Below are 56,013 nucleotides of genomic sequence, written 5' to 3' on the forward strand. Positions count from 1 at the left end.
CCAGGTCGCCGACGTGCTGGCGGCGCTGGAGGCCGACCGCGCTGCGCGGACGACGCCGTGGTGGTTCGGCGCGGCCATCGGCCATGCCGACATCGCGGTCGGCTGCGCGCTGCGCTTCGTCGGCGAGGTCCACCCCGGCCTGTTCGAGCCGGCGCGCTGGCCGGCGCTCGCCGCCCATGCCGCGCGCTGCGAGGCCCTGCCCGCCTTCCAGGAAATCAGCCAGCCGTTCAAGGCCCCGGGCCAGTGACCGGCGAAGCCCGCACCACGCTGAGGCCGAGCGCGGCATAGGGCGCGGTCGCCGCCTCGGCGATCCCGGCCTCGGTGACCAGCCAGCTCGCCTGCGCCACCGGCGCGACGACGAAGGGCGAGGCCGCGCCCAGCTTCTCGCGCGAGGCCAGCACCATGGTCTCGGCCGATGCCGCCATCAGCGCCCGCTTCACCGCCGCCTCCTCGGCGTCGCCGGTGGTCAGCCCGACCTCCGGGTGCACGCCGGTGACGCCCATGACATAGAGGTCGGCGCGCACCCGCCCGATCGCCGCCACAGCGTCGGCGCCGACCGCCACCACCGAATGGCGGAACAGCCGGCCGCCGATGGTCAGCACGTCGATGCCGGGCCGGTCGACCAGCGCCACCGCGATCGCCGGGCTGTGGGTGACGACCGTCGCGCGCAGGGTCGCCGGCAGCGCGGCGACCATCGCCTCGGTGGTGGTGCCGCCGTCGACGAACACCACCTGGCCGTTGCGGATCAGCCCGGCGGCGGCCCGGCCGATCGCCGCCTTCGCCGCGGTCGAGATCGCGCGCCGGCCCGGCACGTCGACCACCGCCGGCGAGGCCGGCAGCGCGCCGCCGTGCACGCGCTGCAGCTGGCCGGCCGCGGCCCGCGCGCGCAGGTCGCGGCGGATGGTGTCCTCCGACAGCCCCAGCTCGGCGCTCAGCGCCTTGGCCACCACCTGGCCGTCGCGGCGCAGCACGTCGAGGATATGGGCCTTGCGCTGGCGGGTCAGCATCGCGCGATGTTACACGATCTTTCTTGACTCTGCACGAAATTGCACGATTGTTCGCGCGCCATCGCAGGAGCCCCATCATGTCCGTCGCCGACCGCGTGCAGATCCACGACGTCCAGCTGCTGTCCGACGACTGGTACGTCTTGAAGAAAACCACCTTCGCCTGGCGCCGCGGCGACGGGCGCTGGCAGACGCAGAGCCGCGAGACCTACGACCGCGGCAACGGCGCCGTCATCCTGCCCTACGACCCGGTGCGGCGGACGGTGATCCTGACCCGGCAGTTCCGCTTCCCCGCCTTCGTCAACGGCCATGACGACCTGCTGGTCGAGGCCGCTGCCGGCCTGCTCGACGCGCTGGGCCCGGCAGAGCGCATCCGCATCGAGGCGGAGGAGGAGACCGGCTATCGCCTGCGCAACGTGCGCCGGGTGTTCGAGGCGTTCATGAGCCCGGGCTCGGTGACCGAGCGGCTGACCTTCTTCGTCGCCGCCTATGCGCCGGGCGACCGGGCCGCGGCCGGCGGCGGCGACGCGCGCGAGGGCGAGGACATCGAGGTGCTGGAGCTGCCCTTCGCCGAGGCGCTGGCGATGGTCGCCGACGGACGCATCGTCGACGGCAAGACCATCATGCTGCTGCAATATGCGGCGCTGCACATCTTCGCCGGCGCCGCGTCGCCTCAGCCCTTCACCCAGGGATAGGACAGCGACCGGTCGGCCTGCGCGATCGCCGCGACCGCCGCGGCAAAGGCCGGGCGTTCGGCCAGCCGGCCGTACCAGCGCGCCACTGCACGCCACGGTTCCAGCTTCGGCCCGCCCAGCCGCAGCCCGAACAGCACCGCCATGAAGGCGGCGATGTCGGCGACGCTGAACGCACCGCACAGGAAATCCGCGCCGTCGAGCTGCCGGTCGAGTTCGGCGAGCCGGTCGGCGATGGCGGCCTCGGCCGGTGCGGCGTCCGCCCCCCTGCCGGCGGCGGCGTTCGGCGTCACCGGACGGCGGCTCGGTGCGGAACATCAGGGGCGCAGCGGCACGATCATCACCTCGTCGGCGAAGACCTCCAGCAGCCGGCAGCGGGCGCGGGCCGCGGCACCGGCCGGGAACAGCGGCGGCTGCGGATGGGCCTCGTCCAGATACTCCAGGATCACGGTCGAGTCGTAGAGCGACAGCGGCCCGTCGACCAGCACCGGCACCTGGCCCTTCGGGTTGACCGCCAGCACCTGCGGATGCTTCGGCGCATAGCCCGCGGTCTGGCTGAACGGCACCGGAACGGCCTCGTAGGCCAGCCCCTTCTCGCGCAGCGCGATCTCGACCTTGTGCGAATACAGGCTCAGCGGCCCGGCATAGAGTTTCATGCGTCGGCTCCCGGCGTTGTCGCCCGGCGTTATCGCCGGAGCCTGTGACAGGCACCGTCAGCAGCCTCGCCGCCGCGGCGGGCGCCGGTCGGCGTGACCTCGCCCGGCGGCTGTGCTAAGCAGCCCCATCGTTCCGCGCCGCCCGCCGCGCCGGGTGCGCCAACCGATCCGGCGAGCATGCCCCTTTCACAGCCGAGCCAGCCTGCGGCCCTGCCGCCAGCGCCGAAACTGGCCTTCGTCGCCGCCGACAACGACGAGGCGCAGCAGGCGCTGATCCGCCTGCGCGGACAGTACGAGCACGTGCCGGCCGACACCGCCGACGTGGTGGTGGCGCTGGGCGGCGACGGCTTCATGCTGGAAACGCTGCACCGTTTCCTGCCGCACGCGGTGCCGATCTTCGGCATGAACCGCGGCTCGGTCGGCTTCCTGATGAACGCCTATGGCGAGGACGACCTGCCGCAGCGGATCGCGGACGCCGAGATGGTGGTGTTGCACCCCCTCAAGATGATCGCGCAAACCATTGACGGAAATGAACAATTTGCGCTCGCCATCAACGAAGTCTCGCTGCTGCGCGAAACCCGGCAGGCGGCCAAGCTGCGCATCGAGGTCGACGGCATCGTCCGGCTGGACGAGCTGATCTGCGACGGCGCGCTGGTCTCCACCCCGGCCGGCAGCACCGCCTACAACCTGTCGGCGCACGGCCCGATCATCCCGCTGGGTGCGGAGATCCTGGCGCTGACCCCGATCAGCGCGTTCCGCCCGCGGCGCTGGCGCGGCGCGCTGCTGCCCTGCACCGCCGTGGTTTCGTTCGAGGTCAAGGAGGCGCAGAAGCGCCCGGTCAGCGCGGTCGCCGACTTCACCGAGATCCGCGACGTGCGCCGGGTGACGGTGTCCGAGGACCGCAGCATCGCGCTGTCGCTGCTGTTCGACGCCGACCAGAACCTGCGCGAGCGCATCCTGAAGGAGCAATTCACGCCATGAGCCGGGCCGACGCCGTGCTGTTCGACCTGGGCGGGGTCCTGATCGACTGGAACCCGCGCTACCTGTTCCGCAAGCTGTTCGCCGACGAGGCGGCGATGGAGCACTTCCTCGCCGAGGTCTGCGGCACGATCTGGAACATCGAGCTCGACGCCGGCCGCAGCTTCGACGACGGCCTCGCCGAGGCGCTGGCCCGCGCGCCCGAGCATGCCGACATGATCCACGCCTATCGCGACCGCTGGGCGGAGATGCTGGCCGGCCCGATCGACGGCACGGTCGCGATCCTGGAGGCGCTGCACGCGGCCGGCGTTCCGCTCTATGCGCTGACCAACTGGTCGGCGGAGACCTTCCCGATCGCCCTGGCCAAGTACCCGTTCCTCGCGCTGTTCCGCGGCATCGTCGTCTCCGGCGAGGAGCGGCTGGTCAAGCCGGACCCGCGCATCTTCCACCGCACGGTCCAGCGCTACCGGCTCGACCCGCGCCGCACGGTGTTCATCGACGACTCGCTGCCCAACGTCACCGCCGCCGCGCACTATCTCGGCATGCCGGCCCTGCGCTTCACCGGGCCGGACCAGCTCCGCGCCGACCTCGCCGCCCTCGGCTTCGCGCCCGGCTGAGCGGAGGATCGCAAGACGCCTGCCAGTGCGCTGAAAATAGACGCGAAATCGGTCCTCGCCTATGCGGCGACCCTGGCCCTCGGCGGTGCCGGCGGCGCGCTGTTCTTCTGGATCGGCACCCCGCTGCCCTGGATGATGGGCGCGATGTGCGCGACCACGATCGCCGCCATCGCCGGGCTGCGGATCCGCGCCAGCAAGACCCTGCGCAACGGCTTCATCATGGTGCTGGGCGTGCTGCTCGGCAGCACCTTCAGCCCGGCGATGATCGACGCGGTCGGCCAGTGGACCGCCAGCCTGGCCGCGATGGCCGGCTATGTCAGCGTGGTCGGGCTCGGGCTGTGCGCGCTGCTGCTGAGGATCAGCAGCTACGACCGGCCGACCGCCTATTTCAGCGCGGCGCCGGGCGGGCTCAACGAAATGATCATCGTCGGCGGCGCGATGGGCGGCGACGACCGCGTGATCTCGCTGATCCACTCCGCCCGCGTGCTGTTCGTGGTGTTCAGCCTGCCGTTCTTCTTCAGCTACGGCCAGTCGGCCCTGCCCGGCGCCGGCGGCCACGGCGGGTTGGACTGGGCCGACATCGCCCTGCTCTGCGCCGCCGCTGTGATCGGTTTTCCCGTCGCCTACCTCGCCCGCATTCCGGCCGCCCAGCTGATCGGGCCGATGCTGTTCAGCGCCGCGATCCACCTGGCCGGCTGGACCGCGGCCGGGCCGCCGGCCGAGCTGGTCGCCGTCGCCCAGGTGGTGATCGGCTCGACCATCGGCAGCCGCTTCACCGGCATGGACTGGCACGCCATGCTGCGGCCGGTCGGCTATGCCTTGATCCTGACCGTGATCATGGTCGCCGCCAGCGCCGGGCTGGCGCTGGCGCTGCACGGCGCGATCGGGGTGCCGTTCGACGCGCTGTGGCTGGCCTTCTCGCCCGGCGGACTGGCGGAGATGAGCCTGATCGCGCTGGCGCTGCACCTCGACCCGGCCTTCGTCGCCACCCACCACGTCTTCCGCATCTTGCTTGTTGTGATTCTGGCGCCGCTGGCCTACCGCTTGTTCATCCGAAAGAAGACAAGTTAGCACCCAGATTCCACCCCAATATCCGCCCATATCCGACACCTGCCGAACGGCGCCCCCGGCGCCGCGGTCCTGCGGAGGGAGACCCAGATGAGCGGCTTCACGATTTTCGTCATCGCGGTGCTGGTGCTTGCCGTCATCGCGATCAGCATGGGCGTCAAGTCGGTGCCGCAGGGCTACGAATACACGGTCGAGCGGTTCGGCCGTTTCACCCGGGTGATCCGGCCCGGCCTCAACCTTCTGGTTCCGGTATTCGACAGAATTGGCGCTAAAATCAATATGATGGAACAGGTTCTTGATGTCCCCTCTCAAGAGGTGATCACCAAGGACAACGCCATGGTCACGGTCGACGGCGTGGTATTCTACCAGATCCTCGACGCGCCGAAGGCCGCCTACGAGGTGCGCGACCTGACAATGGCCATCCTCAACCTGACCATGACCAACATCCGCACCGTGATGGGCTCGATGGACCTGGACGTGCTGCTGTCGGAGCGCGACGAGATCAACGCCCGGCTGCTGACCGTGGTCGACCACGCCACCAACCCCTGGGGCGTCAAGGTCACCCGAATCGAGATCAAGGACATCACCCCGCCGCGCGACCTGGTCGAGAGCATGGGCCGGCAGATGAAGGCCGAGCGCGACCGCCGCGCGTCGATCCTGGAGGCCGAGGGCATCCGCCAGTCGCAGATCCTGCGCGCCGAGGGCGAGAAGCAGTCGGCGATCCTGTCGGCCGAGGGCCGGCGCGAGGCCGCTTTCCGCGACGCCGAGGCGCGCGAGCGCCAGGCCGAGGCCGAGGCCAAGGCGACCCAGATGGTGTCCGAGGCGATCCGTGCCGGCGACGTGCAGGCGATCAACTATTTCATCGCCCAGCGCTATGTCGAGATGATGAAGGAACTGGCCGCATCGCCGAACCAGAAGATCCTGATGCTGCCGATGGAGACCTCCGGCGTGATCTCCAGCATCGCCGGCATCGCCGAGATCGCGAAGGATGCGTTGGGCTCGCGGTCCGACCGCTGAGCCGGCGCAGGCAGACAAGGAACCGGAACGATGGACCTGGAAATGCTGCTGAACGGCCCGCCCTACTGGTACTGGCTGGCTGGCGGCGTGCTGCTGATCGCGCTGGAGATCATGGTGCCCGGCGCTTTCCTGATCTGGCTCGGGCTGGCCGCGATCATCACCGCGCTCGCCACCGTGATCGCGCCCGACATGGCGCTGACGTACCAGATCCTGATCTTCGCCGGGCTATCGGTGGTGACCGTGCTGACCGGCCGGCGCTGGATGGTGCGCCTGAACGAGCGCTCGGAGCAGCCGCTGCTCAACCGCCGCGGCGAGCAGTATATCGGCCAGCGCTACACCCTCGACAAGCCGATCCGCGACGGCTCCGGCCGACTCCGCGTCGGCGATTCCACCTGGGTGGTGCGCGGCCCAGACCTGCCGGCCGGCGCCCATGTCCGGGTCACCGCGATCGACGGCGCGACGATGGTGGTCGAGCGGGTCGACTGAGCGGCGCCCGGTGGCAGTTCAGAACGGCTCGTCGCGGCCGGCCAGATAGGCGGTGTCCTCCGCCGTCGGCGTGCGGCCGAGGACCGGGTTGCGGTGGGGGAAGCGGCCGAAGCGCGCGATGACCGCGCGGTGCCGCTCGGCATAGTCCAGCATCTCGGCGTCGCCATGGGCGGCGAACAGCGCGACGCTGCGGTCCTGGTCGGCCAGCGCCTCGGAGTGCTCGAACGGCAGGTAGAGAAACGGCCGCCGCGCGGCCGCCACCGCCCGGTCGAAGCCGCGGGCGAGCGCGGCGTCGGCGACGGCGCGCGCCTTGGCGTCCTGGGCAAATGCGCCCGCGCTGTCGCGGTGCAGGTTGCGCGGGAACTGGTCGAGCAGCAGCACCAGCGCCAGCGCGCCGTCGGCGGTGTCGGCCCAATGGTCGAGCCGGCCCGCCGCGGCGTCGGCCGCCGGCCCGGCGAAGCGGTCGGCGACCATGCGGTCGACCCGGGCGCCGCCGCGGAACCAGTCCTCGTGGGTCAGCTCGCCGAACCAGAAGTCCAGCACGGCCGCGGGCGTCAGGCCCTCGCCGCCGGGTCGTTCGCGCACCGGTCCCTCCACAGCCGCCGGTAGGCGCCCTCCAGCGCGCGCGCCATGCCGGCGCCGTCGCGCAACGGAGAGACCGCCAGCCGGTCGCGCAGGCTCGCGCGCAGCTGACGCCGCGCGCCGGCATCATGGGCGAGCGAGACCGCGAGGTCCACATAGTCGTCCTCGGTCTCGGCGATCAGGGCGTCGAGCCCGGCGGCGAACAGCACGGCGCCGCCGTGGCGCTCGTGATAGAGCCGGCCGGCCAGGGTCACCACCGGCACGCCCATCCACAGCGCCTCCATCGCGGTGGTCGAGCCGCTGTAGGGGAAGGTGTCGAGCACGATGTCGACCTCGGCGACGCGCGCCAGCAGCTCCTCGTGCGCCGTCGGCCCCTCCAGCAGCAGCCGCTCGCCGGCGATGCCGGCCTCGGCGAACATCGCCGCGAACCGGTCGCGCACCGCGGCATCGGCGCAGGCATGGGTGCGGATCGCCAGCCGCGCGCCCGGCAGGTGGCGCAGGATCCGGCCCCAGGTCTCGGCCATGCGCGGGTTCAGCTTGGCGGCGTTGGCGAAGCAGCCGAAGGTGACCGCGGCGTCGGGCGCGCAGGCGTCGAGGCGTACCGGCGGCGCATAGGGCGGCGGCGCATAGCAGGCATAGACCGGCAGGTCGGCGATCACGGTCTCGGTATAGTCGCCCGGCTCGGCGCCGGCGGCGACGAAGGGGTCGAGCAGGATCGCGTCCATTGCCGGCACGCCGGTGGTGCCGGCATAGCCGGCCCAGGTCACCTGCACCGGCGCCGCCCGGCCGGCGAACAGCGGCAGCCGGTTGTCGCGGGTGTGACCGGCCAGGTCGACCAGCACGTCGATGCCCAGCTCGGCGATCCGTTGCGCCAGCGCGCGGTCGTCGAGCCCGGCGACCGGGTGCCAGCCGTCGACGCCGGCCTGCAGCGCCTCGGTCATCCAGTCGCGGCGGGTGTTGTCGTAGAGCGCGTGCACCGCCACCGCCGCGCGGTCGTGCGCCGGCAGCACGTCGTGCAGGAAGAAGCCGACCGGGTGGCGGCGGAAGTCCGGCGAGAGATAGCCGACGGTGAGCCGGCGGTCGGGCGCGGCGTCGCGGCCGGCGAAGACCGCGGCCGGCGCCGGGGCGCGCAGCCGGCCGCCCCGCCGGCGGTGCAGCGTGGCGATCGCCTGCGGCGCGGCGGTCTCGTCGTAGAGCGCGGCGAACAGCCGGTTGCTGATCAGCACCGCGTCGTCGGGCCTGCGGTCGACCGCGGCCTGCAGGCACTGCTGCGCCGCGCCCTGCCGCCCGGTCTCGACCAGCAGCGTGCCCAGGTTGCCCAGCAGCGTGGTGTCGTCCGGCGCCAGCGCCAGCGCGCGGCGATAGGCAGCCTCCGCCTCGTCATGGGCCATGCAGGCCTGGGCGGCGGCGCCGAGCCCGGACAGCGCGCGCACGTCGCCGCCGTCGCAGGCGACCGCGCGCCGAAAGGCGTCGCGCGCCTCCTGGTTGCGGCCGCGCAGCAGCAGGTTGCCGCCCAGCGCCACCCAGGCGCGGACGGAAGCGGGATGCAGCCGGGTGGCGAGGTCGAGATAGCCGGTGGCCTCGTCGTCGCGGCCCAGCCGCTGCAGCGCGGTGCCCAGCGCGCACAGCGCGCCGACATGCTCCGGCCGCGCCTTGACCACGTCGGCCAGCGCGACCACCGCGGCGGCGGAGCGGCCGCGCCGACGCAGGCCAGGCCGTGCAGGAAGCCGGTCTCCACCGGGTCGGCGCCGGCGGCGCGCGCCGCCTTGCAGCGGGCGATCGCCGCGTCGTAGTCGCCGGTCGACAGCAGGTCCTGGACCGGCCCGCGCCAGTCGCCGGCCGCTAGTGCCGCGTCAGCCATCGGGTCCAGTCGGCCGCACGGTTGGCCCAGGTCATCTCGCGGTTGACGAAGGCGACCTGGGCGTCGATCTCGGCCGCCCAGTGCTGCGGGTCGTCGCGGCGGCTGCACAGCTCGGCGTCGACCGCGGCGGCGAAGCGGCCGGAAAAGGCGCGCAGGTCCGCATCCGGCTCGACCAGGCGGGCGAAGCCGGCGGTGGTCTCCGGCAGCGCGCCGCGGCGCGCGGTGACCACGCGGCAGCCGGCGGCCATCGCCTCCATCACCGCGATGCACGAGGTCTCGTCGAAGGTGTTGGGATAGGCCAGCACCGACACGTCGGCCAGCGCGGCCGGCAATGCCGCCTGCGGGATCGACGGGCTGTAGGCCACGCCCGGGGTGCGCTGCGCCCAGGCATAGAGCTCGCCGAACGGATCGTCCTCGGTGTGGTACAGCGACATGCTGGAATAGACCTTCAGCCTGGCCAGCGGATGGCGCAGCGTGATCTGCGGCATGGCGTGCAGCAGCACGTGCAGGCCGCGGAACGGCGTGCTGGTATAGGCCAGCTTCGGCGCCAGCGCGTCGCCCTTGCCGCTCGGCACCAGGTTCTCGAACACCGGCGCGATCGCGTTGCGCATGATGCCGGTGCGGTGGCGATCCAGCCCGAAACCGGCGACGAAGCGGTCGGCCTGCCAGTCGCTGACCAGCGCGAACGCGTCCCAGCGCTCGCGCACCGCCGGGTCGGCCAGCGGGGCGACGCCGGGCTGGTCCTGATCGTGGCCGGTCCACAGCACCAGCCGGGCGCCGGCGGGCATCGCGGCGCGCAGGGCCTCGGCACGGGCGGCGTTGTTGACGCCGACGATCGCCTGCTCGCCCTCGGCGGCCAGCGCCGCGGCCAGCCCGTCGCCGAGCGCGCGGCAGTCGACCCCGGCATGGCGGCCGGGCCGCGCGGTGTCGGTGACCATGCGCACGTCGTGGCCGTCCGCGGCCAGCGCGCGCGCCAGATAGCACACCGCCGCCTGCGAGCCGCCGATCGGCTCGTGCTCCGGCGTGTCGGCGACATAGTCGATGTCGATGAAGTCTACGAAGGTGAAGCGCATGGCCATTCCATGCGCCGACTGTGGTTACGGCTTCGCTAACGCGGCCGCCGGCGGCCGCGTGGCGGCCGAATGTTCTTGTTATGTTTCACGTGAAACAGCCGGCCCAGGCGCCGCGGCGACGCCGGCAGGCGGACCGCCCGCCCCACCGCCGCCACAATTGTTTTCACATCCTGTCGGTTCGTTCATCATGGCCGCCGCGCCGCCTCTCGCCCGTCCCGCCCGGGACGCCTCGGCCTTCCGGGTCCAGCCAAAGGAGAATCCGGATGAAATCGCTGCTTCTGGCGACCGCCGCCCTTGTCGCCGCAGCCGCGCTGCCCGCCACGGCGCAGCAATACGGCCATGCCAATGAGACCTTCATCGTCGCCACCGGCAACTGGCACGACATCAAGGAGACCGGCGCCCAGCGCTGCTACGACTATCTGGCCAGCCCGTCGCTGGGCGCGCTGTTCGGCGGCGGCGTGCGGGTGGGACCGCAGCCGCCGCAGAGCGCCAACGGGCACAGGACCTTTCTGCAGCCCGACGTGGTGGTGACCGACGAGGCGCCGCCGCCGATCCTGATCACGCTGTCCTGCGCCGTCGACTTCGACCCGCCGCGCCCGCCCGAGATGCCGCTGGACGAGTTCCAGAGGACCTCGACCGCCTTCATCCTGCTCGAGCTCAAGGCCGACTGGATTACGCCGCCGAACGGCCAGCACCTGGTCGTCGGCCGCGTCACCCAGCTGTTCAACGCCTTCGCCGCCGCCGCCAAGCTGGCCGCCTATCGCTGAGCCGCCGCCTGGGCACCTATTCCTCGAACCGGCCGGTCGCGTCGCGGTCGCGGTCGTAGCGCCGGGCCAGAGGAAACGGCGGCAGCCAGGATTCGCGGCGCACGACCCAGCTTTCATAGGTCGGCACCAGAAGGTCGGGCGCGTCCAGCGAACCGAGGTTCAGCTCGACCTCGTCGCCGCTGCGTGCGAACAACGACGAGCCGCAGCGGGGGCAGAAGAACCGCCCGCGATAGGCGCGCACCTCGCCCTCGATCGTCACCGCGTCCTGCGGAAAGATCGCGGAGGCGTGGAACAGCGCGCCGTGGTGCTTGCGGCAGTCGAGGCAGTGGCACAGGCCGACCCGGTACGGGCGGCCGACCGCCGCAAAGCGCACGCGGCCGCACAGGCAACCGCCGGTGTATCGATCCATCGTGTGTCTCCGCGCCGGGAACCGGCCGGCGTTGCTAGCGCGAACGCAACCGCCCCGGCAAGCGGTCGCCAACGCGAAACGCCGGCCGATCGAAGCGCGGCCGCCGCCGCGGCCAAGGGCGAAGCGCGGCCGGCCCGGCTACTTGATCGGCGACGGCAGCGGCACCTCGCGGCCGAACTCGACGTAGGAGCACACGAACTTGCCGGCCTCGGGCGCCGCGACGCTGGCGTCCTTCTTGACGGCATAGCCGAAGGCGCCGAACCAGCGCGTGTCGGGCTGGGCCAGCCGGACATGCAGGTAGTCGCCGAAGCGCGTCGGCGCGACGACGAAGTTGCCGGCCGCATCGGTGACGAATTTGCCGTCGTCGCCGACCTGCTTACGCAGCACGGTGACATCGCTCGCATTGCCGTACCAGACCACCCAGTCGCCGAGGATGCCCACGGCATGGCTGCCGAAGAGGGTTGTACCGCCGCCCCAGGCCAGCGAGATGCCGACCTCGCCGTCCGAGTTGGTCGCGAGGCTGGGATAGCAATAGGCATGGTCGCCGTTCCAGATCGCGAACTGGTCGACGCGCTTGTAGTCGGCGCCGATGTCGAAGCGCACCACCTGGACATGGGCGAACGGGAACTTGAAGCCGCCGTGGCCGCCGTCGCCGGCGGCGGCCGTCCATGCGAACCACAGTTCGTTGCCGCGGCGGGTCGCGCCGATGATGCGATGGTCCTCGCTGATCCAGTCGGCATTGTCGGGCGCCTTGGCGGCGACGTCGCCGCTGTCCAGCCGCGCCCAGTTCAGCACCTCGCGCTCGCGCCAGGCATAGTTCGGGTCGCCGCCGACCGACGAATAGATCCGCATGTGCGAGCTATCGACGTGCTGGGCGAAGTAGAACTCGTTGCCGGTCACGTTCTGCGCCGGCGAACCCACCATCGCCGTCGTGTCGATGAAGGCGAACAGGAAGCCGAACCCCTTGCCGGCGACCATGTCGGCCAGCGGCAGCTCATAGAACAGCTTGCCGGTCTTGCCGGCGAACACGTTGGTGTTGACGTGCAGGAAGTCCTTGCCCCAGGTCAGGTCCGGGAAGTCCATCCATGCGGCGCCGAGGCCGAAGGTATCGGGCGTGAAGTCCCACTGCCGCCACCACGCCTCCTTGCCGCCGGAGAATTTCTTCAGGTCGGCCTGGCTGGCCAGCGCGATCTTCACGACGTTGCGGTTGGCCTGTTTGCCGGTGCCCTTGTACGACTGCACGTAGAGCACGAAGCAGTCGATCGCCGGCACATAGTGCACCACCTGGTCTCCGGCCCAGCCGCCGTAGACGCTGTCCTGCGCAAACAGCTTGGTGAAATCCAGGTCGGTGAATGTCTTGCCGCCGTCGATCGAAAGCTTCAACCACAGGTTGCCCGACATCAGCACGACGTCGCCGCCGCGCGCGCCGCTCATGTCCGGCGGCCAGTTCTGCGCCAGCTCGGTCTCGGTGAACACGCGGAAGCCGACCGGGCCGGCGGCACCGGGCGGGGTCGGCCCCGGCCCGCTGCGGAAGTCCATCGGCCGCGGCGTCGGCTGGCGCGGATCGATCAGCCCGGTGAACGCACCGAGCGGGACCGCGCCGAGCTCCTCGTCGTCGTCGTGCCGCGGCTTCTCGACGAAGGTCCAGTCCGGATGCCGCTTCGGCACCTGCACCGGTGCGACCTGGCCGCGCGCCTTCGCCGACCAGCCGTCGCCGCGCCGCGAACCGCCGCCCGGCGGGCACGGCACATGGGTGCAGACCTCGTCGTCCGGCACCGCGGGCGGGCAGCAGGCTTCCATCTGCGCGCGCAATTTCGCCTGGCGGTCGTAGTCCAGCGCCGCCCCCGGGTGGACGGTGCGGGTGATCTCCAGCAACGCCTGCAGCGAGGTGGCGATGGAGTGCAGCGCGGTGCCGTTGCGATGCACCTCGTTGGCGGTCAGGCAGGTGGTCCGCGCGATCCGGTCGAGCAGGCAGGCGAGCTGGTCGCAGTCGCAGCCCGTCGCCGGTGGGGCGTGGCGCCAGGCGGCGACCGGCTGCGCCTGCCGTTCCTTCTCTCTTGGCTCGTCGGGCGTTGCGGGCACGGAATCGTCGCGTCGATCGCTGTCGGCTGAGCGCATGGTCGTTCTCGCACCAAAGCCCGGCGCGATCGCGCTTCGCCGGACGATTACGCCCGGCGCAGCGCGCGCGACGGGTCGTTGTTTCAGGTCTTGGGAAGGGAAGCGCGGGCCGCGCGCACCTGCACGCGACGCGCATCGAGCAACAGCACGACCGTCGCCACCGCCAGAGCGATGGCCAGGCCCCATTCGGTCGAACCGTCGCCGGCATCCGGCGCGAGCCCGAAGAACCGCTCGAGCCAGTCGGGCTCGGCGAGCGTCAGCAGAAGGGCTGCGCCGCTCAATGCCCCGAGGAAAAACTCAGTCCACAGACGCAACGACAAACGCAGCGCCATCGAAGTGCACTCCCCCAGAAGGTCAAAACAATAGGCTCAATCAATTCGACAGTCAATAAACAAGCCCAAGACTTCCTTCTGTGTTTATTCGCACAAATGGACAATTCATTTCTGAACTCTGTCCTGTACGCGCAATCGCGCCTGCGGTTCGCGGCGGCCGCGCGTGCCGCCTGCACGCACCGCCGGCGGCGCCGCGCGTTGCCTTCGCCGCGATTTCGCGCCATCGTGCCGGTCCGGACGGCCGTGCAAGGAGACCCCGCACCATGACCCCGCCCACGCGGAACACCGGTCTGCGCCGCCGGCGGGCGCTGTGCCTCGCCGCCGCGGCGCTGTGCCTGACCGGCGGCACCGTTGCGGCGCAGGCGGGCGAGCGACAGATCGCTGCCGCGGGGCCGGTCGGCGCGCTGCACGGCACCCTCGCCGGCGTGGCCGCCACCGGCACGGCACAGCCGGTGATGATCGTCATCCCCGGCTCCGGCCCGACCGACCGCAACGGCAACAGCCCGCTCGGCATCGCCGCCAGCACCTACGCCATGCTGGCCGAGGCACTGGCCGATGCCGGCATCGCCACCATCCGCATCGACAAGCGCGGCATGTTCGAGAGCGCGGCGCCGGGCGTCGACCCCAACGCGGTCACCATCGCCGACTATGTCGACGACATCGGTGCCTGGGTGACGGCGGCGCGGGCGGCAACCGGCGCCGGCTGCGTCTGGCTGGCCGGCCACAGCGAGGGCGGGCTGGTCGCGCTGGCCGCGGCGCAGCGCCTGGACGACCTGTGCGGGCTGGTGCTGATCGCCGCCCCCGGACGACGCCTCGGCGACGTGATGCGCGCGCAGCTGCGCGCCAACCCGGCGAATGCCGTCCTGCTCGACGACGCGCTTGGCGCCATCGACAGCCTGGAGGCCGGCACGCCGGCCGACGTCGCGGCGATCCACCCGGCGCTGCAGCAGCTGTTCGCCCCGGCGGTGCAGGGCTTCCTGATCAGCCTCTATTCCTACGACCCCGCCGCGCTGCTCGCCGCCTACGACGGCCCGGTGCTGGTGGTGCAGGGCGACAGCCGACCTGGTGGTGACGGTGGAGGACGCCGAGCGCCTGGCCGCCGCCCGCCCCGGCCTCGCCGCCACCGTCATCGCCGGCATGAACCACGTGCTGAAGCCGGCCCCGGCCGACGACCGCGCCGCCAACCTGGCCACCTATGCCGACCCTGCCCTGCCGCTGGTGCCGGAGGTCGTCCAGGCGATCGCGGCATTCGTGCAGGGCTAGCGGGCGCGGCGCACGCTGCCGCTTGCGGCCGATTGCCAGCGCGCAGCGCCGCTGCCACCATTCGCACCGCCACCTCGCCACGGGGCCGACCGGTTTCCGCGCCGAGCCCGCACCGGAGACCGTCGATGACGCCGCTTCGCCTTTCAGCCTGTTGATGCCGCTGTCGTCCTGCTGGCTGCCAGTCCAACAACGACCGCGACAATGCCGAGCGGGCAGGCACGCCGCCGCGGCGCAGGCCGCCCAGCCCGCCGCCGTCGCGGCCGCCCCGACCCTGGTCGAGTTCGACATGACCAGCCGTGCGAGCGGGCAGTTCGTCGGCACCTACCGCAGGAACCTGACGGCACATGGTCGGGCCTCGCACCTGCAGACCGGCGTGCCGGTGCCGTTCATCGCCTCCAGCACCAACCCGGGTTCACGATGTACACCGACGGCCTGCCGATCGCGACGCTGATCGTCGACTACCCCAACGACCAGGTCAAAAACGGCAGCGACCCTGCCGGCTGGTACAACATCACGCGGTCGGTGCTGCAATAGCGGCGGCGGCGGCGGCTGCGCGCCGCCGCGCCGGCCTACGCCTTCGCCTCGAAGATCGCCTCGAAGCCGCCATAGATCATGCGCTTGCCGGTCGAACGCATGTCCATCTGCTGCCAGCGCGGGTCGGTGTCCATCGTAGCCATGCATCGCTCGGCGGTCGCCTTGCTGGGCCACAGCAGCCAGCGAACACCACCGTCTGCCCTCGGCCAGGGCGACCGCGCGCCTGGTCGGTGAGCTTGCCGGCAGGCACGTCGTCGCCCCAGCCCTCGACATGTTGCAGCGCGCCATATTCCCTGAACAGCGGCCAGGCCTTGGCCGCCGACGCGACATAGGCGGCCTTGTTGGCGTCGGGCACCGGGGTCACGAAACCGCTGACATAACTCATCGCACCGTCTCCTTCCGGTTCGCGCCGGGCTGACCCGCCGGGAGCCTGCGCCCGGCCGCCGGGCCGGTCAAGGCGTGCTCTGCAGCGGGTTGTCGCGCCTGTAGTTGACGGCCCGGTTGAGGAAGTCGAGCGCGTTCGGCAGGTCGTTGAAGCGGTTGTACACGCCTGCACGCCGCAGCCGCGCGCGCGGCGCAGGTAGAGGATGCGCAGCACGTCGGCCTCGGTGCGGTGGGCGTCGGCCTCGGTCTGGGCCAGCTTACATCTGGTCGGCATAGACCGGCACGCCCATCTGGTCGGCGCAGAACTGGCGATGGACCAGCTCGTGGGCGAGCACGCCGAGATAGAGGTCGTCGTGGTGCGCATGCGCGCCGCCGACCGGTCGAGGATGGCGCAGTCGCCGGCCAGCCGGGTGCGCATCAGGCCGCCCTCGCCCGCCTCCTCGCATCCTGGCGGCCGCGGCGCCTCGCTCCGGACGCCAGCGCGCGTTGAGCACGTCGTGACCGCGTCACGATAGGCGTGCTCCAGATAGGCCCCGCGGTCGGGCCAGGCCGCCCGCGCGTCGGCGTTGTCGGCCCAGAACTGCGCGGATCGCCGGCACCGCGCACCGTTCGCAAAGCCGTCGGCCATCGCCTCGTTGTAGCGGATCGCGCTGGGAAGCAGCGCAGGCACTGACAGTTGGTCAGCGCCGCCCGCGCCTCCGAGGCCGCCTGCTCCTCCTCGCTGACCCCGTCGCCGCCGTCCGCCTGCGCGACCGCGCGGGCGCCGGCCCGCCGAGCGCCATCGGCAGGCCAACACCAGGAGCAGCATCAGGCCGCCGCGAACCCATGCCTCGCCTTCCACCGCAACGGCCTCCTTCCACGGCAGTCTGCCACGCCCGAGGGCGCGATGATGTCACGGAAGCCGATGCCGGCGCCAGAGCCATCGCGCCAGAGCCAAGCGCCAGAGAGCCATCGCAGCGGCCGCGCCGGCGCGGGGCGCATGTGTGACGTCACCGCCTCGCAGATCGGCGCGGCATTGGCCGCGTCGTTCTTGCGCCCGCGCCTGACGTGCAAGGCTTGACGTTGATCGGCGCCAGCAGCCGGACCTCAAGCCCGAAACGGCCTGGATCTGCCGCGCACATTGGTGCGCCGTGCCGCAAGCCTCGATCCCGAGCAGGCAGCGCGGCAACGCCTCGATTTGCCTCAGCAGCTCTTCGCGTCGCAACTGACTGCGCAACACAGGCGCGTCGGTGGCATCAACCCCGTGCACCAGGAAAACGGACTTCGCGACATCTAACCCAATCGTGGCAATCTGGCTCACGGACGCCACCTTCAGATGAAGTCAACGACCTCATCCTGGCACACCGATGCCGTACAGGGGCCGTCCACACCATCAGCGTAACTCGCGGACCGCTAACGACTGCGAAAACGGAGGACCGACCAGCTCTGTAACCGCAGCTCATGATCCCGGTCCGGCGCCGGCCGGACACGCCAGTTCCGGCTGGTCATCGCCGCTGCTCGCGCTACGATCTCAGGGCAGGAGTCACGCATCCGACCTCACCACTGCCCGAGTTTCAATGCCTTGCTAGCATCAAGATATTGCGCAAATCTAACTAGGATTTCACAGCATGTCGTTCAATTAAATCGGAACACAATATTGCGGACAAAAGTAAAAAATATAAGTATGACGGAAGGCCTTATTTCAACAAATCGGTCGATGAACTGGAAGAAACCTTCCGGGGCAACCGCGACGACGCTGCGATCTGCCAGAGACTTCCTTGAGGAGCTTGAGCACAGAAACACGCAGCGGGCATTGAAGCTCAAGAGCGAAATCGCTGTACAACGATTCCGCGCTCCGTCGGCGAAGCCATCCGCCCACGCGACCAAGGAAGCCGAGGCCAGGAAACCTGTCTCACGCTCCCCCTGAACCACCTAAGGTGCAAATCCGCAAACTCATGGCGACATTCCCAAACCAAGGTTCACACCGGGACCGAAGCCGCCCATTGCGAACGATCCGCAGGATGTCCTCCGGGCGTGGACGGCATTGGAGGTTCTTTCGCCCCAAGGGTATCGGCGTGAGACTGACCTGACCGGCGGAGACCGCTCGCGGATCGCCTGGCTGGAAGAGGGAGATTTGCCGTGGGAAATCGGCGAAAAGTCCCGGCCGAAGAAGCGGCTCTACTATGAACTGATCCTGGCGCCATCAATCTCGGGCCAGCGGTTCGAAGCCCTGCTGAAACTATATGTGCGGACAACCGGCCTGACGCTCCAAGAGAGTCACCAGAGGGTGTTTTAAAGCATCCTGCTCAGGGAAGGCCGACCGCTGAGGAGGAGAGACGAGCTTCGCGATCTCCAGCTTCGCCTGGGGCGTGCCGATCGCCTCAGGCAGGGGGATCTGAAGCTCCTCGCTGACTGGCCGACACAGGAGCGGCAGTTGGCGAAGGTTCCGGAGCGCCTGATAAAGCGGGACAAGGACGGCGAGGTCCAGCCTCTCACGAAAGCGTCGATCAGGAGCCTGTACAAATTATCTGAGAGACGCCTTGGCGTTGTCGGGGCACGACATCGAACCGCCCTGCTTTGCGGTGCGCCGGTACGAGTTTTTGCGAGCAATGTTCCCTCGAGCCCACGCTGCTGAATCCATCTGAGGACCTGGCAGCCGCACGGGAACAGGCCAAGAGCGGACAACTGCCGCGTGCTCTGAAATTCTATCTAGGCGTGTCATCGCCCGGAAAGCGGATCGATCTGCTTCAGGACGAGGCCTCCCTTCAGCACTTGCTGCAACCGGCGTTGACGCCGCTCGGCAGATGGCCCGCAAGCGGACGGTTTCCATTGGCGCTGTTGCAGCAGGTGGCCGTGAACGGAACGACGGGAGGCCTTGGGGAAACCGGAGTCTCTGGCGGTCAACGCCCGCCGGGGACCGGCAGCATAGCTCCTCCGCGACATTGTGGCGGCCAGGGTGGTCGAACGCGCCCGTCGTCATGGCCGGGTACAAGAACCCGGCCACCGCGTTCACCCAGACAGATCAGGCGTTTCCCAGCGCGGCGGAGCGAAGATCACATTGGCACCACCTGGACGACCGGCTGAAAGGCTTCGAGATGGTCGTGGCGTCCTCCAACAACAAGGCGGTTGAGAACGCTAGCGCCGAACTCCCGCGCTTGAAGCCATCGCCGCCGACGCGCCCGATCTGCGATATCTGGAAGTCGATCTCCGACGTGGTGCTCGAACGCGGGACCTTGGGGGATGATTGCCGCCGTCCTCGGAAACTCGTCCAACCGGTATCAGTTTTCACAGGCCTTCTGGGCGTGATGAAGAGAACGGTCTGTCGACATACCTGAACCACGTCGCCGGCATCCCGCAGTTCGCGGTCGAGCCTCAGCCGGACGGGCAGCCGGTCAAGAGGCCGAGACGAGTCATTGCGGCTGAGCGCCCGCCGTCTGGTCAGAAGGGAGGCACTGGCCCGTTGGGAGAAGGCGCGCGCATCCTTCGACGATGCGTTGAACACGGCCCAACACCCAGGCCAGGGGTTACAGAAAGTTCACGGGGAACTGTTGAAGCTCTCCGCGATGGCGGTTGGTGATCTCGAAGGCCCGGGCTGAGTTGCCGGAGCTCGAGCGCGAACTGCACGAAACGGAGTCCCGGATCCGGGACGCAGGCCGAAACCGTGCGGGCCGGGGCTGCGCTTCAGAGCGCGTCGATGCCCTGGCTGCGCATAAGGTGCGTGCGCGCGCCCCGGCTTCTTTGCCAGACCTCTCGGGACTCGGGCCGTAAGGATTGGCGTGATGAGCATCACCGCAGAACGCAGCAGCAGCGTTCCTGCCAACGCATGTCGAGGAGCGCCAGGCGCGCTCCGAATCTGAAGCGGAATGGGCATCGCCAGGACGGAGCTTCTTGAAAAGAAGAAGGAGGAGCTGGCGCAGCACGAAGCCTGCATCAGTCTCTGAGCGAAGAAGTCTCCAGGATGTGGAAGCCAGCTGGCGGCGCCGGTGCTCGACGCAGCATTCTTCGGCCGCGCACAGCGACATCCAGACCTCCAGCCTTTGGTACGAGCGGGCACAGCATATTGAGCGCGATCGCGTGTTCGGAGAAGGCGATGGCGCTCCACCGCGCGTTCATGGACTGCGGCCGGATCCTGCGGCAGACCTTCGATCTTCTGGAATCCTTCGGCACGCGCTCGCCGGCACCCCTCAAAAGATCGCCTATCGCAGACCTGCGGTCTTCGTTCTTCCTCGTCGTGCCGGTTGTCTCGACGACCTTCGCTTCCGTGCACCGGATGTTCTCGCGCCTCAAATCTGAAACGCTCGGCTGGCTGCTGGTCGATGAGGCGGGACAGGCCGTACGGGCAAGAAGCCGTTGGAGCGCTCATGCGCTCAAAACGGACCATTGTCGTCGGTGATCCCCTTCAGATCGAGCCGGTGGTCACACTGCCGAACAGCCTGACGGAGGAGATCTTGCCTGTTCTTCGGTGTAGACCCTCTACCGCCAATGCACCTGAAGCCCGGTGCAGGTGGTCGCTGATCGGGCCAGCCCCTACTGTGCGCGCTCGACAGGGAGCGGCTATCGGGATGTGGGAGCGCTGCTTCACCAGGCGCTGTGACAGTCCCGCATGTTCGATATCTCGAACGAAATTGCCTTATTCCAATCTGATGGTGCAGGCGAAACAGCATGCAACTGTAACCTGCCACTTCGGGCCGCTCATGCTGGATCGACGTGGTGGGCAAACCCGGCCCGGACAAATGGTGAGGATGAGGCGGCCAGACTGATCGATCCCCTGAGGACGCCAGCAAGCGGCGCCGAGGCCACCTCTATGTCGTCACACCTTTGTCATTGGTGTGCAGACAATCTGAGCATGAAGCGCCTCGTCACCAGCCGCGTTCTCGATGGCTGGGTCAGAAGGACCCCAATCGTGGGTATGGGATCAGCGTCGGCACGGTGCACATCACCAGGGGCGGGAAGCGGACCGTCTTCTTTGTGCTCAGCCCAAGGGCCACCGCAACGAGGCGCGAGTGGCCATGGGGAGACCTGTCTGGTCAACGTGGCAGTCACACGGGCCCAGTCTGCGCTCTATGTGATCGGCACCGTGAATTGTGGAGAGCGGTTGGGGTGTTCGCGGCACTGGACCGCTCGTTGGCATAGAAGGCACACGAATCGCTCTAATATTGATATAGAGAGGCATTCGTAATTGGCAAGAAAGCAGCAGAATTTATTCTCACAATATTTTTTGAAGACACTTATTGCCCTCGGTGACAAACATCACCTTTGGTTGTTTCGACGAGGCAATCTGGAAGGGGATAACTGCACCGGTTACCGTGATCCTCGGTTGATATGAAAGTCCGTCACCAGAGACGGACAATGCGGAAGAGCAGGTCACATGCCTTCCCCAAAATGAGGACCCCGTGCAATTGCGCAACTGTAATTTATACGCGCTGCCGTATGTGGTCGGCCGACTACGTCGCCCCTACCGCCCGAAGATCGAGCCCAGCAGCCCGCGCATGACCTGCCTGCCGATCTGGCTGCCGGCGCTGCGGGCCAGGGACTTGGCGAAGGCTTCGCCGACGGACTGGCGGTTGGAGGCGCGGGCGGGCTTGGCGCCCCAGCCGTCGTCGTCGCCGGCGTGGCGGCGGGCCTGGCGGCCGTAGCTGTACTGGCGTTCGGGCGGCGCGTTGCGTGCCGCGGGCCGGTCGGGGGCGCGGTCGCCTGGGCGGTCGGGCTGGCGCTCGCGCGGGCGGAAGCGTCGTCGTCCCTGCCGTCGTCGCTGTCGCCGCCCCTGAAGCCGCCTGCGTCCCCGGCCCGGTCGCCGTTCCTGTCGCCATTCCGGCGCCGGCCGGGCCGCGCGGGGCGAGGCCCAGCCGCCGTCGGCGCGCACGGCGGCGGGGCGGTTGATCGGCCCGTCGCCGGCGGCACCCGGCCGGTCGGCGCCGCGCCGCCGCCGGCCGCGCTCGATCGCCTGCGCCATAGCGCCGGGCGCCCTGCCCGCCGCCACCCGGGCCACCCGCACCCTGCCCGCCCGGGGCATCGAGCCAGCCGTCGGCACGGCCCTCGGCGCGGCGCTGCAGCAGCTCGTAGGCGGAGGTGCGGTCGATCTCGGTCCGGTACTTGGCTCCGAGCCCGCTGGCGGCGATCGCGGCACCGCGCTCCTCCGCGCTGAGCGGGCCCATGCGCGAGGCCGGCGGGCGGATCAGGGTGCGGTGCACCACCGAGGGGATGCCCTTCTCGATCAGGGTCGAGACCAGCGCCTCGCCGATGCCGAGCTCGGGGATCACGTCGGCGGCGCTGAACGCCGGGTTCTGGCGGAAGGTGTCGCCGACCGCGGCGATCGCCTTCTTGTCGCGCGGGGTGAAGGCGCGCAGCGCGTGCTGGAAGCGGTTGCCGAGCTGGCCCAGCACCTCGTCGGGAATGTCGAGCGGGCTCTGGGTGCAGAAATAGACGCCGACGCCCTTGGAGCGGATCAGGCGGACCAGCATCTCGATCTTGTCGACCAGCGCCTTCGGCGCGTCCTCGAACAGCATGTGCGCCTCGTCGAAGAAGAACACGAGCTTCGGCTTGGCGGGGTCGCCCACCTCCGGCAGCTGCTCGAACAGCTCCGACAGCAGCCACAGCAGGAAGGTGCTGTAGAGCTTGGGATGGGTCATCAGCGCGTTGGCGGCGAGGATGTTCACCGTGCCGCGGCCGGCCGCGTCGAGGCGCATGAAGTCGGCGAGGTCGAGCGCCGGCTCGCCGAAGAAGCGGTCGGCGCCCTGCGCCTCCAGGCTCAACAGCGCGCGCTGGATGGTGCCGACCGTGGTGCGGCTGACATTGCCGTAGCTGGCGCTGATCTCGCGGAAATTGTCGGCCAGGAAGGCCAGCACGGCGCGCAGGTCCTTCAGGTCGAGGATCATCAGCCCCTGCTCGTCGGCCACCTTGAAGGCAATGTCGAGCACGCCGGCCTGGGTGTCGTTCAGCTCCATCAGGCGGGCGAGCAGCAGCGGCCCCATCTCGCTGATGGTGGTGCGGATCGGCAGGCCCTCGGCGCCGAACAGGTCCCAGATCGCCACCGGCGCGCCGGCCATCTCATAGCGGTCGAGCCCGATGGTGCGCGCCCGCTTGAGCAGGAAGTCCTTCGGCTCGCCCGGCGCGGCGATGCCGCTGAGGTCGCCCTTCATGTCGGGCGCGAACACCGGCACGCCGGCATCGGCAAAGCCCTGGGCCAGGATCTGCAGGGTCACCGTCTTGCCGGTGCCGGTGGCACCGGTAATCAGGCCATGTCGATTTGCGTATTTCAGGTGTAGATACTGCGGCTCGTCTCCCGCACCCACGAAAATCGCGTCATCGACCACGGTTCGATTTCCCTTCGCACTAGCCCGCCCAGGTATTTCGCGATACCAAGTGCGGCACCGGCCCATCCGCATCCGGGCAAGCAGTATGCGGCGATGCGCTGGCCGGTCAACACGGGCCTGCGCCCCCCGGCACACCCAGGCCCGGCAACAATGTCACGGCGGAGGGAACCCGAATGAGCTACAGCATCCTCGACATCGAAGGCATCGGGCCGGCCAACGGCAAGAAGCTGAAGGCGGCCGGCATCGCCACCACCGCGGCGCTGCTGAAGCGCTGCGGCAGCGCGAAGGGCCGCAAGGAAGCGGCCGGCGCCACCGGCTTCTCCGAGGCGCAGCTGCTGAAGTGGGCCAACATGGCCGACCTGATGCGGGTGCGCGGCGTCGGCGAGGAATATTCCGAACTGCTCGAGGCCGCCGGCGTCGACACGGTCAAGGAACTGCGCAACCGCAAGGCCGAGAACCTGGCCGCCCGCATGGGCGAGGTCAACGCCGCCAAGAAGCTGGTCCGCCAGCTGCCCTCCGTCAAACAGGTCACCCGCTGGGTCGAGCACGCCAAGACCCTGGATCCCGCCATCAGTCACTGACCGGCGCGGCGGCCGCGCCGCCCGCCGTCCGCCCGGATCTGCCCGGCCGGCGCCGTCGCCGGCGGCGCGACCCTGTGCCGGTTGCGCCGCGCGGCACCGGCCGCCCATAGTCGCGGGCGATGGAAAGCGACATCCTGCGGGTGCTGGGCGGCGTCGGGCTGTTCCTGTTCGGCATGGTGGTGCTGACCGACGGGCTGCGCCGGCTGGCCGGCCACGCCCTGCGCCAGGCGCTCGCCCGCTTCACCACCAGCCCGGTCACCGGCGCCGCCACCGGCGCGCTGACCACCGCGGTGATCCAGTCGTCGAGCGCGACCACGGTGACCGCGATCGGCTTCGTCGGCGCCGGCCTGCTGACCTTCCCGCAGGCGCTCGGCATCGTGCTCGGCGCCAATGTCGGCACCACGGTGACCGGCTGGCTGGTGGCGCTGGTCGGCTTCAAGCTGAAGATCGGCGTCGCGGTGCTGCCGCTGGTGCTGGTCGGCGTGCTGATGACCATCTTCGGCCGCAACCGGCTGAACCATGCCGGCTGGGCGCTGGCCGGCTTCGGCATGCTGTTCCTGGGCATCGACGCGATCCAGGGCGGCATGGCCCGGTTCGAGGGGCTGGTGACGCCGGCCGACTTCCCGTCCCCGGACCTGTTCGGCCGGCTGCAGCTGGTGCTGATCGGCATCGCCGTCACCATCGTCACCCAGTCGTCCAGCGCCGGCGTGGCCACCGCGCTGGTCGCGCTGGGCGCCGGCGCCATCACCTTCGACCAGGCCGCCGCGCTGGTGATCGGCATGGACGTCGGCACCACCAGCACGGCGGCGCTGGCCACCGTCGGCGGCTCCACCGCCACCCGGCGCACCGGCTATGCCCACGTCATCTTCAACCTGATGATCGGCACCGGCGCCTTCTTCCTGCTCGGCCCGGTCGCCGATGCGGTACGCGGCTGGGTCGCCGCCGACGGCGCCGGCAACGCGCAGATCGCGGTGGTCGCCTTCCACACCGCGATGAATCTGGTCGGCGTGCTGCTGGTTCTGCCGGTGGCCGGGCCGTTCGCGCGGCTGGTGATGCGGCTGGTGCCCGAGCGCGGGCCGCCGCTGATCCACCGGCTCGACGACCGCGTGCTGCACGACCCCGCCGCCGCGGTCGACGCGCTGGCCGCCACCATCCGCGACCTCGCCTTCGCGCTGTTCGGCCATCTGGCCCACGCGCTGAACCCGGCCTGGCGCGGCCAGGTGCCCACCGTCACCCTGCGCCGGCTGGCCGACGACCTGGAGGCGACCCGCGGCTTCGCCGAGCGCATCCGCACCGACCAGCGGCTGCCGCGGGCGCTGCGCCGCCACGTCGCCGCGATGCACGCGCTCGACCACCTGCACCGGCTGCTGCATCGGCTCGGCCAGACCGAGCGGATCGTCGCCACCGGCGGCGACGCGCGGTTGCGCCGGCTGGCCGACGTGACCCGGCGGGTGGTCGCCGCGCTGACGCCCGACGGCGACCCCAAGCGTGCCGACCGCCGGCTCGACCGGCTGCGCCGGCTGCTGCGCGACCAGCGCCGCGGCTTCCGCGAGCGCACCCTGGTGCTGGCGGCCGAGCAGCGGCTGGACGCCGAGACCGCGGTGCTGCGGCTGGACAGCATCCGCTGGCTGCACCGGGCGGCCTATCACGTCTGGCGCATCGTGCATCACCTGCGGCTGGCGGAGGAGCAGGCCGCGCCGGAGCCGGCCGCGCCCGCCGTGGAGACCGAGGCGGAGGAGGACTAGGACGGCGGCATTGCCCATTTCGCAGGCAGTGCCCGGCCCCGCGGCAGGATGGCCGGAAACCGCGGCATCCGGCCCGGCCCGCCGCCGCGCACGCCCGGCGCGCCGCCGTCATCCTGCTGGCCGGGGGCGGCGCTCTGTGTTCAAATACCGGGCAGGGCCCGCCGTCGAATCCACGTCGTGACGGCGCCGGGCCTGCGGTCGGCCGCGCGATGTCCCGCAAGGATGCGTGGCCTGCTTTTTGCTGAATCTGGGTCGCGAAGAGCCTGGGGGGAGAACAATGGCGCTGCAAGAAGTCCCGGTCATCGACATCGCGCCGTTCTACGACGGCGGTGCCGAGGGCCGGCAGAGGGTTGGGCGTGCGATCGACCGCGCCTGCACCGACATCGGATTCCTCACGATCGTCGGGCACAGGGTTCCGGACGACCTGGTCCGGCACACCTACGACGTGTCGAAGCAGTTCTTCGACCTGCCGCTGGACGAGAAGATGCGGGTCAAGCGGCCGACGCCCGAGCAGGTGCGCGGCTACAGCCCGCTGTGCGACGAGGGCCTGTCCTATTCGCTGGACGAGCCGACGCCGGGCGACCTGAAGGAATCGCTGACCGTCGGCCCGGTCGACGTGCCGGCCGACGACCCCTATTTCCACGGCCCCGAGGCCGGCCCCCATTTCGCGCCGAACCTGTGGCCGGCGCGGCCGGCCGACCTGAAGGACACCTGGATCGCCTATTTCCGGGCGATGGAACGGCTTTCGGCCGACCTGATGACAATGTTCGCGATCGGGCTCGGCCTGCCGGACACGTTCTTCGACAAGCTGATCGACCGCCACATCAGCATGTTCCGGGTGCTGAACTATCCCGACCAGCCGAACCCGCCGGAGAAGAACCAGCTGCGCGCCGGCGCGCATTCCGACTATGGCAGCCTGACCATCGTGCGCCAGGAGAACGCACCCGGCGGCCTGCAGGTGCGCAACAAGGCCGGCGAGTGGGTGCCGGTGGAGCCGGTCGAGGGCGGCTTCGTCGTCAACATCGGCGACCTGATGATGGAATGGACCAACGACAAGTGGATCTCGACCATGCACCGCGTGGTCAATCCGCCGCGCGACAAGGCGCTGGGCAGCCGGCGCCAGTCGCTGGTGTTCTTCCACCAGCCGAACTACGACGCGCTGGTCGAGGTGCTGCCCGGCTGCCACGACGCCGCCAACCCGCCGAAGTACGAGCCGATCACCTCCGGCCAGCACCTCTACAACAAGTTCGTCAAGCAGACGACCTTCGGCGCCGGCATGTGAGCATGGCGCATCTGTCCTACGTCAACGTGTTCGCGGCCGACATCGTCGCGCTGTCGCAGTTCTACATGGACGTGTTCGGCTTCAAGGAGGTCGAGGCGATCCGCTCGCCGATCTTCCGCGGGATCGACGCCGGCAAGGTATGCATCGGCTTCAACGCCCACGATGCATACGACCTGCTCAAGCTCGACGCCTATCGCGACACCGCCGGCGTCAAGTTCCTGCTCAACATCGACGTCGACGGCACCGCGGCGGTCGACCGCATCACCGAGGCCGCGGTCGGCCGCGGCGCGACGCTGATCAAGGCGCCCTACAAGACCTACTACAACTGGTATCAGTCGGTGCTGCTCGACCCGGAGGGCAACGTGTTCCGGGTCAATCACATGCTGCCGGAGGGCTGACCGGACAGCGGCCGCGCGCCGGCAAATGTCATCCCCGGGGCCTGTCCCGGGGATCTCCACGGGACGGAGCGCGGACGGCAAGAGATCCCCGGGTCACGCCCGGGGACGACGAAACAAGAGAGAGGGGAACGGGGATGAGGACTTGGATGCTGGCGGCGACTGCCGCCGCGACGATGACGCTGGCGGCCGGCGGCGCGTCGGCGATGGGGCTGACCGAGGAGCCGAAGGTCGCGTTCATCTACATCGCGCCGGTCGGCGACCTGGGCTGGACCTACATGCACGACCAGTCGCGGCTGGCGGTGGAGGAGCGGCTCGGCATCGAGACCGCGTTCACCGAGAGCATTCCGGAGGTCACCACCGACGTCCGCAACGTCATCGACCGCTATGTCTCGCGCGGCTACAACGTGATCGTCGGCACCGCCTACGGCTATTCCGACGCCTTCCTGCAGGCGGCCGAGGAATATCCCGACGTGGTGTTCATGAACGCGGCCGGCACCACCTCGGCGGCGAACCTGACCTCCTATTACGGGCGCAGCTACGAGGGCATGTACCTGGCCGGCATGGCCGCCGGCGCGGTGACCGAGACCAACAAGCTCGGCTTCGTCGCCGCCTATCCGCTCGGCCTGGTGCTGTGGAACGTCAACGCCTTCGCGCTGGGCGCGCAGCGGGTGAACCCGGATGCCGAGGTCATCGTCAGCTTCACCAACACCTGGTACGACCCGGTGCTGGAGGAGGAGACCGCGCAGGCGCTGATCGAGCAGGGCGTCGACGTGATCGGCCAGCACCAGGACACGCCCGGGCCGCAGATCGCCGCGGAGAAGGCCGGCATCCACTCGGTCGGCTACAACGCCGACATGTCCGGCTCGGCGCCGACGGCGCACATCATGGCCTCCACCTTCGACTGGGGCGACTTCGTGGTGCCTGCGATACAAGCGGCCCAGGAAGGCACATTCGAGGGCGGCTTCAGCTTCACCGGGCTCGACACCGGCGTGGTCGACATCTCCGCCTTCACCGGCGACGCGGTGCCGGAGGACGTGCGCGCGCAGATTCTCGACGTGAAGCAGCAGATCGCCTCCGGCGCGTTCCACCCCTTCACCGGGCCGATCCGCGACAACGCCGGCACGGTGGTGGTCGAGGACGGCGTCGTGATGGACGACGGCGCGCTGTGGGGCATGAACTTCCTGGTCGAAGGCGTGATCGGCGCGCTGCCCGAATAGGACCGCCGCAAATCCGCAGCCGCCCGTCGCCGATGCCCTGCCGGCCGTGACCCACGCGCTCGAACTGGCCGCGGTCAGCAAGGCGTTCGACGGGCGGATGGCGCTCGATTGCGCCGAATTCGCCGCCCGCTGGGGCGAGGTCCATGCCCTGCTCGGCGAGAACGGCGCCGGCAAGTCGACGCTGATGACCATCGCCTGCGGCCTCTATGCGCCCGACGGCGGCGATCTCGTCATCGACGGGCAGCAGTGCACGCTGCGCGGGCCCGCCGATGCCGCTGCCCGCGGCATCGGCATGGTCCACCAGCACTTCAAGCTGGTGCCGGCTTTCACGGTGCTGGAAAACGTGCGCCTGACCTGCGCGCGCCGGTTCCGCGGCCAGCCGGCCGGCGCCCTGCGCAAGGCGCTGGTCGAGTTGGCGGCCAAGGCCGACCTGCCGGTGCATCCCAGCGCGCGGGTCGCCGAGCTTTCGATCGCCGAGCGGCAGCGGGTGGAGATCCTGCGCACGCTGCTGCTGGGCGCCCGCATCCTGATCCTCGACGAGCCGACCGCGGTGCTGACCGACCAGGAGGCGGAGAGCCTGCTGCGCACCGCGCGCGGGCTGGCGGCGCAGGGCGCCTGCGTCGTGCTGATCAGCCACAAGCTGAACGAGGTCAAGGCCCACGCCGACCGGGTGACGGTGATGCGCGCCGGCAGGACGGTGGCCCGCGACCTCGACGCCCGCAGCCTCGACGTGCCGGCGCTGGCCCGGCTGATGGTCGGCGAGGCGCTGCCGCCGCCGCCGCGCCATGTCGCCCATGTCGGCGCCGTCGCCTTCTCGGTGGCCGATCTCAGGGTGGCGCGGGCCGACGGCGCGCCGGCGGTCAACGGCCTCAGCTTCGACGTGCGCGCCGGCGAGATCTACGGCCTTGCCGGCGTCGGCGGCAACGGCCAGACCGAGCTGGCCGAGGCGGTGTGCGGCCTGCTGCCGGTGGCAGCCGGACGCATCCGGCTGGCCGGGTCCGATGTCGCCGGGCGCGCCCCGGCCCGGCTGCGCCGCGCCGGCCTGCGCGCGATCCCGGCCGACCGCTACCGCCGGGCGCTGGCCGCCGACCTCGACGTCGCCGAGAACTACGCGCTGACCGGGCTCGGCAGCGGCCGCTTCGGGCCGGCGCTGTGGGCATCGCACCGGGCGATGACGCGCATGGCCGAGCAGGCGGTCGCCGCGTTCGACGTGCGCGGGGCCGCGCCGTCGACCCCGGCGCGGCTGCTGTCCGGCGGCAACGCGCAGAAGCTGGTGCTGGCCCGCGAGCTGGACAGCGACTGCGCGCTGATCGTCGCCCATTCGCCCACCCGCGGACTGGACGTGCGTGCCTGTGCCGACGTGCACGAGCGCCTGCGCCAGGCGCGCGACCGCGGCACCGCCGTGCTGCTGATCAGCGAGGACCTGGACGAGATCCTGGCGCTGGCCGACCGCATCGGCGTGATCTCCCGCGGCCGGCTGACCGGCGAGTTCGCGCCGCCGTTCGCGCGCGCCGACATCGGCCATGCGATGGTCGGCCATGCGTGAGGCGCCGGGCCACAGGTCCCAGCCGCCGTCCCTGCGAGGTGCGGAGCGACGCGGCAATCCGGGGCCGGGCCGCCCGGGATTGCCACGCCGCCTGCCGGCCGCTCGCAGTGACGCTGGAACAGGGGTCGCGTACGGCGTGGACAGCGGGGACCGGGGCCGATGAGCGGGCTGACGCTGACGCCGCGGCGCAACGTCACCGGGCTGCACAGCGCGGCGGCGCTGGCCGGCGGCCTGGCCTTCGGGCTCGCCGTCTCGTTCGTGCTGCTGCTGGCCAACGGCATCGCGGTGCAGGAGGTGATCGACGAGTTCGTCTCGTTCGTGTTCTTCAGCGACGCCGGACTGGCCTCGGTCGCGGTCGAGGCGACGCCGCTGGTGCTGGCCGGGCTGGCCGGCGCGGTGGCGCTGAAAGTGCGCTTCTGGAACATCGGCATCGAGGGTCAGCTGTGGCTGGGCGCGGTCGGCGCCACCGCGGTCGCGCTGTACGACATCGGACCGGAATGGCTGCGGCTGCCGCTGATGGCGGCCGGCGCGATGGCCGGCGGTGCGCTGTGGATCGCCCTGCCCGGCCTGTTCCGCATGCGCTTCGGCGTCAGCGAGATCATCTCGACCCTGCTGCTGAACTACGTCGCCCTGCTGCTGGTGCAGCACCTGGTGTTCGGCGCCTGGAAGGACCCGCAGCAGAACTTCCCCTACACCGCCGGCTTCGACCCGGCCGAGCAGCTGGCCCGGCTGGGCTGGGGCAAGACCCACGCCGGCCTGGTCATCGCCCTGGTCGCCGTGCTGGCGGTGTGGCTGATCGCCGAGCGCTCGCGTTGGGGCGCCTACATGCGCGCGGTCGGCGCCAACCGCGACGTGGCGCGGGCGACCGGCGTGCCGGTGCTGGCCACCGTGGTGCTGGCGATCGCGCTGTCCGGCGCGCTGGCCGGTCTGGCCGGGTTCTCCGTCGCCGCCGGCGAGGAGCACCGGCTGACCCAGCACCTGGGCGTCGGCTACGGCTTCAGCGGCATCCTGATCGCCTTCCTGGCCCGCTTCCGTGCCTTCGGCGTGCTGATCGCGGCCGTGCTGGTGGCCGAGCTCTATGTCGCCGGCGAAAGCCTGCAGCAGTTCTACCAGCTGCCCGCCGCGCTGATCGAGCTGATCCAGGCGATCATCCTGTTCAGCGTGGTCGGCGCCGAGTTCTTCGCGCGTTACCGGCTGCACCGGGGCTGACGGTCATGGACGCGCTGATCGACAACTGGCTGGCCAGCACGCCCGAGATGGCGGCGCCGCTGCTGATCGCCGCGCTGGGCCTGATCATCAACGAGCGCGCCGGCGTACTCAACCTCGGCGCCGAGGGGCTGATGATGGTGGGCGCACTGGCCGGGGTGATGGGGGCCTACCACGCCGGCACGCCGTGGGTCGGCGTCGCCGCCGCCGTCGTGGCGGCAGGCGTCGTCTCCGCCCTGTTCGCCTTCATCGTCGTCGTGCTGCGCGCCGACCAGGTGATCACCGGGCTGACCGTGGTGGCGTTCGGCGCCGGGCTGACCGGGCTGATCGGCCCGCCCTACAGCCAGACCGCGATCGCGCCGTTCGGCGAGATCGACCTCGGCTTCCTCACCGCCATCCCCTATGTCGGCCGCATGATCTTCGGCCAGGACGTGCTGTTCTACCTGGCCATTGCGCTGGCCGCGCTGACCTGGTGGCTGCTCTACCGGTCGCAGCCGGGGCTGGTGCTGCGCGCGGTCGGCGAGAACCCGCAGGCCGCCGACGCCGCCGGCGCCGACGTGCAGGGCGTACGCATCGCCGCGGTGGTCGCCGGCGGCGTGCTGTGCGGGCTGGCCGGCGCCGACCTGTCGCTGGCGGCCAGCCAGACCTGGGTCGAGGGCATGACCGGCGGCCGCGGCTGGATCGCGGTCGCGCTGGTCATCTTCGCGCGCTGGAGCCCGTGGCGGGCGATCCTCGGCGCGCTGCTGTTCGGCAGCATCGAGGCGCTGATCCCGCGCATCCAGGCCACCGGCGCCAACGTGCCGACATTCCTGTTGAAGATGCTGCCCTATCTGGCGACGCTGGCGGTGCTGATCTTCACCGCCGTCGTCCGCCGCTCCGTCCACGCCGCGCCGGCCGCGCTCGGCCAGGCCTATGCCCGCGAGGACCGGCGCGACTGAACGGGAGGCCCGCTGCCGATGCCCTCATTCTCGCTTGCCGGCCGCCAGGCCGTGGTCACCGGTGCCAGCCGCGGCATCGGCGCGGCGCTGGCCGAGGGGCTGGCCGAGGCCGGTGCCGACGTCGTGCTGGTCGCCCGCAGCGCCGCCGACCTGGCCGACACCGCCCGCGCGGTCGAGCGCCACGGCCGCAACGCGCTGTGCCTGTCCTGCGACGTCGCCTCGGTCGCCGCGGTGGGCCAGCTCGCCGACGACGTGGCGCGGCAGGGCTGGCAGCCGGCGATCCTGATCAACAACGCCGGCTTCGAGCGGGTGAAGCCGTCGGCCGACGTCGACGAGGCCACCTGGGACGCGATCGTCGACACCAACCTGAAGGGTGCGTTCTTCGTCGCCCAGGCCTTCGCCCGGCCGCTGCTGGCCGCCGGCCTGCCCGGCGCCATCGTCAACGTCTGCTCGCTGACGTCGGGCGTCGGCATCCCCACCGCCGCGCCCTACACCGCGTCGAAAAGCGGGATGCTGGGCATGACCCGCGCGCTGTCGGCCGAGTGGGCGCCGCGCGGCATCCGCGTCAACGGCATCGGGCCGGGCTATTTCCGCACGGCGATGACCGAAGGCTTTTACCGGGACCCGGACTGGCAGCAGGCGATGCTGGGCAAGATTCCGATGGGCCGGTTCGGCCGGCTCGACGACCTGGTCGGCGCCGCGGTGTTCCTGGCGTCCGACGCCGCCGCCTACATCACCGGCCAGCTGCTCTACGTCGACGGCGGCACCATGGCGTCGATCTGATCCGCGCTGCGGGCCGCCGGCTTGGCGGCGACGCGCGCGGCCGGCAGGCGCAGCAACACGGTGGTGCCCTGGCCCAGCCTGCTCTCCAGCGACAGGCTGCCCTGATGCAGCTCCATCAGCGCCACCGACAGCGGCAGGCCGAGCCCGGTGCCGGGCAGCCGGCCGTCGCGGCCGTCGTGCACCTGGGTGAACGGCTTCAGCGCCTCTGGAATGTCCTCCGGCCGCATCCCGATGCCGGTATCGGTGACCTCGATCTCCAGGCCGCCGTCGGCGAGGCCGCGCACGGCCACCCGCACCTGGCCGCCGGGCGGCGTGAACTTGACCGCATTGGACAGGATGTTGATCAGCACCTGGCTGAGCTTGGTGCGGTCGACGCGCACGGCCGGCGCGGCCGGGCCCTGGACCCGGAACACGTCGACCGAGCCGGCCATCGCGGCAGGCTGGACCAGCCGCAGCGCGGCGTCGATCAACTCGTCCAGCGGCACCGTCGCCTCGTCGAGGATCAGCTTGCTGTTCGAGGCCTGGGCCAGGTGCAGGATCGCGTTGATCAGCGCCAGCAGATGCCGGCCGCTATCGCGGATGTCGTCGACATATTCTCTGTACTTCGCGTGCCCGAGCGGGCCGAACGCCTCGTGCTGCATCAGGTCCGAGAAGCCGATGATCGCGTTCAGCGGCGTGCGCAGCTCATGACTCATGTTGGTGAGGAACGACGACTTGGCCTCGTTGGCCCGCTCGGCGCCGGCCTGCGCCGCCTCGGCGTCGCGGGTGCGCTCGACCAGCTGGCGGTGCACCGCGTCCAGGCGGTCGAGCATGCGGTTGAACTCGAGGCCCAGCGCCTGGAACTCCTCGGCGCCGGCGATGGCCAGCCGCCGGTCGAGCCGGCCGGTCTGGCGGATCGCCTGGATGTCGCCGGTGACCCGGGCGAGCGGCCGCACCACGGTCCGCTGCAGCAGCAACCACAGCACGGCGATCGCCAGCAGCCCGGCCAGCACCAGCGCCAGCAACGAAATGCCGATGATCCGGTCGCCGGCGCCGGTCACGTCGCGCGGCGTCTCGACCCGCAGCCGCAGTGCCGGGTTGCCGTGGATATCGCCGAGCACCAGCGCGCCGACCAGCAGGTCGGGGCTGCGTGCGACAACGGCATAGTCGCCGGCGACGGCATCGGCATCGGCCGCGAGCGGCTCGGCCGAGAACCGCACCTGGGTCTCGTCGGCGACCGCGGCGACGACGGTATCGGTCAGCAGCCGGCCGAACACCAGCGTGCCGTTGGCCGGGCCGGTGTCGGCGCTCGGCATCACCGGCGTGGCGGCGACCAGCATCGGCCCCAGCGCGGTCGGCAGGATGCCGTGCACATCGCTGAACCGTGCCGCCGCCGCCAGCAGCGGATCGCCGGGCGGCAGCGACGCCAACGCCGGCAATTCGAGCACAGCACCGGTGTCCAGGTCGTAGACCTGCCCCAGATCGCCTGGCCGGCCAGGTCGTAGAAATAGACCAGGTTCATGCCGATGGTGCGGATGCTGTCGAACGCCAGGTTGCGCTCGATGTAGCCGTCGTCCAGCCCGGCGACGAAGCCGTAGGTCTCGTCCCAGTGCGACCAGTCGGTGGCGGTGCGCACCATCGCGTCCAGCCGCAGCCCGATGGCGGCCTGCACCCGCTCGGCATTGCGCCGGGCCTGGCCTTCCTCGATCGAGGCGAAGCCGCCGGCCACCGGCACCAGCACGGCCGCGTTGAGGCCGGCCATCGCCAGGATGGCCCCTCCGGTCAGCAACGCGATGGTCTGCTTCAGGCGCACGCAACGGGTCCGTCAAGACGGCGCGCCCGCCGCCGGGCCGCTTCGCTCGGCCCATACCATCGCAGGTCGGGACTAGAGAGTTGTTAAGGCGCGATAATCCCGTCGGCAACCTACAGCGTCGAGCCGATCCAGGCCAGCGACCACAGCGCCATCTCGTCGACCATGTCGGGGCCGCCGAACGCATCCCAGACGTGGTCGGTGTCGAGCACCAGCAGCTCTTCCGGCCCATCATGGTTGGCGAGATAGGAGCGGCCCTCCAGCGGCTGCGGCTGCACGATGGTGTCGCGGGTGCCGACGATCACCAGCAGCGGGCCCGGATAGTGCGCGATCGAGGCCAGCGGCGTGACCAGATACAGCTCCTCGAAGAACGGCGTGCGCATGTCGAACTCGGCGCCCCAGGGCAGCGCCACATGCACCGGCGCGCCGCCGCTGGCCAGGCCGGCGGCCACCGTGTCGGCGCCCATCAGCGGCGGATAGGTCGCCAGCGGATGCGCCACCGGCGCCCACAGCACCAGCGTGTCGACCCGCGGGTCGGCCGCCGCCGCGCCGGCCGCCACCAGCCCGCCCTGGCTCCAGCCGATCACGGCCAGCCGCTCGCCGTCGACCCGCGCATCGCCGGCCAGCCAGTCGATGGCGGCCAGCGCATCGCGGGTCTGGCCGGTGAAGGTGGTGTCCTCCCACGCGCCGTCGCTCTCGCCCGAGCCGCGGAAGTCGATGCGCAGCGAGGCGACGCCGTGCTCGGCCAGCCGTCGCGCCGTCCGCGAGAACACGCCCTCGTCGGTGTTGGCGATCGGCAGCTCGTCGCGCGAGCCGGTGAAGCCGTGCAGCAGCAGCGCCACCGGCGGCCGCTCCACGTCGCCCGGCAGCGCCAGGGTGCCGATCACGGCCTGCCCGTCCACCGTCAGCGTGACGATCTCCTGCGTCACCGGATGGCCGCCGGCCGTCAGCGCATCGCGTGCGGCGGTCAGCGTGGGGCTGGCCTGCGCCCAGGCGGCGGACGCCGCACCGCACAGGACCAAGCCGAGACCGAAACCGAGACAGATATGCCGCCGCATCGCGCCCTCCCCGTGTCCGCTGGAGACGGGGAAGTCTAATGCCGTTCCGAGGCGCGCGGGAAGCGCTGCGGCTATTTCGACTTCAGGAAGATGTCCAGGCTGACCAGCCGGTCGAGCAGCCAGATCGCGACCACCGCCACCACGATGTAGACCACCGAGACCGCGGCGAGGTCGGGCGTGATCACGCTGCGGATCGAGTTGTAGATGCTGACCGGCAGGGTGACGATGCGCGCGTCGACCAGCAGCAGGCTGACGATGAACTCGTTGAACGCCAGGATGAACATCAGCAGCGCGCCGCTGATCACGCCCGGCAGCACCGCCGGCAGCGTGACGGTGAGGAACACCTGCAGCGGCGGCGCGCCGCAGCTGGCGGCGGCCAGCTCCAGGTCGGGGTCGAGCGCGTTGACGCTGGCGCTGACCGCCCAGATCATGAACGGCAGGTTGATCACGCAGGCCGCGACGCCGACCGGCCACAGCTGGCCCAGGATGCGCACCTCGCCGAAGATCAGCATCAGGCCGATGCCGGAGACGATCAGCGGGATGGTGAACGGCAGCAGCAGATAGACCTGGATCGCGGTCAGGAACCGCAGCCGGAACCGCACCATGGCGATCGCCGCCAGCGTGCCGACCGGGATCGCGATCGCGGTGCACACCGCCGCCACCCACAGCGAGCGCAGGAAGGCGTCGACGAACTCGCTACGTTCCCACAGCCGCTCGTACCAGCGCAGCGACAGCCCGTCGGGCGGGAAAGTGACGATCTCGCCGGCGGTGAACGAGGCCGCCAGCACGATCACGGTCGGCAGCCCGAGGCAGATCAGGTTGAACCAGACGATGCCCCACAGCACCATCGTCTTCGAACGCGGCGCGCGCATCAGCGCTGCCCCCCCAGTCCGTCATCCCCGGGCTTGTCCCGGGGATCTATGCGGGAAAGGGCGCCGTCCGCCCTCGCCGCCCGTACGAACCCGGCCGGAGATCCCCGGCACGAGCCCGGGGATGACGCGCTCTGGGGGGCGAGACGCCGCCAACAGAGTCGCCGCTGCATCCTCGTCAACCCCGCCGCGCGACGAAGCTGAGGGTGCCGGCGCCGAGGCCGGCGAAGATGACGGCGACCAGGGTGCTGCCCAGCAGCACCAGGATCACCGCCAGCGCCGAGCCGAGGCCGGCGTTGGAGATCTGGAAGAAACCGTCGTAGATCGCGTTGGCGATGAAGTCGATGGTGCCGCCGCCGAGGATCTCCGGCATGGCGAAGTCGGTCACGGTCAGCGTGAACACCACCACCGCGGCGCCGACCAGGCCCGGCTTGGCCATCGGGATCACCACGTGCAGGAAGGTGCGCGGCCAGGTCGCGCCCAGGCTCTCCGAGGCCTGCTCGACCTCCTCCGGAATCGCGGTCAGCGCCGGCGCCAGCATCAGCACCGCGAACGGCAGCATGTACTGGACCAGACCGAGCAGGACGGCGTTGTAGTTGTAGAGCAGGTCGAGCGTGCCGAGGCCGAGGCCCGACAGCGCCTGGTTGATCAGCCCCTGCTTGCCCAGGATGATCAGCCATCCGTAGGCCCGCACGACCTGGCCGATGAAGAACGGCAGGAACAGGCAGACCAGCAACGCCTTGCGGGTCAGGCGCGACGGCGTGCGCACCATGACATAGGCATAGGGGAAGGCCAGCACCAGCGTCACCGCGGTGACGATCACCGCCGCCAGCACGCTGCGCAAAACGATGTCGAGATAGACCGCCTGGTCGGCGACGATGGCGTAGTTGGCGAACGACCACGCCTCGACCAGCCGGTAGGTGGCCGGGTCGAGCGCGCGCAGGCTGTAGTCGACGATGTAGACCATGCCCGCGGCCAGCAGCCCGACCAGCAGCAGCGCCGGGGCCAGCAGGAGCCAACCGGTGAAGCGCCGGCACGGCCGCGGCCACAGCGCCGCCGCCACGGCCTCGGCCGCATCGAGCAGGCGCCAGCGCAGCGGCAGCCGGATGTGGGACGCTTGGTGCACGTGACCGGTCGCGGTGCTTCCCCTCCCCCGTTCCCGGGGGAGGGTGGCAGCAGTCGCCGGCGGGTCAGCCCTGCATGATCTCGTTGAACTTGGTGAACCACTCCTGCTGGTGTTCGACCAGCACCGGGCTCGGCACCGAGACCAGGTTGGCGAAGTCCTCAGGCTTGGTGGGATAGGCCGGGTCGCCGACCAGGTCGGCCGGCGGCTCCAGGCCGGGGAACACCGGCGGCAGGCCGAGCAGGCTGCACCATTCCTGCTGCGCCGGGCCGGACAGCGCGTGGTTGACGAACTGCTTGGCCCAGTATTCCTCGTTCTCCGGCAGGTTCTTCGGCACCCACAGGCCGTCGGTATCGACCTTGCAGCCTTCCTCCGGCACGGTCCAGCTGACGGCGATGCCGCTCTGCTTGGCCGCGCGGGCGTTGACCGAGATGGTGCAGGCGATGTCGATCTCGCCCTGCTGGAACCAGGTGGTGAAGTCCGGGTCCTCGCCCAGCAGCGGCTCCTGCGCCTTCAGCTGGCGGTAGAATTCCCAGCCCGGCTCCATGTTGTCGGGGATGTCAGCCGCCGTGCCGCCGCCGATGATGACGTTGACGGGGGTGAAGCCGATGCCGTCGTCGTACAGCGCGATGCGGCCCTTGAACCGCGGCTCCATCATCACCTTCCAGCTGGCCGGCGGGCCGTCCGGAAACGCCTCGTCGCGATAGGCGCAGACATAGACGTAGGAATAGGTGTTGACGAACGGATAGCCGTCGATGCCGGCCGGCTTGGCCACCGGCAGCAGGCCTTCCAGATTGGGCAGGTCGTCCAGCGCGACCGTCACCCCGCGCTGGGCGGAGATGGTGGCGTTGGTGCTGGTGTCCCAGTTGACGTGGATCGGCGGCACCCGGCCCTGGTCGATCGCGGCCCAGATCTTCGGCCGGATCTCGTTGTCCTCGGTGTAGTCGAAGCGGACCGCGATCCCGGTCTCGGCGGTGAAGCCGTCGGCGACGCCGCCCTGCAGCGCCTCGCCCCAGGCGCCGCCCCAGGCGCGCACGATGATCTCGCTCGGCTTCGCCGGCTGGGCCGACGCACGGCGCACGAACGGTGCCGACAGCGCGGCGGCGCCGGCGGCCGTGGCGGCGCCGCTGCGCAGGAACTGGCGGCGGGTGGCGCCGCTGCGGATCGGTGATTGTCCAGTCATGTTGACCTCCCCCGTGTTGAATGAATGGCGGTTCTAGCCGATGTCGGCCGGGAAGACGAGCAGGTCGTCCGCCGCCCAGTTCAGGCCGACCCGGTCGCCGGGCGCACGCAGTCCCTGGACGGACGGCGCGTGCTCGATCACGCGCAGCGCGGGCTGTCCCAGCCCGTCGACCGCGCAGACATAGATCAGGCGGTCGCCCTCGAACACCTCCTCGGTGACCGTGGCCGGAAGCGTGTCCGGCGCATCGGCGGCCGCGATCCGCACCCGTTCGGCCCGCAGCGCGCACTGCACCGGTGCACCGGCGCGCACCACGCCCTGGTTGCGGCCGACCAGGCGCAGGTCGCCGACCGCGACGGTCGCGCGGTCGCCGTCCAGCGCGGTCGCCTCGCCCGGCAGCAGGTTGGTCATGCCGAGGAAGCCGGCGACGAAGGCATTGCTGGGCGCGTTGTAGGTGGTCAGCGGGTCCGCCGCCTGCTGGATGCGGCCGTGGTCCATCACGATCACCCGGTCCGACATCACCAGCGCCTCGCGCTGGTCGTGGGTGACGTTGATGGTGGTGACGCCCAGTTCCTGCTGGATGCGGCGGAACTCCAGCTGCATGTCCTCGCGCAGCTTGCGGTCGAGCGCGGCCAGCGGCTCGTCGAGCAGCAGCAGGTCGGGATGGAACACCAGCGCGCGCGCGATCGCCACCCGCTGCTGCTGGCCGCCGCTGAGCTGCTGCACGCGCCGGCGGCCGAGGCCGTCCAGCCGCACCAGCTTCAGGTAGGTCTCGACCCGCTCGCCGATGCTGCGCGGATCGAAGCGGCGCATCTTCAGCGGATAGGCCACGTTCTGCGCCGCGGTCATGTGCGGGAACAGCGCCAGCCGCTGGAACACCATGCCGATCGAGCGCCGGTGCGGCGGCTGGTCGGCGACCGAGCGGCCGTGGATCGCGATCGCGCCGGCGTCGGGCGCCTCGAAGCCGGCGATCATCCGCAGCAGCGTCGACTTGCCGGAGCCGCTGGGGCCGAGAATGGTCAGGAAATCGCCGGCGCGCACGGCGAAGGTCGCATCCTCCACCGCCGTCACCGCGCCATAGCGCTTGGTGACGCCGCGCAGGTCGACCATCGGCGCCTGGCCGTCCGGCGCCGCCTCCCGTTCCGCTGCGGTCATCCCCTCGCCGCCCCCTGCCCCCTGTGGTGAAGGACGGCGTGCGACATACACGATGCGACCGGCCGGGCAAACGAAAAGCTCATTCCGCCTCGCGCAGCGCGCGCACCGCGCGCAACCGCTCCACCGCCATGTCGACGAAGGCGCGCACCTTGGCATTGGCCCGCCGGCCCTCGGCATGGACCACATGGATCGGCAACGGCGGCGGCTCGTGGTTGGCCAGCACGATCCGCAGCCGGTCGTGCTTCAACTCGGCCTCGACCTGATAGGCCAGCACCCGGACCAGGCCCAGGCCGGCGACGGCGGCGGCGATGGCCTGGTCGGCGGTGTTGGCGACAAGGCGCGGCGGCGGGGCGTTCGGCAGGTCGCGCTCGGCGAACATCGGCGAGAAGCTGACGCGGTCGTGGCGCGCCAGATCCTCCGGCCGGCGCGGCACCCCATGCCGCTCCAGATAGCGCGGCGCCGCGCAGGTGACGCGCCTGACGCTGCCGACGCGCACCGCGGTCAGGGCGGAATCGGGCAGCTGGGCGATCCGGATCGCCACATCGAAACCCTCCTCCAGCATGTCGACCACGCGGTCGACCAGCAGGCAGCGCACGTGCACGCTCGGGTGGCGGCCGAGGAAATCGAGCACGATCGGGGCGACGTGGAAGCGCCCGAACAGCACCGGCGCGGTGACGCCGAGCTGGCCGGTCGGCTGGGTGTGGCCGCCGGCGGCGGCCGCCTCGGCATCCGCCAGCTCCGCCAGGATGCGCTTGCAGTCGGCGAGATAACCCGCGCCGGCCTCGGTCAGCCGCACCGTGCGGGTCGACCGGCGCAGCAGCCGGGTGCCGATCCGCTCCTCCAGCCCGGCCACCGCGCGGGTGACCGAGGGCGCCGACAGGCCGAGCTGGCGGGCCGCCGGCGCGAAGCCGCCCTTGTCCGCCACCGCAACGAAGGCGCGCATCGCGTCCAGGCGGTCCATGATTATTTCATCCTGTGCAATAAACCGCTGCCGTTTCGGCGGATTGTCGTCACCCGCTGAAAGAAGCATCACTCGGGCCCGCGCCGCAACAGGAGAGCGCCATGATCCGCCTGCACGACTTCCCGCTGTCCGGCCACAGCCACCGGGCCCGTCTGTTCCTCTCGCTGCTGGGACTGGCGCACGAGATCGTGCCGGTCGACATGGCCAGCGGCGCGCACAAGGCCGCGCCATTCCTGGCCCTGAACCCGTTCGGACAGGTGCCGGTGCTGCAGGACGGCGAGGTCACGCTGGCCGACAGCAATGCGATCCTGGTCTATCTGGCGCTGCGCCACGACCCGGCGCGCCGCTGGTACCCGGCAGAGCCGGCGGCGGCCGCGGCGGTACAGCGCTGGCTGTCGGTGGCCGCCGGGCAACTGGCCGGCGGGCCGGCTGCGGCCCGGCTGGCGACGGTATTCGGCGCGAAGCTGGACACCGAGCGCGCCAAGGCGATCGCGGCGAACCTGTTCGACGTGCTGGAACGGCACCTTGCCGGCCGCGACTGGCTGGTCGGATCGGCGGCGACCATCGCCGACGTCGCGCTGTATTCCTACACGGCGCACGCGCCGGAGGGCGGCGTCGCGCTGACGCCCTATCCCGCGATCCGTGCCTGGCTGGGCCGGATCGAGGCGCTGCCGGGCTTCGTGGCAATGCCGGCCAGCCCGCAGGCGGCCGCGGCGGCCTGATGCCGGGCGCGCCCTACTCGGAACAGCGGTAGAGCGTCTGCTCGCCGCCGGCGACCATGTCGCTGGTCAGCCGGAACTGGGTCTCGCCGTCGGCGCCGACCAGGCCGGTCGCGGTTTCGACCTGGTCGGGCATGTCCAGGTCGGAGAAGTCGACGACCAGGCTGCCCTGCGCCAGCGACCACACGCCGATCGCTTCGACCGGGTTGCCGCCGGCGTTGGTCACCGCCCAGGCGCCGGAGGCATAGAAGGCCATGGTGTCGCCGTCGAGGCATTCCTCGGCGGCGCCCATGCCCACAGGCCGACGAAATAGTCCTCGGTCAGGTCGAGCGGCTCGACCTGCTCAAACAGGCCGCCGGCCGGACCGGCCGCCATGGCCGGCGCCGCGGCGACGGCCGCGGCCAGGGCCAGCGTGACTGTGCGAATCCTGGCGGGCATCTGCCATCCCCCTCGATTTCGCAAGGCCGCCCGTGCGCGGCCCCGCCGTTTGCGCCGGCGCAGGCGGACCCGGACGGTCAGGCGGCGCTGCGGTTCCGCTCGCTGCCGCTGGCGCTCTGCACTGCGGCCGGCGTCGCCCGCGTGCGCCACAGCGAGGCGACCAGGCCCGCGCCGAGAATTGCCAGCGTGATCGCCAGCGACAGCATCGCAGGCATCTTGCCGATGTCGAGCAGGTCCGCCGCCAGGATCTTGCCGCCGATGAACACCAGCACGACGGCCAGCGCGTATTTCAGCAGCGCGAAGCGATGCATCATCGCCGACAACGCGAAGAACAGCGCGCGCAGGCCGAGCACGGCGAAGATGTTCGATGTATAGACGATGTAGGGGTCGGTGGTGATGGCGAAGATCGCCGGGATCGAATCGACCGCGAAGATGATGTCGGCGATCTCGACCAGCACCAGCGCGAGCAGCAGCGGGGTCGCGAATGTCACCACCCGCCCGCTGCGCGGATCGGGCTGGCGGACCAGGAAGCGGTCCTCGTGCAGCTGCTCGGTGACGCGCAGGCGCCGGCGCATGAGCCGCAGGATCGGGTTGCTGGCGACGTCGTATTCCTTGTCGGCGGTCAACAGCATCTTCAGCCCGGTCAGCACCAGGAAGGCGGCGAAGACCTGCAGCACCCAGTCGAACTCATGCACCGCGGCAACGCCGGCGCCGATCATGATCGCGCGCAGCACCACCACGCCGAGGATGCCCCAGACCAGCACGCGATGCTGGTAGGCGCGCGGAATGCCGAAATAGGCGAAGATGGTGGCGATGACGAAGACGTTGTCGAGCGCCAGGCTCCATTCGACGACGAAGCCGGTCAGGTACTGCACCGCCGGATCGGGCCCGAGGTGGTGCCAGACCCAGCCGGCGAAGGCCACGCCGATGCCGACGTAGAAGGCGGACAGCTTCAGGCTTTCGCGGACGCCGATTTCCTTGGGCTTGCGGTGGAGGATGCCCAGGTCGAACACCAGCAGGGCCAGGATGACGCAGAAGAACGCCAGCCAGCTCCACAGCGGCTTGCCCAGAATGTCGCCGAACAGGAAGTCCATTACGTGAAGTCGTCCGCCGGCTGGGTTCGCGACAAGACTGCGCGCGCACGGAAGAGTCGGCCGCTTCCGCCGGGGCACCCCCGCTGTCGTCGCTGTGTCGGGTCAAGTGGTGTGCGCTGCATCGGACTTCAAGCCGTTGGCGTTACACGAACATCACAGTGACGCGGATCGGCAACAGGTCATTGCGCGGTCAGCCAGCGGCGGTAAAGCACCAGGGTATACCGCGGCCCCGGCGCCCGGCCGATCTCCTCGAAACCGCAGCGCCCCATCAGCCGCCGCGACGCCCGATCGGGCTCGTCGACCGCGGCGACCAGCCGGCCCAGGCCGCAGCGATCGCGCGCATGGCCGGCGAGCAACGCAAGCGCCGCGGTGGCGTGGCCGTCGCCCCAGAACGCCGGGTCGAGCGCGATCAGCGGCTCCACGCCGCCTGCCATCTCCGGCGCGGCGCCACCGCCGGCAGGCACCGGCAGCAGCCCGGCGACCCCGGCGAAGCCGGCGTCGGCGATCCGCACGGTCCACAAACCCAGCCCGCGCCCGTCGAGTTCCGCGCTCTGCGCCAGCATGCCGCCGACCGCCGCGCGCGGCAGCGCCGCATCGTCGCACAGATAGAGCCGGACCAGCGGATGCCACAGCAGGCGGCACAGCTCGTCCAGGTCGCGCCCGGCCGACGGTTCCAGGGTCAGCCCGCCGTCGCGCAGGGTCGGCTTCATGCGTCGGGCTCAGGCCGCCGGACGCATCCGCGCCAGCGGGTGCGACGATCGCGGCAGGCCGACAAGCTGGCGCAGCTGGCCGCCGGCGATGCGCAGCCGGCCCTTGAGGCCGGCGCTGCCCGCGGCGCGGCCATAGGCCTCGGCGATCGCGCGGCGCGACGCCGCCGGATCGAGCAGGCATTCGGTGAAGCTGGTCGGATCGTCGAAGTTGTTGAAGAAGCGGTCGGCGATGCGCTGCTGCGGGCTGGCGTTGCCCGGCCGGCCGTCGCTGCCGTACTGCGCGATCAGCACCTCCTTGGCCGCCGGCGTGATCTCCTCCAGCAGCAGGTTGTTGAAGGCGTTGGTCGCCCGGCCCGAGCTCTCGTAGAAGCGGTCGAAGGTGGCGCGCATCCAGGCGGCGTCGAACGGACCTTCCGGCCGCTCGGCGACCGCGGCCAGCAGCGTCCCGATCTGGCGATAGCCGTTGTTGGCGCCCTGGCCGCCGATCGGGTCCAGGCTGTTGGCAGTGTCGCCCAGCGCCATCGCCACGCGCCCCGACGGCAGCGTGCCGACCGGGTCGCGGAAGCAGGGTACGAACTGACCCTTCAGCCAGCCGTTCGGGTCGGCGAGCTCGGCGTCGCGGAACCAGGCGTGGTCCCACGGGATGCAGTCGCGGAACACCCGCTTCGCCCGCGCGACCACCTGCTCTCCGTCGGCGCAGTCGTCGAACGCATCCAGCGGGCCGCCGGGCCGGCCCTCGAACAGCAGGTTCCAGCAGGCGAAGCCGTCCTTGTGCCAGTAGGGGATGGCGAACTCCTCGCCCCAGGCGGCGAAGAAATTGAATTTGATGGCGGGCCGGAACGGAATGCCGTCGCCGGTGCGGTCCAGCGGCGCGTTGCGGACCACCATCATCGTCAGCTTGCGCGGCGGCGCGGTGTAGGTGGAGCGTGCCTCGTCGCGGGCGAACAGCCCGCCGACGTCGCCGCGCCCGGCCGCCACCAGCACAAGGTCGTGCGCCGCGGCGATCGCGTCGAGGCGGGGGACGTCGACCCGCTCGATCTCCACCCGGCCGCCGCGGGCTTCCAGGTCGCGGGTCCAGCGATGGCTCTGCAGCCGCACGTCGATGGCACGGGCGGGCCGGTCGAGCCGGCCCATCAGGTCGATCAGCTGCCAGCCCGGCTTGTGGCAGAAGGTCAGGTGCACGCCCTCGATCGCCGGCGCATCCGCATCCCAGTGGTTGAGCCCGGTCTCGGCCTCAAGGTCCAGCGAGGTGGCGAAGCGGCATGCGGTGCCGGTGGGCGGCACCTCGTCCAGCCAGGCCTGCGCCGACCGCTCGGAATAGAGCGTGACCGCGTGACCCTGCTGCAGCAGGCCGTGCGCGGCGACCAGCCCGTTGATCCCCGACCCGACCACCCCGATGCTTGCCATCGCTTCTCCCCCCCTTAGCCGCCGGTCATTCCGCTGCCCGCCGGCCGCGTGCCCGCCGTCGCCGACCGCCAGCGCGCGCGACGCAGCCCTCCCCCGTGCCGGGGGAGGATGAATTGCGGCCCCGTCGGCGCCGCACGGATGCAGCCGTCGCGCTCACCCCTGCGGCCGATAGATCTTGACCGGGGCGTCGGCCTCGAAGGCCTGGCGCTCATACTCGACCAGTTCGAGCTGGTTGCCCCACGGGTCGAGCACATAGTTGACTTTGATGCCGGCGCAGGGCCCTTCGTCGATGACGATCGGTCCGGCCATCAGCGTGCAGCCCATGATCGCCAGATGCGCCTTGGCCGCGGCGATGTCGGCGACCTTGAACGCGATGTGGTGGCCGCCGATGTCGCAGTTGCGCGGCGGGCTCGGATTGGCGTCGGCCGGCCGCTCGTAGCGGAACAGCTCCAGCATCAGGTTCGGCGCGATGTGCAGCATGGCGATGGTCAGCCGCGCGCCGGCGACGTTGACATGGGCCTCGGTCCAGTCGCGGCCGTCATCCGCCCGCGGCATCTCCGCCGCATCGAACGGGCCGATGCGGTAGAGCTCGGTCCCGCCGAATGCCTCGCAGTAGAACGCCACCGCTGCATCGAGGTCGGGCACGGTCAGCCCGACATGATCGACATGGGAAAGTCCGGGGATCGGTCCGCGCATCGGCTGTTCCTCGTTCTGGCGCGCCGCGCGCAAGGCGGCGTCTGTCGTTGCCCGCAGGCTAGCCGCGAATGCCGGGCCCGGCCAGAGGGTCCGGCTCAGGACGGTGCGGGCCAGCGACCGGCGACGAAGGCGTCGACCAGCGCACCGAGCCCAGGTTCGTCCATCTCGGCGAAGGCATAGCGGGCGCGCACCACCGGCCGGTCGATGCGGATCAGCGCGGCGAGGTCGCAGGGCGTGGCGGAGACCACCACCTCGGCCGGGCTGGCGGCGATGGTCGCGGCGAGATCGTCGAGCTCGGCCGCGCCGTATCCGAGCGCAGGCAGCACCGGCCCGATGTGGCCATAGGCGGCGTAGGCGGCGGCGATGCGGCCGACCGCGCCCGGGCGCGGGTCGACGATCTGCGCCGCACCGCCGGCCGTTGCCGCGGCGAAGCCGGCGCCATAGGCCATCTCGCCATGGGTGATGGTGGGCCCGTCCTCGACCACCAGCACCCGCCGCCCGCGCACCGCCGCCGGGTCGTCGAGCGTCACCGTCGAGGCGGCGTTGACGATGGCGGCGGTCGGGTTGAGCGCGCGGGCGTTGCGCGCGGCCCGCTCGCGCTCCGACGGGCCCACAGCGTTGGCCTTGGCCACCACGATGACGTCGGCCATCCGCGCCACCGCCTCGCCGGGGTGATAGCGGGCCTCGTCGCCGGGCCGGAGCGCGTCGGTCAGCACGATGTGCAGGTCGGGCCGCACGAAGGGGAAGTCGTTGTTGCCGCCGTCCCACAGGATCAGGTCGGCCTCCGCCGCCGCCGCGGCGACGATGCGCCCATAGTCGACCCCGGCGTGGACCACGTTGCCGACGGCGATGTGCGGCTCGTACTCCTCGCGCTCCTCCACGGTGCATGCGGCGGCGTCGAGGTCGGCGCGGCTGGCGAAGCGCTGCACCGCCTGGGCGGCCAGGTCGCCATAGGGCATCGGGTGGCGGATCACCGCGCAATGCAGGCCCGCCGCCTTCAGCCGCTGCGACAGCCAGCGGGCGGTCTGCGACTTGCCGCAGCCGGTGCGCACGGCCGAGACCGCGATCACCGGCACCGGCGCCGCGATCGTGGTTGCGCGCGGGCCGAGCAGGGCGAAGTCGGCGCCCGCGGCCAGCGCCACCGAGGCCCGGTGCATCACCGCCTCGTGGCGGACGTCGCTGTAGGCGAAGACGACAAGGTGGACGGCGCGGTCGCGGCAGAGGTCCGCCAGTCCGGCCTCGTCGACGATCGGGATGCCGTCCGGGTAGAGCGGCCCGGCCAGCGCCGGCGGATAGCGGCGGCCGTCGATGTCGGGGATCTGCGCGGCGGTGAAGGCGACCACCTCGGTCGCCGGATCGTCGCGATAGACCATGTTGAAGTTGTGGAAGTCGCGCCCGGCGGCGCCCATGACAACCACCCGCCTGCGTCCGCCCGCTGCCGCCATCGCCCGCACCTCGCGTTGCGCCCGGTCAATTCCGCCGCCCGGCCCTGGCGTCATATTCGACCGGCGGGCGGCCGCCCGCAACGCCGCGCCGGGAGGGAGCAGCATGGCAGAGGCACGGACCCGGATCGCCCCCGACGTCGCCCGGATCGCGATCTCCGCGATCAAGGAGATGGCGATGGCCAGCGCGGCGGTGCCCGACGCGGCCTCGCTGGCCTGGGGCCTGCCGTCGTTCCGCACGCCGGCGCACATCCGCCGGGCGGTGGCCGCGGCGCTGGAAACCGACGCCGACATCGGCAAGTACGCCCTGCCCGACGGCCTGCCGGCGCTGCGCCGCGCCGCCGCCGCCGCGCACGAGGCCGCCACCGGCATCGCGGTCGATCCGGACCGCGAGGTGATGATCACCTGCGGCAACATGCAGGGGCTGAACGCGCTGCTGCAGGTGCTGGTGGCGCCGGGCGACGAGGTGATCCTGACCGACCCCGGCTTCGCCTCGCACATCCACCAGATCGCGCTGTGCGGCGGCACCGGCGTGTGGTGGGCGATGGACGAGGCACGCGGCTGGGCGCTCGACCTCGACGCCCTGCCCGGCCTGATCGGGCCCCGCACCCGGGCGATCATCCTGGTGTCGCCGTCGAACCCGACCGGCCGGATCTTCGGCGAGGCCGAGCTGCGCCGGGTCGGCGAGATCGCGGCCGAGCGCGGACTGTTCGTCCTGCTCGACGACCCCTATCGCGCCTTCACCTTCGAGAACCGCGACCGCTATTTCAACCTGGCCGCCGTGCCGGCGCTGCGCGACCGGCTGGCCTATCTCAGCACCTTCTCCAAGGCGCATGCGATGAGCGGCTGGCGGCTGGGCACGATGATCCTGCCGGCCGGGCTGAAGGCGCAGGTGCTGAAGGTGCACGACGCCACCATCATCTGCACGCCGCGCATCTCGCAGGTCGCCGGCCTCGCCGCCCTGACCGGCCCGCAGCACCACCTGGCGGAATTCGAGGCGATCCTCGGCCGGCGCCGCGACCGCATCTGCGCCCGGCTCGACGCGGTGGCGCACCTGTTCGACTACGTCCGGCCGGAGGGCGCCTATTACGTGTTCCCGCGCATCCGCGTCGCGCATGCGGATTCGCGCAGCTTCGCCTTCGACCTGCTGCAGCGGGCCAAGGTGGCGGTCACCCCCGGCGGTGCCTTCGGCCCAACCGGCGAGCACCATGTGCGCATGGCCTTCTGCGTCGAGGAGGACGCGATCGACCGCGCCTTCGACCGGATCGAGGCGCTGTACGGGCGCTAAATCCTTCGTCCTTGTCGAAGGAAGTTTCTATAACATATTGATATGAAATATTTTCATCCGAATGGGGTCGATCTATTCGACGTGGTGGCCGTGTTCGGGATCGTTGGCGAACGTCTCGATGTGCTGGCGCAGCAGGTCGGCCCCGTAGTCGTTGCCGTTCGGTGTCCGCACCACGGTGTGAACGTGGTTGCGGGAAGGCCCATCGCCGTCAAGCGCGATCGGGCCCTGGTGGTCGAATTCGATCAGGATCACAGGGCTGTGGATGCGATAGTAGAAGACGGCGTCGTCCCCTGTCTCGCCGATCCAGGCGAACCAGGTCTCGTCGAGATGGGTCAGCACCTCCTGCATTTTCACGGCGGCGTGGCCCTCATCGAGGTTGTCGACATAGAGCTCGATCAGGTCGACGAGCATGGCGCGCTGCGCCTCGTCGAGACTGCCGGCGGGGATGCCTTCGAACGGAATGACCTGATTGTCCTTGAACATCTCGGTGCGGTTCTCGGACCGGCCCTCCTTGGCGCCGAGCAAGGCCAGCTCGCGTTGGGCCGGCGACAGCGTCTGCATCAGGGCGAGTGCCAATTCCTCCTCGGCCTCCAGGATCGCGACGCCGGCATAGAGGCCCGAGTGCGCCCGCGTCGGCTCGGATCCCATGAAGGTGGGCGTCATCACCACCTGGTCCCCGAGCACGAAGTAGTTGACGATCAGGTGGTGGCCCTCGATCTGCCAACCCCACGGTTCGGTTGCCGAAGGGTCGCCCAGCACGGTGACCCAGTAGAGGTGCTCGCCATAGTCCTCGAAGTTGTCGACCAGCTCGGCGAGGTGGTGATTGAGCCGCATGATGTCGCGGGATGTCTCGTAGCCCTTCGCGCTGAGCGAGGCGCGCAACAGGGCGTGGGCCCGCTCGCGCTGGACGTCCGACATCTCATCGAGCGATATCCCCTCGCGCGGGAAGCTGTGGATGTTGGCCCAGTTGCGCCAGACGTTCATGTCGTCGACCGGGAACCGGACGCGCCGACGCAGTTCATCATCGAGCGAGGCGAGAAAAGCGCTCGCCGCCGCGATCACGGGTGCGGTCGACGCGTCGGTCGCTTCGATCGCAAAGAGGCCGGGGGATCGAACACCGTCGACGGTGATGCCGACGAACGGCTGGGCCAGCGCTTCCGCCGCCATGCCCTGCGGATCGAAGCCCTGTGCATGGACGGGATCGTCCGACAGACAGGCTGCCAGGGCCAGGCAGGAGACGGTCGCGCACGCGGTCATTCGGCGGTTGCTGATCATGATCATTCGTTCCTCCCGCGCGTGGGTTGGGGCGGCGATGCGGCGCGATACGACGGCCAGACACGGCGTGCCATCCTCCGGCATCAGACAGGCCGGACGACAGCGCCGCCGATGCGATAGGTCCGGCTCGTCGCAGGGCCTGCACGCCGACTGCAGATACCCGCTGCCTGTCGCAGGCCGATCCCAATCCGCACCCGATTAGGTATCGGAACGTCGCAAGGCGCGGAGCCTGCGACAATCCGATACACAGCCGGCGGTGCGGACGGGATTGGCTTGCTGCCGACCGACCGGGACCGATCAGCCGCGTTCCGGCCGCCGTGAGGTCGGCACCGCGTCCGGATTGAGCCGGCAGGACATTCCCCGGCCGCCAGGACGGCTACGAGCCCGGCGACAGCCGCAGCACCGCGCCGTCGTCCTCGTCGGTCACCAGCCAGATCGCGCCGTCGGGGCCCTGCTGCACGTCGCGGATGCGCAGGCCCAGGTCGTCGATCAGGCGTTCCGCCTCGCGCGCCGCGCCGCCGTCGACGTCCAGCCGGACCAGCGCGCTCGAGCGCAGGCCGCCGACGAACAGGTCGCCTTGCCAGTCGGGGAAGGCATCGCCGTCGTAGAACATCATGCCGGACGGCGCGATCACCGGCGTCCACTGGAAGATCGGCGGGGTTACGCCCGGCATCTCGGCCGCGCCGGTGCCGACCGGCGTGCCCCAGTAGTTGATGCCGTAGGAGACCAGCGGCCAGCCGTAGTTGGCGCCGGGCGCGACGACGTTGAGCTCGTCGCCGCCGCGCGGACCGTGCTCGATCTCCCACAGCACGCCGGTCGCCGGGTTGATTGCCGCGGCCTGGACGTTGCGGTGGCCGTAGGACCAGATCTCCGGCAGGGCGCCGGGCTCGCCGACGAACGGGTTGTCGGGCGGCACGCTGCCGTCGGGGAACAGGCGCACGATCTTGCCGAGATGGGAATCGAGGTCCTGCGCCTGGTCGCGGAACGCCTCGTCGGAGCGCTCGCCGAGGGTGACGTAGAGGTGGCCGGCGCCGTCGAACACCAGCCGCGAGCCGAAGTGCTTGCTGCTGTCGACCTTCGGCCGCTGCGCGAAGATCACCGTCGTGCCCTCCAGCGCGGTGCCGTCTTCGCTGAGCCGGCCGCGGGCGACGGCGGTGCCGTTGGTCCCGTCCGGGCCGGGCTCCGCGAAGCTGAGATAGACCAGCCGGTTGGCCGCGAAATCCGGATCGATCGCCACGTCGAGCAGGCCGCCCTGGTCCTCGGCGAACACAGGCGGCACCCCGGCGAGCGGGTCGGACAGCGCAGCGCCGGGCGCGAGCAGCCGCAGGCGGCCCGGCCGCTCGGTCACCAGCAGCGCGCCGTCGGGCAGGAACGCCAGCGCCCAGGGGTGATCCAGGCCGGCGACGACGGTCTCGACCCGCATCGGCCCGTGGCTGCTGTCGACGACCCGGTCGATGGCGCCCGCCGGCGTGACACAGCCGATCAGACACAGCGACGCGCTCAGCGCCGCGACACGTTGCACGGACGGAGTCATGGCGGCAGGCTCCCTGGCTCGGCGGGGCAGGATCGCCCCCATGGCAGGGACCTAGCGAAATCGGACGCGATGTCCAGTGCGCTCCGCGCCGCCGCAGCCCGCCGCCCGGCTAGGCGCGTCGGTAGCGCAGGCCCGACGGTCCGAACAGCAGCCAGGCGATGTAGCCCAGCACCGGCAGGATGAAGATGGCGATCACCCACAGCGTTTTTTCGCGGGTCGATGCGCCGCTGCCGATCACCTTTGCGATCGCATAGATGTCGAGGATCAGCACCACCAGCGCGGCAAGACCTTCGAACATGGCTGCGTCTCCCGTCGTTTCGTGCGATTTCTTGCGCTGCGGGGCAACAACGACAGGGACCGTCGCCGGTTCCATGCGCGCATCGGCGGCGCCCACGGGGAGGAAGCGGACGATGGCAGGGGTATCGGTCACCGAGCGCATCGCGGCGTCGGCGGACAGGGTCTGGGGCGTGATCGGCGATTTCGGCGGGCTGGTCCGCTGGCTGCCGGCGATCGCGGCCTGCACGGTGGAGGGCCACGGCATCGGCGCGGTGCGCACGCTGGGCTTCGTCGGCGCCGACGTTTTCGCCCGCGAGCGGCTGGACGCCCACGACGATGCGGCGCGCAGCTATACCTACACCGTGGTCGGCACCGACCTGCCGATCGCCGCCTACAACGCGACGATGACGGTGGCGCCCGACGGCGACGCCGCCAGCCTCTTGCACTGGTCCAGCAGCTTCACGGTGACCGCAGACGGCGACGAGAACGAGGTGGCGACGATGATCGAGCGGACCTATCGCGACGGCATCGCCAACGTGCGCACGATCCTCGGCGTCTGAGCCGGTGCGCCGAGGGCGGGCGCTTCACCAAATCTTCGCCCTTGCGGCCCAGGCTGGCTTCCGCGTTCAACCGGGGAGGCCGTGCGGCCATGGCAGGATTGACCATCGGACTGACGGGCGCCGCCGCGATCGCCGTCGCCGCGGTGGTCATGCTGGCACTGCGGCATCGGCGCGCCGCCAATGCGCACGCCACGGCACCTGCGCGGGCCGAAACGGCGCCGGACGCCGCGGCGCTGCGCGAGGCCATCGCCGCGCAGGCCGAGGCGCTGGCCGGCATCGTCGCGGTGCAGCGGCAACCCGACCCGCCGCACGCACTGTCGCGCGCCCGGCTGGCCGAGTTGACCCGGCTGCACGACGAAGCCAAGGCGTTCCTGGCCCGGCCGATCGTCGCCGCTGGTGCCGGCGCCGCGCGGGCGGCCGAGCGGCTGGCCGAGGCCGAGCGCTGGGCGGCGCGCCTGCGCCACGCGGCGCTGGCCGAGCTGGCGGCGCCGATCCTGGCCCAGTGCAACGAACGCCACCGCGACGCCGTGCGGCGCACCGAACTGGCGGCAGCGCGGCGCATCGCCATCGTCGAGGCCGGCCAGCGCGCCGCCGCCGCCGAACCGAGGGTCGCGCAGGTGCGCTGAGTTGCCCGCTCTTCGGCGGCCGGCGGTTCAGCCGGCGTAGTGGCTCCGGCACTCCGTCTCGCGGCCGCGCACGACGCGGCGCCCGGTCAGCGTGCCGCGGGTCTCGGTCACCACCGTGCACTGCCCCTCGGGCCGGTCGTCGCGGTGATAGTAGATCACCACCCAGTCGCGGACCCGGTCCAGGCGGTGGGCCTGGGCGGTGTTGGAAAAGAGCGCGGTGAAGCGCCAGTCGCCGCGTTCCGCATGCAGGATCGGCAGCCAGGCCTCGCCAGCCGGGTTGAACCGGCGCGGGGCGATCCTCTCCAGGCTGCCAGCCGCCGCCCTGTCGCGGTATTCGGCATCGACGGCGAGGATGTCGGCCACGCCGGGCTCGTCGGCCGGCGCCGCACGTGGCCGGGCGCGCCCCCGCTGCAGCATCTGGGCGAGCGCGGCGCGGATGCCGGCGGCACGGCGGGCGCCGACGCCGGGCACGCCTTCCAGCCGGCCGTCGTGGGCCGCCGTCTCCAGGTCCTCCAGGCTGTCGACGTCGAGCGCATCGTGGATGCGCCGCGCCAGCTCGGGCCCGATCCCCGGCACGGCGCGGAACAGCGCCTCCGGGTCGACCGTGCCGCGCAGCCGCTCCAGCTGCGCCCAGCGTCCGGTGCGCGCCATCTCGGCGATCGCGGCGGCCAGCGCCTCGCCGATACCCGGCAGCGCGACCAGGCCCTCGACGCCGCCTTCCGCGAGCACGTCGCCGACGTCGCGCTCCACCCGGTCGACGGAGGCGGCGGCGTTGCGGTAGGCGCGCACGCGGAACGGGTTGGCCTGCTGGGCGGCCAGCAGGTCGGCCGCCTCGCGCAGATGCACCGCGATCGCCTGGTTGGTCGCCCGGTTGGCCATGATCGCCCATCATGCCGCAGCGCCGCGGCGGCTGTCGATGCCATGCGCTGGCCGTGGCGCGCGGCGCGTTCTAGGCTCGCGCCATGGCCGCAGCCCCGCCCCGTCCGCTCGCCGCCCTCGCCGCGGCCGTCCTGCTGACCGCCACGCTCGGCTCGATCCATGCGTTCAGCGTCTTCATCGAGCCGTTGGAGGCCGCCTATGGCGCCGCCCGCGCCGACGTCGCGCTGGTCTATTCCGTCGCCCTGCTGGCCCTGACCGCCGCGGTACTGTGCGCCGGCCGCGTGTTCCAGGCCCTGCCGGCGCCGACGCTGGCGCTGCTGATCGGCCTGGACAGCGCGCTGGGCCTTGCGCTGCCGCTGCTGTTCGAGGGCATGGCCGCGCTGTATGTCGGCTATGGCGTGGTGTTCGGCTTCGCCAACGGCATGGGCTATGCGCTGGCGCTGCAACTGGCGGCGCGGAGCTTCCCGGCACGGGCGGCCACGCTGATGGGCCTGGTCACCGCCGTCTATGCGCTCGGCGCGATGGTGTTGGCGCGGCTGTTCGCCATGCTGATCGCGCTGGACGGACCCGGCACCGCGCTCGGCGCGATGGCGGCGCTGATGCTCGCCGCCAGCGCCGCCGCCGCGGTGGCGGTGCGCCTGTCCGGGCTGACAGTCGCCGCCGCCGCACCTGACCGGGCCGCGCGGCCGCCGCTGCCGGTGCGGCCGATCGCGCTGATGTGGCTCGGCTACGCCACCGCCTGCTTCGCCGGCCTGATGGCCATCGGCCACGCCGCCGCGCTGGTCGAGGCCGCCGGCGGCAGCCCGCAGCAGGCGACGATGGCGGTGTCGCTGATCGCGCTCGCCAACGCCGCGGGCGGGCTCGCCGCCGGCGCGGTGGCCGAGCGCCGGGACCCGCGCGGCCTGCTGCTGCTGGCCGCGCTGGTCGCCGCGGTCGCGCTGGCGGCCCTCGCCCTGGCCGCGGGGCCCGGCGGCGCCATCGCAGCGCTGGCCGCGGTCGGCCTGTCCTACGGCGCGGTCATCGCGCTGTACCCGGCGCTGGTCCATGCCCTGCTCGGGATCGAGCGGATGGCCCGGGCCTATGGTCGCGTTCACCGCATGGGGCATCGCCGGCCTTGCCGGGCCGTGGCTCGCCGGCGCGCTCTACGACCGCGACGGCAGCTATGCGGTGCCGTGCGCCATCGCCGCGGTGGCAGCCGCCGTTTCCGGCGGCGTCGCCCTGGCGCTGCCCGCCCCGCCGCGCGCGGCGCCGCGGCGGCCCGGCTGACGCGGCGCCGGTCAGTCTTCCAGGGCGAACGGCAGGTCGTACTCGCGAACCACCGCGGCCGCCTTGCTGCGCACCTTGACCTCGACGCGGGCCTTCAGCGGCGGGCCGACGACCAGCGAGGCCTTGACGAACTGGTCCGCGTGCACCGCCCAGGATTCGCTCTCGAGCGGCAGCACGTCGATGCCGGCCTTGCGCGCCTGGTAGGCCCAGCGCTCGACCGCCAGCGGCTCGTAGTTGACGAAGCGGCCCATGTAGAACAGCTGCAGGCCGGGCACGCCCCGGTTGCCCATCTCGGGATGGTGCATCACCTCGACCGTCAGCGTCGAGTTGTCCTCCAGGTCGCGCAACTCGATCCTGTCGATCAGCGTCTTCTCGGCTGCCATTGTGTCCATCTCCGGTTGACCCGGCCGTTCGGACGGCCGGGCGAGTGCAGGCGGTGCGGTCGGGGTCAGCCGGCGGGGTCGAGGCCCAGCTCGGCGCACATCTCGGCATAGGCGGCCGCGCGGTCGGCCGGGTCGTCCGGGCCGAAGCGCAGGAACATCGGCCGGCGGTCCCAGTCGAACTCCTCCGCCGTCCGGCCGCGGATGAAATACAGCAGGGCCGCGAAGTGCACGCCCCTGCCATCCCGCGCGGTGCGGGCGCCCCGCTGCAGCGCGGCGATCACCCCGGCGGTCGGGCATTCGGCCGCCAGCCGCAGCGGCAGGCTCAGGCTCATGTCTTCGTCCGGCTGGTTCAGCGCGGCGACGATCTGGGTCTCGATGTCGGGCATCAGCCCGGCCGCGTGCAGCGCGGCGGCGGCGTGCAGCGCCATCGCCGGGTCGCCGCCGGCGGCCACCGCG

At 71.0% G+C, this 56,013-nt stretch carries 55 protein-coding genes and 2 pseudogenes (1 of these 57 only partly in view); 25 read left to right on the forward strand and 32 right to left on the reverse strand.

Features of this window, described 5'->3' with window-relative positions; all coding sequences use genetic code 11:
• The coding region (locus tag R3F55_24075; protein ID MEZ5670454.1) for a glutathione S-transferase C-terminal domain-containing protein at positions 1-247 on the forward strand (247 nt) is incomplete at its 5' end.
• Here R3F55_24075 and R3F55_24080 read toward each other — a convergent pair.
• Positions 228-1,007 (reverse strand): DeoR/GlpR family DNA-binding transcription regulator, encoded by a 780-nt coding sequence (locus R3F55_24080; GenBank protein MEZ5670455.1) that lies wholly within the window; start codon positions 1,005-1,007, stop codon positions 228-230. The two genes, R3F55_24075 and R3F55_24080, sit on opposite strands and share 20 nt — an antisense overlap.
• Before the next feature lie 77 nt (positions 1,008-1,084).
• On the opposite strand from R3F55_24080, the gene R3F55_24085 reads away from it, so the two are divergent.
• Positions 1,085-1,699 (forward strand): GDP-mannose pyrophosphatase, encoded by a 615-nt coding sequence (locus R3F55_24085; protein ID MEZ5670456.1) that lies wholly within the window; start codon positions 1,085-1,087, stop codon positions 1,697-1,699.
• Here R3F55_24085 and R3F55_24090 read toward each other — a convergent pair.
• The gene (locus R3F55_24090; protein ID MEZ5670457.1) at positions 1,678-1,989 is read right to left on the reverse strand and encodes a glutathione binding-like protein; all 312 of its coding nucleotides are present in this window, start codon (positions 1,987-1,989) and stop codon (positions 1,678-1,680) included. The genes R3F55_24085 and R3F55_24090 overlap by 22 nt on opposite strands.
• A 24-nt stretch (positions 1,990-2,013) precedes the next feature.
• A complete protein-coding gene (locus tag R3F55_24095; protein ID MEZ5670458.1) occupies positions 2,014-2,352 on the reverse strand; it encodes a glutathione S-transferase family protein in 339 nt (112 codons plus the stop codon).
• Positions 2,353-2,529: 177 nt separating this feature from the next.
• On the opposite strand from R3F55_24095, the gene R3F55_24100 reads away from it, so the two are divergent.
• From R3F55_24100 to R3F55_24120, 5 genes are all read left to right on the forward strand, one after another.
• The gene (locus R3F55_24100; protein ID MEZ5670459.1) at positions 2,530-3,333 is read left to right on the forward strand and encodes an NAD kinase; all 804 of its coding nucleotides are present in this window, start codon (positions 2,530-2,532) and stop codon (positions 3,331-3,333) included.
• On the forward strand, positions 3,330-3,947 hold the full coding sequence (locus R3F55_24105) for an HAD family phosphatase (GenBank protein MEZ5670460.1): 618 nt from the start codon (positions 3,330-3,332) through the stop codon (positions 3,945-3,947). Before R3F55_24100 ends, R3F55_24105 begins: the two co-directional genes overlap by 4 nt.
• 72 nt (positions 3,948-4,019) lie before the next feature.
• A complete protein-coding gene (locus tag R3F55_24110; GenBank protein MEZ5670461.1) occupies positions 4,020-5,018 on the forward strand; it encodes an AbrB family transcriptional regulator in 999 nt (332 codons plus the stop codon).
• Between the two features lie 87 nt (positions 5,019-5,105).
• On the forward strand, positions 5,106-6,032 hold the full coding sequence (locus R3F55_24115; protein ID MEZ5670462.1) for an SPFH domain-containing protein: 927 nt from the start codon (positions 5,106-5,108) through the stop codon (positions 6,030-6,032).
• A gap of 30 nt (positions 6,033-6,062) precedes the next feature.
• Entirely contained in the window at positions 6,063-6,518 is a 456-nt protein-coding gene (locus R3F55_24120; protein ID MEZ5670463.1) for an NfeD family protein, read from the forward strand.
• Positions 6,519-6,536: 18 nt separating this feature from the next.
• Here the strand turns inward: R3F55_24120 and R3F55_24125 are convergent, their stop codons facing one another.
• The 3 genes from R3F55_24125 to R3F55_24135 form a co-directional block, all read right to left on the reverse strand.
• Entirely contained in the window at positions 6,537-7,103 is a 567-nt protein-coding gene (locus tag R3F55_24125) for a DUF924 family protein (GenBank protein ID MEZ5670464.1), read from the reverse strand.
• On the reverse strand, positions 7,073-8,779 hold the full coding sequence (locus R3F55_24130) for a tetratricopeptide repeat protein (GenBank protein ID MEZ5670465.1): 1,707 nt from the start codon (positions 8,777-8,779) through the stop codon (positions 7,073-7,075). The genes R3F55_24125 and R3F55_24130 overlap by 31 nt, the downstream gene beginning before the upstream one ends.
• 163 nt (positions 8,780-8,942) lie before the next feature.
• The gene (locus R3F55_24135) at positions 8,943-10,034 is read right to left on the reverse strand and encodes a glycosyltransferase (GenBank protein ID MEZ5670466.1); all 1,092 of its coding nucleotides are present in this window, start codon (positions 10,032-10,034) and stop codon (positions 8,943-8,945) included.
• 263 nt (positions 10,035-10,297) lie between these two features.
• On the opposite strand from R3F55_24135, the gene R3F55_24140 reads away from it, so the two are divergent.
• Positions 10,298-10,801 (forward strand): hypothetical protein, encoded by a 504-nt coding sequence (locus R3F55_24140; protein ID MEZ5670467.1) that lies wholly within the window; start codon positions 10,298-10,300, stop codon positions 10,799-10,801.
• Between the two features lie 16 nt (positions 10,802-10,817).
• On the opposite strand, the gene R3F55_24145 is transcribed toward R3F55_24140, so the two are convergent.
• From R3F55_24145 to R3F55_24155, 3 genes are all read right to left on the reverse strand, one after another.
• On the reverse strand, positions 10,818-11,210 hold the full coding sequence (locus R3F55_24145; GenBank protein ID MEZ5670468.1) for a GFA family protein: 393 nt from the start codon (positions 11,208-11,210) through the stop codon (positions 10,818-10,820).
• A 138-nt stretch (positions 11,211-11,348) separates the two neighbouring features.
• Positions 11,349-13,292, reverse strand: coding sequence for a hypothetical protein (locus R3F55_24150; GenBank protein MEZ5670469.1), 1,944 nt, complete (start codon positions 13,290-13,292; stop codon positions 11,349-11,351).
• Positions 13,293-13,411: 119 nt separating this feature from the next.
• Positions 13,412-13,660, reverse strand: coding sequence for an ABC transporter permease (locus R3F55_24155; protein MEZ5670470.1), 249 nt, complete (start codon positions 13,658-13,660; stop codon positions 13,412-13,414).
• A gap of 263 nt (positions 13,661-13,923) precedes the next feature.
• Here R3F55_24155 and R3F55_24160 point away from each other — a divergent pair, with 263 nt between their 5' ends.
• Positions 13,924-15,078 (forward strand): alpha/beta fold hydrolase, encoded by a 1,155-nt coding sequence (locus tag R3F55_24160; protein MEZ5670471.1) that lies wholly within the window; start codon positions 13,924-13,926, stop codon positions 15,076-15,078.
• A gap of 620 nt (positions 15,079-15,698) precedes the next feature.
• Here the strand turns inward: R3F55_24160 and R3F55_24165 are convergent.
• Positions 15,699-15,842 (reverse strand): annotated as a pseudogene (locus tag R3F55_24165) (DUF1428 family protein).
• Positions 15,843-16,098: 256 nt separating this feature from the next.
• Positions 16,099-16,287, reverse strand: a complete 189-nt coding sequence (locus tag R3F55_24170) for a hypothetical protein (protein MEZ5670472.1) — start codon at positions 16,285-16,287, stop codon at positions 16,099-16,101.
• A gap of 2,511 nt (positions 16,288-18,798) precedes the next feature.
• On the opposite strand from R3F55_24170, the gene R3F55_24175 reads away from it, so the two are divergent.
• Positions 18,799-19,155, forward strand: a complete 357-nt coding sequence (locus tag R3F55_24175) for a hypothetical protein (GenBank protein ID MEZ5670473.1) — start codon at positions 18,799-18,801, stop codon at positions 19,153-19,155.
• Between the two features lie 725 nt (positions 19,156-19,880).
• Positions 19,881-20,213, forward strand: a complete 333-nt coding sequence (locus tag R3F55_24180) for a hypothetical protein (protein ID MEZ5670474.1) — start codon at positions 19,881-19,883, stop codon at positions 20,211-20,213.
• Positions 20,214-21,275: 1,062 nt separating this feature from the next.
• Here R3F55_24180 and R3F55_24185 read toward each other — a convergent pair.
• Positions 21,276-21,833 carry a helicase HerA-like domain-containing protein gene (locus R3F55_24185; GenBank protein ID MEZ5670475.1) on the reverse strand — a complete coding sequence of 186 codons (558 nt, stop codon included), beginning with the start codon at positions 21,831-21,833 and terminating at the stop codon, positions 21,276-21,278.
• A 22-nt stretch (positions 21,834-21,855) separates the two neighbouring features.
• Positions 21,856-23,133 (reverse strand): annotated as a pseudogene (locus R3F55_24190) (helicase HerA-like domain-containing protein).
• 173 nt (positions 23,134-23,306) lie between these two features.
• On the opposite strand from R3F55_24190, the gene R3F55_24195 reads away from it, so the two are divergent.
• The 9 genes from R3F55_24195 to R3F55_24235 all read left to right on the forward strand — a co-directional run bounded on the left by R3F55_24195 (position 23,307) and on the right by R3F55_24235 (position 32,829).
• Positions 23,307-23,714, forward strand: a complete 408-nt coding sequence (locus tag R3F55_24195) for a DUF4332 domain-containing protein (GenBank protein MEZ5670476.1) — start codon at positions 23,307-23,309, stop codon at positions 23,712-23,714.
• A gap of 119 nt (positions 23,715-23,833) precedes the next feature.
• Positions 23,834-25,459 (forward strand): Na/Pi symporter, encoded by a 1,626-nt coding sequence (locus R3F55_24200; GenBank protein MEZ5670477.1) that lies wholly within the window; start codon positions 23,834-23,836, stop codon positions 25,457-25,459.
• A gap of 277 nt (positions 25,460-25,736) precedes the next feature.
• The gene (locus tag R3F55_24205; protein ID MEZ5670478.1) at positions 25,737-26,741 is read left to right on the forward strand and encodes a 2-oxoglutarate and iron-dependent oxygenase domain-containing protein; all 1,005 of its coding nucleotides are present in this window, start codon (positions 25,737-25,739) and stop codon (positions 26,739-26,741) included.
• Positions 26,742-26,743: 2 nt separating this feature from the next.
• The gene (locus R3F55_24210; protein ID MEZ5670479.1) at positions 26,744-27,139 is read left to right on the forward strand and encodes a VOC family protein; all 396 of its coding nucleotides are present in this window, start codon (positions 26,744-26,746) and stop codon (positions 27,137-27,139) included.
• Positions 27,140-27,285: 146 nt separating this feature from the next.
• Positions 27,286-28,356, forward strand: a complete 1,071-nt coding sequence (locus R3F55_24215; protein MEZ5670480.1) for a BMP family ABC transporter substrate-binding protein — start codon at positions 27,286-27,288, stop codon at positions 28,354-28,356.
• Between the two features lie 97 nt (positions 28,357-28,453).
• Positions 28,454-29,902 carry an ABC transporter ATP-binding protein gene (locus R3F55_24220; protein MEZ5670481.1) on the forward strand — a complete coding sequence of 483 codons (1,449 nt, stop codon included), beginning with the start codon at positions 28,454-28,456 and terminating at the stop codon, positions 29,900-29,902.
• A 159-nt stretch (positions 29,903-30,061) separates the two neighbouring features.
• Positions 30,062-31,111 carry an ABC transporter permease gene (locus R3F55_24225; protein ID MEZ5670482.1) on the forward strand — a complete coding sequence of 350 codons (1,050 nt, stop codon included), beginning with the start codon at positions 30,062-30,064 and terminating at the stop codon, positions 31,109-31,111.
• 5 nt (positions 31,112-31,116) lie between these two features.
• On the forward strand, positions 31,117-32,046 hold the full coding sequence (locus tag R3F55_24230) for an ABC transporter permease (GenBank protein MEZ5670483.1): 930 nt from the start codon (positions 31,117-31,119) through the stop codon (positions 32,044-32,046).
• 18 nt (positions 32,047-32,064) lie between these two features.
• Entirely contained in the window at positions 32,065-32,829 is a 765-nt protein-coding gene (locus tag R3F55_24235) for a glucose 1-dehydrogenase (protein ID MEZ5670484.1), read from the forward strand.
• Here the strand turns inward: R3F55_24235 and R3F55_24240 are convergent.
• From R3F55_24240 to R3F55_24275, 8 genes are all read right to left on the reverse strand, one after another.
• Positions 32,796-34,238, reverse strand: coding sequence for an ATP-binding protein (locus R3F55_24240; GenBank protein MEZ5670485.1), 1,443 nt, complete (start codon positions 34,236-34,238; stop codon positions 32,796-32,798). The two genes, R3F55_24235 and R3F55_24240, sit on opposite strands and share 34 nt — an antisense overlap.
• A complete protein-coding gene (locus R3F55_24245; GenBank protein ID MEZ5670486.1) occupies positions 34,124-34,621 on the reverse strand; it encodes a CHASE4 domain-containing protein in 498 nt (165 codons plus the stop codon). The genes R3F55_24240 and R3F55_24245 overlap by 115 nt, the downstream gene beginning before the upstream one ends.
• A gap of 110 nt (positions 34,622-34,731) precedes the next feature.
• A complete protein-coding gene (locus R3F55_24250) occupies positions 34,732-35,676 on the reverse strand; it encodes an alpha/beta fold hydrolase (GenBank protein MEZ5670487.1) in 945 nt (314 codons plus the stop codon).
• A 71-nt stretch (positions 35,677-35,747) separates the two neighbouring features.
• The gene (locus tag R3F55_24255; protein ID MEZ5670488.1) at positions 35,748-36,548 is read right to left on the reverse strand and encodes an ABC transporter permease; all 801 of its coding nucleotides are present in this window, start codon (positions 36,546-36,548) and stop codon (positions 35,748-35,750) included.
• A 175-nt stretch (positions 36,549-36,723) separates the two neighbouring features.
• Positions 36,724-37,671, reverse strand: coding sequence for an ABC transporter permease (locus R3F55_24260; GenBank protein ID MEZ5670489.1), 948 nt, complete (start codon positions 37,669-37,671; stop codon positions 36,724-36,726).
• 64 nt (positions 37,672-37,735) lie between these two features.
• Entirely contained in the window at positions 37,736-38,851 is a 1,116-nt protein-coding gene (locus R3F55_24265; GenBank protein MEZ5670490.1) for an ABC transporter substrate-binding protein, read from the reverse strand.
• A 33-nt stretch (positions 38,852-38,884) separates the two neighbouring features.
• Complete coding sequence (locus R3F55_24270) at positions 38,885-39,958, reverse strand: ABC transporter ATP-binding protein (GenBank protein ID MEZ5670491.1); 1,074 nt, start codon at positions 39,956-39,958, stop codon at positions 38,885-38,887.
• 124 nt (positions 39,959-40,082) lie between these two features.
• Positions 40,083-40,964 (reverse strand): LysR family transcriptional regulator, encoded by an 882-nt coding sequence (locus tag R3F55_24275; GenBank protein ID MEZ5670492.1) that lies wholly within the window; start codon positions 40,962-40,964, stop codon positions 40,083-40,085.
• Positions 40,965-41,065: 101 nt separating this feature from the next.
• On the opposite strand from R3F55_24275, the gene R3F55_24280 reads away from it, so the two are divergent.
• Positions 41,066-41,686: a glutathione S-transferase gene (locus R3F55_24280; GenBank protein MEZ5670493.1), complete on the forward strand. Its 621-nt coding sequence runs from the start codon at positions 41,066-41,068 to the stop codon at positions 41,684-41,686.
• A 13-nt stretch (positions 41,687-41,699) separates the two neighbouring features.
• On the opposite strand, the gene R3F55_24285 is transcribed toward R3F55_24280, so the two are convergent.
• From R3F55_24285 to R3F55_24310, 6 genes are all read right to left on the reverse strand, one after another.
• Entirely contained in the window at positions 41,700-41,975 is a 276-nt protein-coding gene (locus tag R3F55_24285; GenBank protein ID MEZ5670494.1) for a hypothetical protein, read from the reverse strand.
• A 223-nt stretch (positions 41,976-42,198) separates the two neighbouring features.
• A complete protein-coding gene (locus R3F55_24290; protein ID MEZ5670495.1) occupies positions 42,199-43,215 on the reverse strand; it encodes a TerC family protein in 1,017 nt (338 codons plus the stop codon).
• A 179-nt stretch (positions 43,216-43,394) separates the two neighbouring features.
• Entirely contained in the window at positions 43,395-43,925 is a 531-nt protein-coding gene (locus R3F55_24295) for a GNAT family N-acetyltransferase (protein MEZ5670496.1), read from the reverse strand.
• A gap of 9 nt (positions 43,926-43,934) precedes the next feature.
• On the reverse strand, positions 43,935-45,332 hold the full coding sequence (locus R3F55_24300) for a styrene monooxygenase/indole monooxygenase family protein (GenBank protein ID MEZ5670497.1): 1,398 nt from the start codon (positions 45,330-45,332) through the stop codon (positions 43,935-43,937).
• 153 nt (positions 45,333-45,485) lie between these two features.
• Entirely contained in the window at positions 45,486-46,028 is a 543-nt protein-coding gene (locus tag R3F55_24305) for a VOC family protein (protein ID MEZ5670498.1), read from the reverse strand.
• Positions 46,029-46,123: 95 nt separating this feature from the next.
• A complete protein-coding gene (locus R3F55_24310; GenBank protein ID MEZ5670499.1) occupies positions 46,124-47,473 on the reverse strand; it encodes a GTPase in 1,350 nt (449 codons plus the stop codon).
• A gap of 103 nt (positions 47,474-47,576) precedes the next feature.
• Between R3F55_24310 and R3F55_24315 the strand changes: the two genes are divergently transcribed.
• Entirely contained in the window at positions 47,577-48,758 is a 1,182-nt protein-coding gene (locus R3F55_24315; GenBank protein ID MEZ5670500.1) for a pyridoxal phosphate-dependent aminotransferase, read from the forward strand.
• 72 nt (positions 48,759-48,830) lie between these two features.
• Here R3F55_24315 and R3F55_24320 read toward each other — a convergent pair whose 3' ends face one another.
• The 3 genes from R3F55_24320 to R3F55_24330 form a co-directional block, all read right to left on the reverse strand.
• Positions 48,831-50,117, reverse strand: a complete 1,287-nt coding sequence (locus tag R3F55_24320) for a DUF3500 domain-containing protein (GenBank protein MEZ5670501.1) — start codon at positions 50,115-50,117, stop codon at positions 48,831-48,833.
• A gap of 292 nt (positions 50,118-50,409) precedes the next feature.
• Positions 50,410-51,567: a PQQ-dependent sugar dehydrogenase gene (locus R3F55_24325; GenBank protein ID MEZ5670502.1), complete on the reverse strand. Its 1,158-nt coding sequence runs from the start codon at positions 51,565-51,567 to the stop codon at positions 50,410-50,412.
• Between the two features lie 109 nt (positions 51,568-51,676).
• Complete coding sequence (locus tag R3F55_24330) at positions 51,677-51,997, reverse strand: PLD nuclease N-terminal domain-containing protein (protein MEZ5670503.1); 321 nt, start codon at positions 51,995-51,997, stop codon at positions 51,677-51,679.
• Here R3F55_24330 and R3F55_24335 point away from each other — a divergent pair.
• Positions 51,978-52,403 carry an SRPBCC family protein gene (locus tag R3F55_24335; protein MEZ5670504.1) on the forward strand — a complete coding sequence of 142 codons (426 nt, stop codon included), beginning with the start codon at positions 51,978-51,980 and terminating at the stop codon, positions 52,401-52,403. The two genes, R3F55_24330 and R3F55_24335, sit on opposite strands and share 20 nt — an antisense overlap.
• 89 nt (positions 52,404-52,492) lie before the next feature.
• Complete coding sequence (locus R3F55_24340; protein ID MEZ5670505.1) at positions 52,493-53,029, forward strand: hypothetical protein; 537 nt, start codon at positions 52,493-52,495, stop codon at positions 53,027-53,029.
• A 27-nt stretch (positions 53,030-53,056) separates the two neighbouring features.
• Here the strand turns inward: R3F55_24340 and R3F55_24345 are convergent, their stop codons facing one another.
• Entirely contained in the window at positions 53,057-53,908 is an 852-nt protein-coding gene (locus tag R3F55_24345; GenBank protein ID MEZ5670506.1) for a helix-hairpin-helix domain-containing protein, read from the reverse strand.
• Positions 53,909-53,991: 83 nt separating this feature from the next.
• Here R3F55_24345 and R3F55_24350 point away from each other — a divergent pair, with 83 nt between their 5' ends.
• Entirely contained in the window at positions 53,992-55,668 is a 1,677-nt protein-coding gene (locus R3F55_24350) for an MFS transporter (GenBank protein MEZ5670507.1), read from the forward strand.
• Here R3F55_24350 and R3F55_24355 read toward each other — a convergent pair.
• Positions 55,623-56,013 carry the 3' portion of a hypothetical protein gene (locus R3F55_24355; protein ID MEZ5670508.1) on the reverse strand. Its footprint extends 227 nt past the window's final position, so 391 of the gene's 618 nt are visible here — the last part of the coding sequence; its start codon lies beyond the right edge, outside the window; its stop codon occupies positions 55,623-55,625. The two genes, R3F55_24350 and R3F55_24355, sit on opposite strands and share 46 nt — an antisense overlap.

It is taken from the genome of Alphaproteobacteria bacterium, from assembly GCA_041396705.1.
Taxonomy (GTDB): domain Bacteria; phylum Pseudomonadota; class Alphaproteobacteria; order CALKHQ01; family CALKHQ01; genus CALKHQ01.

Coding starts and splice junctions, on each gene's coding strand:
- R3F55_24280 (MEZ5670493.1), top strand. CDS start 41,066: ATGATCCGCCTGCACGACTTCCCGCTGTCCGGCCACAGCCACCGGGCC.
- R3F55_24345 (MEZ5670506.1), bottom strand. CDS start 53,908: ATGGCCAACCGGGCGACCAACCAGGCGATCGCGGTGCATCTGCGCGAG.
- R3F55_24305 (MEZ5670498.1), bottom strand. CDS start 46,028: ATGCGCGGACCGATCCCCGGACTTTCCCATGTCGATCATGTCGGGCTG.
- R3F55_24115 (MEZ5670462.1), top strand. CDS start 5,106: ATGAGCGGCTTCACGATTTTCGTCATCGCGGTGCTGGTGCTTGCCGTC.
- R3F55_24215 (MEZ5670480.1), top strand. CDS start 27,286: ATGCTGGCGGCGACTGCCGCCGCGACGATGACGCTGGCGGCCGGCGGC.
- R3F55_24265 (MEZ5670490.1), bottom strand. CDS start 38,851: ATGACTGGACAATCACCGATCCGCAGCGGCGCCACCCGCCGCCAGTTC.
- R3F55_24100 (MEZ5670459.1), top strand. CDS start 2,530: ATGCCCCTTTCACAGCCGAGCCAGCCTGCGGCCCTGCCGCCAGCGCCG.
- R3F55_24315 (MEZ5670500.1), top strand. CDS start 47,577: ATGGCAGAGGCACGGACCCGGATCGCCCCCGACGTCGCCCGGATCGCG.
- R3F55_24085 (MEZ5670456.1), top strand. CDS start 1,085: ATGTCCGTCGCCGACCGCGTGCAGATCCACGACGTCCAGCTGCTGTCC.
- R3F55_24135 (MEZ5670466.1), bottom strand. CDS start 10,034: ATGCGCTTCACCTTCGTAGACTTCATCGACATCGACTATGTCGCCGAC.
- R3F55_24140 (MEZ5670467.1), top strand. CDS start 10,298: ATGAAATCGCTGCTTCTGGCGACCGCCGCCCTTGTCGCCGCAGCCGCG.
- R3F55_24185 (MEZ5670475.1), bottom strand. CDS start 21,833: ATGCCCCGGGCGGGCAGGGTGCGGGTGGCCCGGGTGGCGGCGGGCAGG.
- R3F55_24340 (MEZ5670505.1), top strand. CDS start 52,493: ATGGCAGGATTGACCATCGGACTGACGGGCGCCGCCGCGATCGCCGTC.
- R3F55_24295 (MEZ5670496.1), bottom strand. CDS start 43,925: ATGAAGCCGACCCTGCGCGACGGCGGGCTGACCCTGGAACCGTCGGCC.
- R3F55_24300 (MEZ5670497.1), bottom strand. CDS start 45,332: ATGGCAAGCATCGGGGTGGTCGGGTCGGGGATCAACGGGCTGGTCGCC.
- R3F55_24350 (MEZ5670507.1), top strand. CDS start 53,992: ATGGCCGCAGCCCCGCCCCGTCCGCTCGCCGCCCTCGCCGCGGCCGTC.
- R3F55_24175 (MEZ5670473.1), top strand. CDS start 18,799: ATGGCCGGGTACAAGAACCCGGCCACCGCGTTCACCCAGACAGATCAG.
- R3F55_24220 (MEZ5670481.1), top strand. CDS start 28,454: ATGGCGCTCGATTGCGCCGAATTCGCCGCCCGCTGGGGCGAGGTCCAT.
- R3F55_24095 (MEZ5670458.1), bottom strand. CDS start 2,352: ATGAAACTCTATGCCGGGCCGCTGAGCCTGTATTCGCACAAGGTCGAG.
- R3F55_24225 (MEZ5670482.1), top strand. CDS start 30,062: ATGAGCGGGCTGACGCTGACGCCGCGGCGCAACGTCACCGGGCTGCAC.
- R3F55_24250 (MEZ5670487.1), bottom strand. CDS start 35,676: ATGCGGCGGCATATCTGTCTCGGTTTCGGTCTCGGCTTGGTCCTGTGC.
- R3F55_24205 (MEZ5670478.1), top strand. CDS start 25,737: ATGGCGCTGCAAGAAGTCCCGGTCATCGACATCGCGCCGTTCTACGAC.
- R3F55_24145 (MEZ5670468.1), bottom strand. CDS start 11,210: ATGGATCGATACACCGGCGGTTGCCTGTGCGGCCGCGTGCGCTTTGCG.
- R3F55_24335 (MEZ5670504.1), top strand. CDS start 51,978: ATGGCAGGGGTATCGGTCACCGAGCGCATCGCGGCGTCGGCGGACAGG.
- R3F55_24230 (MEZ5670483.1), top strand. CDS start 31,117: ATGGACGCGCTGATCGACAACTGGCTGGCCAGCACGCCCGAGATGGCG.
- R3F55_24255 (MEZ5670488.1), bottom strand. CDS start 36,548: ATGCGCGCGCCGCGTTCGAAGACGATGGTGCTGTGGGGCATCGTCTGG.
- R3F55_24210 (MEZ5670479.1), top strand. CDS start 26,744: ATGGCGCATCTGTCCTACGTCAACGTGTTCGCGGCCGACATCGTCGCG.
- R3F55_24155 (MEZ5670470.1), bottom strand. CDS start 13,660: ATGGCGCTGCGTTTGTCGTTGCGTCTGTGGACTGAGTTTTTCCTCGGG.
- R3F55_24275 (MEZ5670492.1), bottom strand. CDS start 40,964: ATGGACCGCCTGGACGCGATGCGCGCCTTCGTTGCGGTGGCGGACAAG.
- R3F55_24105 (MEZ5670460.1), top strand. CDS start 3,330: ATGAGCCGGGCCGACGCCGTGCTGTTCGACCTGGGCGGGGTCCTGATC.
- R3F55_24285 (MEZ5670494.1), bottom strand. CDS start 41,975: ATGGGCGCCGCCGAGGAATGCCTCGACGGCGACACCATGGCCTTCTAT.
- R3F55_24310 (MEZ5670499.1), bottom strand. CDS start 47,473: ATGGCGGCAGCGGGCGGACGCAGGCGGGTGGTTGTCATGGGCGCCGCC.
- R3F55_24320 (MEZ5670501.1), bottom strand. CDS start 50,117: ATGCCGGAGGATGGCACGCCGTGTCTGGCCGTCGTATCGCGCCGCATC.
- R3F55_24120 (MEZ5670463.1), top strand. CDS start 6,063: ATGGACCTGGAAATGCTGCTGAACGGCCCGCCCTACTGGTACTGGCTG.
- R3F55_24325 (MEZ5670502.1), bottom strand. CDS start 51,567: ATGACTCCGTCCGTGCAACGTGTCGCGGCGCTGAGCGCGTCGCTGTGT.
- R3F55_24290 (MEZ5670495.1), bottom strand. CDS start 43,215: ATGGACTTCCTGTTCGGCGACATTCTGGGCAAGCCGCTGTGGAGCTGG.
- R3F55_24195 (MEZ5670476.1), top strand. CDS start 23,307: ATGAGCTACAGCATCCTCGACATCGAAGGCATCGGGCCGGCCAACGGC.
- R3F55_24160 (MEZ5670471.1), top strand. CDS start 13,924: ATGACCCCGCCCACGCGGAACACCGGTCTGCGCCGCCGGCGGGCGCTG.
- R3F55_24080 (MEZ5670455.1), bottom strand. CDS start 1,007: ATGCTGACCCGCCAGCGCAAGGCCCATATCCTCGACGTGCTGCGCCGC.
- R3F55_24200 (MEZ5670477.1), top strand. CDS start 23,834: ATGGAAAGCGACATCCTGCGGGTGCTGGGCGGCGTCGGGCTGTTCCTG.
- R3F55_24170 (MEZ5670472.1), bottom strand. CDS start 16,287: ATGCGAGGAGGCGGGCGAGGGCGGCCTGATGCGCACCCGGCTGGCCGG.
- R3F55_24235 (MEZ5670484.1), top strand. CDS start 32,065: ATGCCCTCATTCTCGCTTGCCGGCCGCCAGGCCGTGGTCACCGGTGCC.
- R3F55_24270 (MEZ5670491.1), bottom strand. CDS start 39,958: ATGGTCGACCTGCGCGGCGTCACCAAGCGCTATGGCGCGGTGACGGCG.